At 50.1% G+C, this 57671-nt stretch carries 54 protein-coding genes (2 of these 54 cut by a window edge); 43 read left to right on the top strand and 11 right to left on the bottom strand.

The features are described from left to right. The 20 genes from DWZ76_RS00745 to DWZ76_RS00650 form a co-directional block, all read left to right on the top strand. Positions 1–132, top strand: the end of a protein-coding gene (locus tag DWZ76_RS00745; RefSeq protein WP_118471486.1) for a YoaP domain-containing protein. 615 nt of this gene lie to the left of the window's left edge; only the last 132 of its 747 coding nucleotides appear in the window; its start codon lies beyond the left edge, outside the window; its stop codon occupies positions 130–132. A gap of 220 nt (positions 133–352) precedes the next feature. After that, the gene (locus DWZ76_RS00735; protein ID WP_118471482.1) at positions 353–1537 is read left to right on the top strand and encodes an AI-2E family transporter; all 1185 of its coding nucleotides are present in this window, start codon (positions 353–355) and stop codon (positions 1535–1537) included. A gap of 3 nt (positions 1538–1540) precedes the next feature. Continuing rightward, positions 1541–1813, top strand: coding sequence for a hypothetical protein (locus tag DWZ76_RS15170; RefSeq protein ID WP_242995816.1), 273 nt, complete (start codon positions 1541–1543; stop codon positions 1811–1813). Between the two features lie 312 nt (positions 1814–2125). Further along, entirely contained in the window at positions 2126–2665 is a 540-nt protein-coding gene (locus DWZ76_RS00725; RefSeq protein ID WP_117796838.1) for a histidine phosphatase family protein, read from the top strand. A gap of 109 nt (positions 2666–2774) precedes the next feature. Beyond that, complete coding sequence (locus DWZ76_RS00720) at positions 2775–3557, top strand: IclR family transcriptional regulator (protein WP_118471480.1); 783 nt, start codon at positions 2775–2777, stop codon at positions 3555–3557. Between the two features lie 244 nt (positions 3558–3801). Further along, positions 3802–5490 carry a nitrilase-related carbon-nitrogen hydrolase gene (locus tag DWZ76_RS00715; protein WP_118471478.1) on the top strand — a complete coding sequence of 563 codons (1689 nt, stop codon included), beginning with the start codon at positions 3802–3804 and terminating at the stop codon, positions 5488–5490. A gap of 16 nt (positions 5491–5506) precedes the next feature. Next, on the top strand, positions 5507–6820 hold the full coding sequence (locus tag DWZ76_RS00710) for a cytosine permease (protein ID WP_118471476.1): 1314 nt from the start codon (positions 5507–5509) through the stop codon (positions 6818–6820). Positions 6821–6862: 42 nt separating this feature from the next. After that, positions 6863–7948: a DUF917 family protein gene (locus tag DWZ76_RS00705; protein WP_118471474.1), complete on the top strand. Its 1086-nt coding sequence runs from the start codon at positions 6863–6865 to the stop codon at positions 7946–7948. A gap of 166 nt (positions 7949–8114) precedes the next feature. Then, complete coding sequence (locus tag DWZ76_RS00700; RefSeq protein ID WP_227589689.1) at positions 8115–8792, top strand: AroM family protein; 678 nt, start codon at positions 8115–8117, stop codon at positions 8790–8792. Positions 8793–8808: 16 nt separating this feature from the next. Next, positions 8809–9750: an aminopeptidase gene (locus DWZ76_RS00695; RefSeq protein ID WP_118471472.1), complete on the top strand. Its 942-nt coding sequence runs from the start codon at positions 8809–8811 to the stop codon at positions 9748–9750. A 78-nt stretch (positions 9751–9828) separates the two neighbouring features. After that, the gene (locus tag DWZ76_RS00690) at positions 9829–10497 is read left to right on the top strand and encodes an aspartate/glutamate racemase family protein (protein WP_117796841.1); all 669 of its coding nucleotides are present in this window, start codon (positions 9829–9831) and stop codon (positions 10495–10497) included. Positions 10498–10737: 240 nt separating this feature from the next. Continuing rightward, on the top strand, positions 10738–10875 hold the full coding sequence (locus tag DWZ76_RS14970) for a hypothetical protein (protein WP_182431245.1): 138 nt from the start codon (positions 10738–10740) through the stop codon (positions 10873–10875). A gap of 4 nt (positions 10876–10879) precedes the next feature. Then, the gene (locus DWZ76_RS00685) at positions 10880–12223 is read left to right on the top strand and encodes an MATE family efflux transporter (protein ID WP_118471470.1); all 1344 of its coding nucleotides are present in this window, start codon (positions 10880–10882) and stop codon (positions 12221–12223) included. Between the two features lie 212 nt (positions 12224–12435). Next, positions 12436–12840 (top strand): prepilin-type N-terminal cleavage/methylation domain-containing protein, encoded by a 405-nt coding sequence (locus tag DWZ76_RS00680; RefSeq protein ID WP_118471468.1) that lies wholly within the window; start codon positions 12436–12438, stop codon positions 12838–12840. 231 nt (positions 12841–13071) lie between these two features. Continuing rightward, complete coding sequence (locus DWZ76_RS00675) at positions 13072–13920, top strand: DNA adenine methylase (protein WP_118471466.1); 849 nt, start codon at positions 13072–13074, stop codon at positions 13918–13920. Next, positions 13907–15196 carry a hypothetical protein gene (locus DWZ76_RS00670; RefSeq protein ID WP_118471464.1) on the top strand — a complete coding sequence of 430 codons (1290 nt, stop codon included), beginning with the start codon at positions 13907–13909 and terminating at the stop codon, positions 15194–15196. The genes DWZ76_RS00675 and DWZ76_RS00670 overlap by 14 nt, the downstream gene beginning before the upstream one ends. A 149-nt stretch (positions 15197–15345) precedes the next feature. Then, positions 15346–16698 (top strand): MATE family efflux transporter, encoded by a 1353-nt coding sequence (locus DWZ76_RS00665; protein WP_118471462.1) that lies wholly within the window; start codon positions 15346–15348, stop codon positions 16696–16698. A gap of 23 nt (positions 16699–16721) precedes the next feature. Next, positions 16722–17276: a phosphatase PAP2 family protein gene (locus tag DWZ76_RS00660; RefSeq protein ID WP_182431244.1), complete on the top strand. Its 555-nt coding sequence runs from the start codon at positions 16722–16724 to the stop codon at positions 17274–17276. A 309-nt stretch (positions 17277–17585) separates the two neighbouring features. Further along, a complete protein-coding gene (leuA, locus tag DWZ76_RS00655) occupies positions 17586–19253 on the top strand; it encodes a 2-isopropylmalate synthase (protein ID WP_118471458.1) in 1668 nt (555 codons plus the stop codon). 256 nt (positions 19254–19509) lie between these two features. Beyond that, positions 19510–20709 (top strand): amidohydrolase family protein, encoded by a 1200-nt coding sequence (locus DWZ76_RS00650; protein ID WP_118471456.1) that lies wholly within the window; start codon positions 19510–19512, stop codon positions 20707–20709. Between the two features lie 139 nt (positions 20710–20848). Here DWZ76_RS00650 and DWZ76_RS00645 read toward each other — a convergent pair whose 3' ends face one another. Then, positions 20849–21442, bottom strand: a complete 594-nt coding sequence (locus DWZ76_RS00645; RefSeq protein ID WP_118471454.1) for a cupin domain-containing protein — start codon at positions 21440–21442, stop codon at positions 20849–20851. A 244-nt stretch (positions 21443–21686) separates the two neighbouring features. Here DWZ76_RS00645 and DWZ76_RS00640 point away from each other — a divergent pair, with 244 nt between their 5' ends. The 18 genes from DWZ76_RS00640 (at position 21687) to DWZ76_RS00555 (ending at position 39076) form a co-directional block, all read left to right on the top strand. Next, the gene (locus DWZ76_RS00640) at positions 21687–22493 is read left to right on the top strand and encodes a threonine/serine exporter family protein (protein ID WP_022360037.1); all 807 of its coding nucleotides are present in this window, start codon (positions 21687–21689) and stop codon (positions 22491–22493) included. Then, a complete protein-coding gene (locus tag DWZ76_RS00635; protein WP_243017742.1) occupies positions 22493–22975 on the top strand; it encodes a threonine/serine exporter family protein in 483 nt (160 codons plus the stop codon). The genes DWZ76_RS00640 and DWZ76_RS00635 overlap by 1 nt, the downstream gene beginning before the upstream one ends. Positions 22976–23094: 119 nt before the next feature. Then, positions 23095–23955 (top strand): LicD family protein, encoded by an 861-nt coding sequence (locus DWZ76_RS00630; protein ID WP_243017741.1) that lies wholly within the window; start codon positions 23095–23097, stop codon positions 23953–23955. After that, entirely contained in the window at positions 23955–25238 is a 1284-nt protein-coding gene (locus DWZ76_RS00625) for a lipopolysaccharide biosynthesis protein (protein ID WP_333490965.1), read from the top strand. The genes DWZ76_RS00630 and DWZ76_RS00625 overlap by 1 nt, the downstream gene beginning before the upstream one ends. A gap of 196 nt (positions 25239–25434) precedes the next feature. Continuing rightward, entirely contained in the window at positions 25435–26526 is a 1092-nt protein-coding gene (locus DWZ76_RS00620; RefSeq protein WP_118471450.1) for an aminotransferase class V-fold PLP-dependent enzyme, read from the top strand. Then, positions 26523–27242, top strand: coding sequence for a phosphocholine cytidylyltransferase family protein (locus DWZ76_RS00615; protein WP_118469213.1), 720 nt, complete (start codon positions 26523–26525; stop codon positions 27240–27242). The genes DWZ76_RS00620 and DWZ76_RS00615 overlap by 4 nt, the downstream gene beginning before the upstream one ends. Positions 27243–27370: 128 nt before the next feature. After that, the gene (locus tag DWZ76_RS00610) at positions 27371–29431 is read left to right on the top strand and encodes a DUF2142 domain-containing protein (RefSeq protein WP_118471448.1); all 2061 of its coding nucleotides are present in this window, start codon (positions 27371–27373) and stop codon (positions 29429–29431) included. 54 nt (positions 29432–29485) lie between these two features. After that, positions 29486–30304 carry a glycosyltransferase family A protein gene (locus DWZ76_RS00605; protein ID WP_118471446.1) on the top strand — a complete coding sequence of 273 codons (819 nt, stop codon included), beginning with the start codon at positions 29486–29488 and terminating at the stop codon, positions 30302–30304. Then, positions 30301–31251 carry a glycosyltransferase gene (locus DWZ76_RS00600; RefSeq protein ID WP_118471444.1) on the top strand — a complete coding sequence of 317 codons (951 nt, stop codon included), beginning with the start codon at positions 30301–30303 and terminating at the stop codon, positions 31249–31251. Before DWZ76_RS00605 ends, DWZ76_RS00600 begins: the two co-directional genes overlap by 4 nt. Further along, positions 31241–31978, top strand: coding sequence for a glycosyltransferase family 2 protein (locus DWZ76_RS00595; protein WP_118471442.1), 738 nt, complete (start codon positions 31241–31243; stop codon positions 31976–31978). Before DWZ76_RS00600 ends, DWZ76_RS00595 begins: the two co-directional genes overlap by 11 nt. Positions 31979–31982: 4 nt before the next feature. Next, positions 31983–32366, top strand: coding sequence for a DUF2304 domain-containing protein (locus DWZ76_RS00590; protein WP_022360047.1), 384 nt, complete (start codon positions 31983–31985; stop codon positions 32364–32366). A 90-nt stretch (positions 32367–32456) separates the two neighbouring features. After that, positions 32457–33011, top strand: a complete 555-nt coding sequence (gene rfbC, locus DWZ76_RS00585) for a dTDP-4-dehydrorhamnose 3,5-epimerase (protein WP_022360048.1) — start codon at positions 32457–32459, stop codon at positions 33009–33011. 18 nt (positions 33012–33029) lie between these two features. Continuing rightward, positions 33030–33845, top strand: coding sequence for an ABC transporter permease (locus tag DWZ76_RS00580; protein ID WP_022360049.1), 816 nt, complete (start codon positions 33030–33032; stop codon positions 33843–33845). 137 nt (positions 33846–33982) lie between these two features. Next, complete coding sequence (locus tag DWZ76_RS00575) at positions 33983–35389, top strand: MBOAT family O-acyltransferase (RefSeq protein WP_118469204.1); 1407 nt, start codon at positions 33983–33985, stop codon at positions 35387–35389. Between the two features lie 116 nt (positions 35390–35505). Continuing rightward, the gene (locus tag DWZ76_RS00570; RefSeq protein WP_181357195.1) at positions 35506–36642 is read left to right on the top strand and encodes a hypothetical protein; all 1137 of its coding nucleotides are present in this window, start codon (positions 35506–35508) and stop codon (positions 36640–36642) included. Positions 36643–37006: 364 nt separating this feature from the next. Continuing rightward, entirely contained in the window at positions 37007–38137 is a 1131-nt protein-coding gene (locus DWZ76_RS00565; RefSeq protein WP_107000706.1) for a type II toxin-antitoxin system HipA family toxin, read from the top strand. Positions 38138–38154: 17 nt separating this feature from the next. Further along, positions 38155–38433 (top strand): helix-turn-helix transcriptional regulator, encoded by a 279-nt coding sequence (locus DWZ76_RS00560; RefSeq protein WP_107000705.1) that lies wholly within the window; start codon positions 38155–38157, stop codon positions 38431–38433. Positions 38434–38869: 436 nt separating this feature from the next. Then, positions 38870–39076, top strand: coding sequence for a hypothetical protein (locus DWZ76_RS00555; protein WP_107000704.1), 207 nt, complete (start codon positions 38870–38872; stop codon positions 39074–39076). A 154-nt stretch (positions 39077–39230) separates the two neighbouring features. On the opposite strand, the gene trpA is transcribed toward DWZ76_RS00555, so the two are convergent. The 9 genes from trpA to DWZ76_RS00505 form a co-directional block, all read right to left on the bottom strand. Then, complete coding sequence (gene trpA, locus DWZ76_RS00550) at positions 39231–40001, bottom strand: tryptophan synthase subunit alpha (RefSeq protein ID WP_182426202.1); 771 nt, start codon at positions 39999–40001, stop codon at positions 39231–39233. Beyond that, positions 39994–41178, bottom strand: coding sequence for a tryptophan synthase subunit beta (gene trpB, locus DWZ76_RS00545; protein WP_118293635.1), 1185 nt, complete (start codon positions 41176–41178; stop codon positions 39994–39996). The genes trpA and trpB overlap by 8 nt, the downstream gene beginning before the upstream one ends. 92 nt (positions 41179–41270) lie before the next feature. Further along, positions 41271–41891, bottom strand: coding sequence for a phosphoribosylanthranilate isomerase (locus DWZ76_RS00540; protein ID WP_118471440.1), 621 nt, complete (start codon positions 41889–41891; stop codon positions 41271–41273). Beyond that, entirely contained in the window at positions 41878–42732 is an 855-nt protein-coding gene (gene trpC / locus DWZ76_RS00535) for an indole-3-glycerol phosphate synthase TrpC (protein ID WP_118471439.1), read from the bottom strand. Before trpC ends, DWZ76_RS00540 begins: the two co-directional genes overlap by 14 nt. Before the next feature lie 11 nt (positions 42733–42743). Continuing rightward, positions 42744–43757, bottom strand: a complete 1014-nt coding sequence (trpD, locus tag DWZ76_RS00530; protein WP_118471437.1) for an anthranilate phosphoribosyltransferase — start codon at positions 43755–43757, stop codon at positions 42744–42746. A gap of 29 nt (positions 43758–43786) precedes the next feature. Continuing rightward, positions 43787–44359, bottom strand: a complete 573-nt coding sequence (locus tag DWZ76_RS00525; protein WP_118471435.1) for an aminodeoxychorismate/anthranilate synthase component II — start codon at positions 44357–44359, stop codon at positions 43787–43789. Beyond that, a complete protein-coding gene (gene trpE / locus DWZ76_RS00520; protein WP_118471433.1) occupies positions 44356–45843 on the bottom strand; it encodes an anthranilate synthase component I in 1488 nt (495 codons plus the stop codon). The genes DWZ76_RS00525 and trpE overlap by 4 nt, the downstream gene beginning before the upstream one ends. A gap of 546 nt (positions 45844–46389) precedes the next feature. Then, positions 46390–47703: an MATE family efflux transporter gene (locus DWZ76_RS00510; RefSeq protein ID WP_118471431.1), complete on the bottom strand. Its 1314-nt coding sequence runs from the start codon at positions 47701–47703 to the stop codon at positions 46390–46392. A gap of 86 nt (positions 47704–47789) precedes the next feature. Further along, positions 47790–48254 carry a methylglyoxal synthase gene (locus DWZ76_RS00505; RefSeq protein ID WP_022360055.1) on the bottom strand — a complete coding sequence of 155 codons (465 nt, stop codon included), beginning with the start codon at positions 48252–48254 and terminating at the stop codon, positions 47790–47792. Positions 48255–48453: 199 nt separating this feature from the next. Here DWZ76_RS00505 and DWZ76_RS00500 point away from each other — a divergent pair, with 199 nt between their 5' ends. Together DWZ76_RS00500 and DWZ76_RS00495 are read left to right on the top strand one after the other, a co-directional pair. Then, positions 48454–50034 (top strand): ABC transporter ATP-binding protein, encoded by a 1581-nt coding sequence (locus DWZ76_RS00500; protein WP_118471429.1) that lies wholly within the window; start codon positions 48454–48456, stop codon positions 50032–50034. 15 nt (positions 50035–50049) lie between these two features. Then, positions 50050–54042, top strand: a complete 3993-nt coding sequence (locus DWZ76_RS00495) for a glycosyltransferase (RefSeq protein WP_118471427.1) — start codon at positions 50050–50052, stop codon at positions 54040–54042. A gap of 170 nt (positions 54043–54212) precedes the next feature. On the opposite strand, the gene DWZ76_RS00490 is transcribed toward DWZ76_RS00495, so the two are convergent. Further along, positions 54213–55556 (bottom strand): MATE family efflux transporter, encoded by a 1344-nt coding sequence (locus DWZ76_RS00490; RefSeq protein ID WP_118471425.1) that lies wholly within the window; start codon positions 55554–55556, stop codon positions 54213–54215. Between the two features lie 327 nt (positions 55557–55883). On the opposite strand from DWZ76_RS00490, the gene DWZ76_RS00485 reads away from it, so the two are divergent. The 3 genes in view from DWZ76_RS00485 to DWZ76_RS00475 are tightly spaced (each overlapping or abutting the next) and all read left to right on the top strand, a layout consistent with a single transcriptional unit that may run on beyond the window. Further along, positions 55884–56591, top strand: coding sequence for a nucleotidyltransferase family protein (locus tag DWZ76_RS00485; RefSeq protein ID WP_107000699.1), 708 nt, complete (start codon positions 55884–55886; stop codon positions 56589–56591). Next, positions 56585–57655, top strand: coding sequence for a GHMP kinase (locus DWZ76_RS00480; RefSeq protein ID WP_118469188.1), 1071 nt, complete (start codon positions 56585–56587; stop codon positions 57653–57655). The genes DWZ76_RS00485 and DWZ76_RS00480 overlap by 7 nt, the downstream gene beginning before the upstream one ends. Then, positions 57648–57671, top strand: the beginning of a protein-coding gene (locus DWZ76_RS00475; protein ID WP_118471424.1) for an HAD family hydrolase. The gene runs 594 nt beyond the window's last position; the window shows 24 of its 618 coding nt (coding positions 1–24); it begins with the start codon at positions 57648–57650; the stop codon falls past the right edge of the window. The genes DWZ76_RS00480 and DWZ76_RS00475 overlap by 8 nt, the downstream gene beginning before the upstream one ends.

Here is a 57671-nt window from a genome sequence, read left to right as displayed (position 1 = left end):
ACTGACAAAGAATCAGCACAGAATGTACCTGCACCGGTCACGACTTATGCACTGTTTCGGGACGGTCAGTTTCTGACACAGAGTATCCAGTCAGATAAAAAATTCCTGGCGCTGGCAGGTTTACAAAATTGATTTTACTCCGCTATTTTTGAGTCGCAACATAATGTTATCAAATGAAATGGAGAAAAAACGAATGAAAAATATATTGATTATTTCAAGCTTGCCAATGTGACGTGTCTTTGACCTGCGCACAATAAAGCTATCGTGCGATTCACAAGGAGTGAGTATAAAGCCCTGAAAAAGTGCTTTCGGATTTAAAAAAGGGATTCCGATACTGACAGAAAGGAAAAACATGGAGAAAAAATTGCAAAATCCAACCTCTAACAAAAATGAAACACCCGCACCGCAGGGAGGCAAATGGCCGGACGAGACGATCATTCGCTATATCATCCGTGCTTTTTTGCTGCTTATTGTATTCGCATGGGCGCTGGTAAACCTTGACGCTGTTTTGTGTTTTCTCGGCAAGGTGCTTGCACTGTTCACTCCGTTTCTGATCGGCGGCGCGATTGCTTTTTTGATCAACGTAGTTCTTCGGCCAATGGAATGCTGCTGGAACAAGGCGTGCCGCAAAGCTCCTGCAAAGCTGACCCGCCCCGTGTGCCTGACAGCAAGCACCGTGCTTATCCTTGGAATTCTATTTGCTGTGGTATTTATGATGCTCCCCAGCTTGCGGGAATCCGGCGATGAGTTTATCCAAAACATTCCGATCTATGTGGAGGAAATCGGGCGGTGGTGGGCTGACGTTGTCCAGTTTGCTGCAAAATATAACATTGTCCTGCCCGAATATGTCATAGACTCTGACCTGTTGATTGAGAAGGTCACCGCCTTGATCAGTGACGAGAAAAGCGGGATTCTCACCGTGACATGGGGCGCGGCAACCTCTGTCCTGTCGGTTTTTGTAGATGTTCTCTTGGGGCTTGTTTTTGCACTTTATTTGCTTGCGAAGAAGGAGGTCGTCGCGGCACATTTGAAAAAACTCATTGAGACAGTCCTTCTGCAAAAGACGGCGCAGCGGCTTCTTAGTATTGCCGCGCTGACCAATCAGACCTTCACAAATTTTGTCAGCGGCCAGCTTACCGAAGCGGTTATCATCGGTGTTCTGTGCTTCTTTGGAATGCTGATTCTTGGGATTCCGTATGCCGGTGCTGTCTCCGCGTTTGTGGCCGTCACTGCGCTGATGCCGATTTTTGGCGCATGGATTGGCGGCGGCTTTGGTGCGTTTTTGATTCTGCTGGCAGAACCTGGCAAGGCTCTGTGGTTCATTCTCTTTCTGGTCGTTTTGCAGCAGGTGGAGGGCAATCTGATTTATCCCAAGGTGGTCGGCAAGTCCGTCGGACTTCCTGGACTGCTTGTGCTGATGGCTGTTACGATTGGCGGCGAAGCATTTGGCATCTTAGGGATGCTGTTCAGCGTTCCCGTCTGCGCCGTGCTGTTCAGCCTTTATCTGGAGTTCATGAAGAAAGCAAGCACCCTTTAAGTTGTGGTCTATTCAACAAAGACCACGGCAATTATCGAGCATATTATTTACGATGAGATGGATGACCATTACGGCGCAGAGCTGGAATATCCCTGGAATGACTGGAAAGCTGTGCTGAGGCGCAACGACAATAATAAATGGTATGGTGTGGTTCTGAAAGTATCTGCTGATAAGTTGGGGGCGTCGGAAGCAGCCGGCATTGATCTAGGGCTGCCGTTCGAGGAAAAACGAAGGGTTTTCGAGGGAGGCAAGTCAAATGGAAGACGATCGACTTGAATTATTCATTAGTTCTTGATAAGTAACCATTCGGTAATCATAGCGTAGTTATCGAATGGTTACTTTAATGAAGAAAATAATTATGGCAGAAGGTACAAAGAAACGGATTTTGAGAACAGCACTGGAACTGTTTGCGCATACGTGCCCAGTAAAGGATAGAGTTGTATCTTAACCTGAGTATAGTTATAATACAATTATGACAGCTGCTTTCCCAGGATTATCAATGACGGAAATGATGTATGACGATGATAGGCAGCAGGGAATTTCCTGGGTATAAAAAAGCTTGCGAAGCTAATGAGAAGGGATGACATCATGGGACATTTTTATTTTGTGAGACATGGACAGACTGTGTGGAATGTGGAAAATAAGATTTGCGGAGCAACAGACAGTCCGTTGACGGAGCATGGACGGCAGCAGGCGGCTGAAACCGGGAAAAATATTGTAGAAAGCGGAATCAAGGCAGATGAGATTCTCTATTCACCCCTTAGCCGTGCGGCAGATACAGCAAAAATTATTTCTGAAATGAGCGGGATTCCCTGCAGGGAAGAACCAAGACTCATAGAGCAGAATTTTGGAAAATGGGAGTCTACGCCGAGAGACGGGAAAGAGTTTAAGAAGGCGAAAGAGTCATTTGCCTGCCGATATGAAGGGGGAGAATCCATGCTGCAGCTTGCGCAGCGTATCTATAATCTGCTGGATGAGATAAAACAGGAGTCTGACCATAAGACATACATTCTGGTGGCACACAATGGAATTTCAAGGATGATTCAGTCGTATTTTACGGATATGACCAATGAAGAATTTGCATCCTTTGGCGTAAAAAACTGCCAGGTGGTGCGGTATGACTTCTAATCTGGAGCGAGGGGGGCAGTAAAGCTTACCGGGAAGCAACGGGAGAGTAAAAATCACGTAACTGTGAAGGTACTGAACGGTTACAAAATTACAAACGCAAGGAGGAGAGATGAATCCAAATAAAAAGGAGGATGCGAGCTACCTGCAGACGGTTGGCCGTGCCCTAACTATTTTAGAAATGTTCAGACAGCAGAATACACTGTCTCTGCCGTCGATTGCCAGGGAGCTGGGGGTGGGAAAAACCATCGCCTATCGATTGGTACATACTTTGACCGAAGAGGGATTCTTAATACAGGATCCTTTTACGAAACAGTACTCTTTGGGAGAGCAGGTGCTGATATTGGGATTTTGTGCGGTGCATAGGCTGGATGTTAAACGAATTGCTCACGATTTTCTTTGGAATTTCCATGAGCGCACCAAGATCAGCACTTATCTTACTATTCCGTGTGGGAATCAGAGTTTGTGTGTGGATCGTGTGGTTTCAGATAATACTGGGCGTTTGAGTTCAGTGTTTGTGGGGGGAGTATACCCGTTGTTTCGTGGGGCAAGCAATCGAGTATTACTGGCATTTGCTTCGCCTCAATTTCAAAGCAACTATCTCAATAGCTTAGAGTTGGCAGAAGAGGAGAAGACTCAGCTGAAGGAGGATTTGAAAGCTGCTCGAGCTCGTGGATATGATATTACTCATAACAGGCTGACAGAGGGACTGTTTGCCGTCGGATTTCCTATCTATAACTCAGCTAACCAGCTAGTGGCTGGTCTGAGTGTAGGGGGAGTATATGATTTGGAACGACCAGACGCTGTGGAGAAATATATTCAGCAGGGGCGTCAACTGGCTGTTGAGATCAATAATCAAATGGGCTCAAACTATTACAGTAGAATATCTGATTGATTTGTTGAGATGCAAAGAAGAATGATAATATGAGAAATTCGGACAGAAGAAATACTCTTTTGTCTGGGTTTCTTTTTTTTGTTGCTAAAAATATTGACATAAAATTAATCTGTTAGAAAATGATGTAATATATTGACAAGACTCTGACAAGATGCTAATATAAAAACATAATTCCTATCTAAGTAATGCTGTTCCTATAATAGGAACATCGAACAAATGAACGATAGAAAGGAGCGTGAGAATCATGAAATACAAAGGTGCTGCAATCCAATATGACTGCCATTTTATGGATAAAGAGAAAAACTTGGCTGCTCTGACGAACTTGGTGCGTCAGGCAGCAGCTCAAGGGGCGAAGCTCATTGTCCTGCCAGAAATGTGTGCGACTGGATACTATTTTGATAGCATGGAACAGGCGGCCGAGATGGCAGAGCCCATAGCAAATGGGCAAACGGTACGATTATTGGAGAATTTAGCAAAGGAGTTAGATTGCTATTTGGTTGCAGGACTTCCTGAGTCGGATGGAGAGAGGTTGTACAATTCAGCGGTTCTTATAGGACCGGAGGGGCTGATTGGCCGACATCGGAAAATGCACCATTATGTTCCTGATAGTACATGGGCTAAAACGGGAGATGAACCGGTAAAGGTGTTTAATACTCCTATTGGAAATATAGGCATACAGATTTGTATGGATCTAAGTTATCCGGAAGGACCTAGGTTAAGCAGGCTTATGGGAGCACAGGTTTTGTGTTCGCCTATGAACTGGAACGAGCCATCTATCCCTTCATCTATCTGGCTGACACGTGCTAAGGAAAACGGTATGTATGTGATTGCTTCTAATCGACACGGAAATGAAAAAGGATTCGATTTCTGCGGCGGAAGCGGGATTATTGATCCAGAGGGCAGAGTAGTGGCGTGTCATCCTTATGGAGATGGAATTGCTATGGCTGAGATTGATTTAGAGATGAAGCCGGATCGAAGCGAGATTCCTTTACGCCGCCCGAAGCTCTACCGTGAACTTCAGTTACAGCGTTATCCATGGTATCAGAGTCAGTATTACCAAGCATATGCTACGGAGCCATTGCTTGAGGGAAAGCAATTTTCTACGGCGGTATGCAGCATAAAGCCAGAGAATCGGGAAGAAGGGTTTATGGCTGTAAAGCAGGCTATCAGTCAAGCTGGGAAGCAAGGAGAGCGCTTGCTGGTTCTGCCTGAACTGGTGCTTGGAGGTGTGCCTGATGACTTGCAGCAAGCACAGTGCATGGCCATTCGAGAGGATGATCCTGTGTGGAAAGAGCTATCTTCTCTAGTCATGGAGAATCATGTGGATGTGATTCTGGGCTTTGTATTAGAAGAAAACGGGAAGCTATGGAATGCAGCAGCATGCTTGTGCGAAGATGGTTCTCGACATTACTATCGGAAGAGTCATCTGACTGAGAGGGAAGCACAGTGGGCGGAAGCAGGAGACCGTGCCGGACTGGTCCTTGATCGCCCTTATGGCAGAATCGGTGTACTGTTAGGCAACGAAATTTTTATTACGGAAGTGCCTCGATTGCTGGCCAATGGCGGATGCGATATTTTAGCTGTTCCAGCGGTGGAAAATCCGTCGTGCCCTCCTGGTATTCCAGAGGTTCAACAGGAGGTGGAACATTATCATCTTGCTAGGGTAAGGGCTAATGAAAATAGTACATACGCAGCCTTTGCGGCTCAAAAAGGAGTGAGCGGCATATTTGGTCCAGATATGTTCCTAGTACCGCGGAATGAGGTGGTGCTCAACGAGAGCGGATTTGCAGATATGACAATGGATACTCGATTTATATTCTCAGATGAAAGTGGATGTCCAGTGATAAACCTGGTTCGAGAAAAGCCAATGCTTGGGACCAGACATACTACATGGTATGACAAGTTGATAGAAGAAACGGATTGTGTGCTTTAAAAGAAGGGAGAGCCATATGAGTGATAAAAAACAAGATGTGAATGCTGTGACAACTGAGTCTAACGTGGAAGATCAGGATTATATTTATACTCCGGTTCCTCAGAATAAGCGGTACGGATGGATTAAGATGTTTTTCGTCTGGTTATGTTGGAATGTAGTAGTAGGAGACTTGGCTACAGGTACGGCGTTGGGATCCAGCATGAAGTTTCGGGATGCTCTCATTGCCCTGTCAATCGGTGATATTATATTAGTGGTGGTCATGATTATGACTGTGTATATCGGTTCAAAAACCGGATTGGCAGCAATGTCATTGATTCGGTTTACCGTAGGTCGGGTAGGAACTTATATTTTCTCGGCGATTATCTGTGTGACCTCCGTGGGTTGGTTTGCCACCCAGTTGGGCTTCTTTGGGCAGATTTGGTCTCAGTATCTTCCGATAAGTGTACCGATTCTGGCAGTGCTGGGCGGAATTATGATGGCGTCTACAGCAATTAAGGGATTTAAGGGAATGGAGAAGTTAAGCACATTTGCAGCGATTCCGTTGCTTCTGTTTATTGTTTTGGCACTGGTTAACTGTGTAAGATTGATTGGCGTAGATTCTTTGTTCTCTTATAGCCCTACGGGAAGTCAGATTGGCACCATGGCTACTGGCGTTACCACAGTTATTGGCAGCTGGGCAGCCGGAATGGCTACTGTTCCCGACTGCGGCCGATTTGCAAAGACGGATATCATAAAGATCTCTATCGTTTGGATCGCTGGTCTTTTCTTTGGTCATTTTCTGCTTCCAATTGCTGGTATTGCAGCTGCTCTGCATCTGGAAACATGGGATTTCGGAGTAGTATCTGATTACATCGGCGTATTGGCCACTGGTTCAGGAATCATTGGTGCTGTGCTTATTACTTTAGCTGCATGGACAACTAACCAGCAGAACCTGTACTCCGCATCCAATGCGACATGCAACATTATCGAAGTGAAGAAAAAGAGCACTGTTACCATTGTTCTGGGCGCTATCGGAATTGCTTTAGGTTTCTGTGGTGTGGTGGACTACTTTGTGCCGTATATGACATGGCTTGGTATTGTAATCCCGCCAATGGCTGCAGTTATGGTGGCTGATTATTTGGTACTGCCTTTGTTTGGAATAAAACATAATTATAATTATAATGACATTTCTTACGAAAACCTTCCACTTATCAAGTGGCCTTCCGTTCTGGCTTGGGGATGTGGTGTAGCAGTTGCTATTTTCTCTCCGGGCATTCAGGCTATTAATGGTATGGTAGCTACGGTTGTGCTGCATGTGGTATTTAATCTGATGGCAAATAAGAAGAATTAAGGTGGAAGCATTTTGATGTAGAATATAGAAAGGAAGAAAGTTATGGAACATATTAGAATGAAATTGACAGAAGAACATGTCCGTTGGGCGGCTCTTGGTGGCTCCATTCTTGGCGGCGGTGGAGGCGGTTCGGCAAAGACCGGAGCTGAGTTCGGAGATCTGGCTGTGCGGTTCAGCCAGCTGGAATTAACCCCGTTGGATCAGATTGATCCGGAAACCGTGGTTGTCACAGCTTCTATGGTAGGGGCTCCTGCCGCACAGGAGAAGTTTGTCTCCCCGGCAGATATGATGCGCTGCGTGGAGCTCTTTACTCAAAGCACGGGTATTCGTCCAGGAGGTATCGTTACTAATGAGAATGGAGGCGGTTCTACGTTCAATGGATGGCTAGAGGCATCCATGCTGGGAATCCCTCTGATAGACGCTCCCTGCAACGGCCGTGCTCATCCTACGGGAGTGATGGGAAGCCTGAATCTTCATCGTGATCCCAATTATATTACTACCATGACCTGTGTGGGCGGACGAAAGGAATTGGGTCGACACGTGGAATGTACAGTTACAGGTTCTATTGATCATTGTTCTAAACTGGTGCGGGCGGCTGCTGTGGAGGCTGGAGGCCTTGTGGCTGTAATCCGGAACCCGGTGAAGGCTTCGTTCCTGCAAAAAAACAGCGCTGTGGGGGGCTTGTCACTGGCTATTGAGACGGGACGCCGTTATTCACAGGGATTAGAAAAGTCGGTAGAAAATGGTGTGCAGGAGGTTTGTGAATTTTTAGGCGGTGAGATATTGGCTCACGGTCCGGTAGAGGAGTATCAGCTGCGCAGTGAAGGCGGCTTTGATGTAGGTATCGTTAAGATTGGTGGATATGAGATGTCTTTCTGGAATGAGTACATGACGGTGGATGGACCAGATGGACAGCGCAAAGGCACATTCCCTGATCTGATTATGACATTTGACAGCCAGACTGGACGGCCAACGCCTACATCTGACTTGAAACAGGGCCAAGAAGTTTATCTCATTCATGTGGGTTATCAGCATCTGAAGTTGGCGGCTCCCATGTTTGACAAGGACTTATTGGCGGGCGTAGAGAAGATCATCAACCGTCCTATTGTGGATTGTGTGTCATTCTGATAAGGAGATAAGGAAATCTATGCGAAAGACCCCGCCGCCAAAATACTGGCAGCGGGGCCTTTGTAGATAGGACGTAACGGTTCAGTAGGTCTGTGCATTTATTGCGCGTGACTGTGAAAGTACTGAACAGTTACGATAGGGCAAGTATAAGATGGAGGAAATTAAGATGGTGAAGATGAAAGTTGGAGCAATAACCATTGGGCAGTCACCCAGGACGGATGTGGTACAAGAACTGTTTCCGCTGATGGGTGAGCAGGTGGAACTAATTCAGGCAGGTGCATTAGATGGGCTCACTCGGGAGGATATCCAGGCATTTGCACCAGGACCAGAGGATTATACTTTAATCTCACGACTTCGAGACGGAAGTTCGGTTATGATTGCCGAACGACATATTCTGCCCCAGCTGCAGCAGTGTATCGAACGGTTGGAAGAGCAGGGCGTAAATTTGATTCTGTTTTTGTGCACGGGGGATTTTCCGGCTGTGTTTCATTCTAAAGTGCCATTGATTTTTCCGTGCAAGGTGCTTAATGGGCTTGTGCCAGCCTTGTCTAATCGAGGAAAGATCGCTGTAGTGGTTCCAACACCGCAGCACGTGGATCAGACAGAGAAAAAGTGGAATCAGTATGTAAAGGAGAGTATTATTATTCCGGCTTCTCCCTACGGTAGCCAGGATGATTTGGATGCGGCGGCTAGAGCTGCAGCGAAAATGGATGTGGATCTGGTGGTAATGGACTGCATTGGCTATAATATCGGAATGAAAGAACAATTTCAAAAATTATCTGGAAAACGGGTGATTTTGTCCCGGACACTTGCAGTCCGGGTTATGATGGAACTGCTGTCATAAGAGGGGGGGAAATGCGATGGAACTGGCGGAAATTGGAAAAAATATTTTAACAAACTGCATGAATGTCAAACCAGGGGAGAATGTACTGATAGTGACCGATGATGAGAAGTATGCCATTGGTCAGGCCTTGTATCAGGCGGCTAAACTTTTGAAAGCAGAAGCTATGTTAATGACTATGACTGCTAGAGAGGTGTCTGGTCAGGAACCACCCGCTGTAGTGGCAGCTGCCATGAAAGCGGCGGATGTGGTAATTTGCCCCATGAAAACATCTATTACGCATACACGAGCCAAAATTGAGGCAGCGGAAGCTGGAGCAAGGATTGCTACAATGCCGGGAATCACGGAGGAAATGTTTGCCATGGGTGCTATGACTGCAGATTACAGTCGTGTTATGGCACTTACAGAGCAGGTGACTGATTTATTGACGAATGCCAATACAGCCCGCATAGAGAAAGATGGACATGTTTTAACGCTGGATCTTCGGGGACGGCGTGGAGTATCTAGCCCTGGTGTCTATCGGGAAAAGGGGCAGGCGGGAAATCTTCCTTCCGGAGAGTCATACATAGCTCCGATAGAGACAGGAGCAAATGGTACGATGGTAATTGATGGATCTATGGTTGGAATCGGTTTATTAGAACAGCCTTTGGAAGTGAAAGTGAAGGACGGGGTTCTTCAAAGCATCCAAGGAAAAGAAGCAGAGAAACTGGAGATTCTCTTGAGAAATAGGAACAATGCCACTCTGTGTGAACTGGGCATTGGAACCAACTATGCGGCCAGACTGATCGGCGTTATTCTGGAGGATGAGAAAGCTTATCAAACGGTTCATATTGCCTTTGGTACTAACGTAGGATTTGGAGGAAATAATCAGGCAGACTGCCATATGGACGGAATTATTAAGAATCCCACATTGTATTTGGATGACAAGCTAGTTATGTTAGATGGAGTTTTCCAGATTTAAGGAGATATTTCAATTGCTGCCTGAGTATTTTGCTCATGAAATTATTTTTAGGGAACCAAGAGAGAAGGAACGTATAATATGAAAACTTATAAAGTTGGTCTGATTCGGGTGCTGACCACAGAGGACGAGGAATTGCTGCAGCTGCATGGAAAGCTGATAGAATCGTATTTCCCTATGTTCCAGGTAGTGTCACGATGTATTCCGGATCAACCGGAGGGAATTCATGACGATGAAACATTCGCTGTAGGTGTACCTAAGGTGGTGAATCTTGCAGTGGAACTGTGGAAGGAAGGCTGTCAGGCTATTATTATCAGCTGTGCCGGTGACCCGGGAGTTCCGGAGGCAAGACAGGCTGTACCGATTCCGGTTATAGGAGCGGGATCCAGTACTGCAGCGTTGAGTCTGTTTTTTGGCAGTCATCCGGCTGTGTTGGGGATTACCGAAGATGTACCGTCAGGATATCAGCGGATATTCGGTGATCGGATTGTAGACAATGCAAAGGGAGATGGGGTAGAAAATGTCCTGGATTTGATGACAGACAGAGGATATGAAGCCACCATGAAAGCAGCGGCTGCGCAGAAAGAGATGGGGGCCGATGTGATTGCCCTTAGCTGTACAGGAATGTCCAGTATCCGTATTGCTCCCTCCATCGAAAAGACAGTAGGAATTCCGGTTCTGGATCCTGTTTTGTGTGAGGGACTGCTGACATTGTTTGAGCTATTGAGAAGAGAAAATATGGAGGATTAGGAGTTAGAATTAGGAAGCTTCGTCTATACTAAAATATAGGCGGAGCTTTTTTGTGTATAATGATTGTATCTTAAATGGAAGATCGATTATAATATAAATAGACAGAAAAACTGGCGGTTTATATAAATATTATGCTGGGTACACATACATTCCCAGCAGCTGCTGAACACAGTAAAAGGCAATGGAGGCATCGGATAACCATAGCTGCAACTGTGGCGCAGAAAGTGAATGAGTGAAATTATGAAACGAATTAACAATGTTATGCCAATTATTTCTGGATCCTGTTTTGGTTTTGCCGGAATTTTTGTGCACGAATTACGGATCGTACTTGCTAAGCTTGTGCTTTCGGGTAAAAAGCAGGAAGTTGTGGAGGAATAGGATCATGTCAAAAGATGAGTATTTGATTACCGATGCGCCGCTGAAAGCGTTGACGGTTTTTGCAATGCCGATGATTCTCGGCAGTTTTTTTCAGCAGGTATACAATATGGCGGACTCCATTATCGTCGGCCAGTTTGTGGGTTCCTCCGCACTGGCGGCGGTTGGCGCCTGTGCAGCGCTGACGAATGTTTTCATTTGTGTGGCACTGGGGGCCGGTGCTGGTGCAGGTGTGCTTGTGAGCCGCTATTTCGGTGCCAAAGAGTATGGAAAAATGAAAACGATTGTGTCTACATCACTGATCAGCTTTTTGCTGCTGAGCATCATCCTTGGTGTCTTTGGCTTTTGTTTTTCCCATGCGATGATGAGCGGATTACAGACTCCTGCCGATATTCTGGAGGAAGCAGTGCTGTACCTGCGGGTCTATTTTGTGGGCTTTCCGTTTTTGTTCATGTACAATATTCTCTCTACCATGTTCACTTCCATCGGTGAATCAAAAATTCCGTTGGGACTGCTGATCTTTTCATCAATCCTGAATATTGTAATGGATCTTTGGATGGTAGCCGGTCTGGGACTTGGCGTGTTCGGTGCGGCGCTTGCAACTTTGATCGCACAGGGCATTTCGGCTGTGTTTTCACTTTTGATTTTCTTTTACCGGATGCGGCGGTATAAGAGTATCTTTGCCTGGTTTGAGGGACAGGAGCTGCGCTCGATGCTTCGGATTGCTGTTCCGTCGGTTCTTCAGCAGTCTACCGTATCCATCGGTATGATGATCGTACAGGCGGTGGTAAATCCTTTTGGCACACAGGCACTCGCCGGATACGCGGCAACGATGCGTGTAGAGAATGTTTTTTCCCTGATTTTTGTGTCCATCGGCAATGCGGTTTCCCCATTTGTTTCCCAGAATCTTGGCGCAAACAAAACCCAGCGCATCAAAAAAGGCTACCACGCAGCATTGGTGCTGGATGTGTGTTTTGCGGCGCTTGCTTTCCTTGTCATTGAAACGCTGCACACGCAGATTTCATCACTGTTCCTTGGAAAAGACGGAACCGCCCTGGCTTATCAGGTGTCGGGGGATTATATGAGATGGCTTGGTTACTTCTTTATTTTCATGGGAATTAAAATGGCGACCGATGGAGTCCTTCGCGGACTCGGAATCATGCGGCCATTCCTCGTTGCCAACATGGTAAATCTTGCGATCCGCCTGTCCGTGGCGTTGATCGGTGCACCGCGTTTTGGTATTAATTTTGTTTGGCTTGCCGTGCCGGCAGGATGGCTTGCCAACTTTCTGGTTTCCTATGCGGCACTGAGAAAATCCTGGCCGGCTGAGAAAGTGGAGCCGTCTCGATAAATTTGGATGTACTGAAATGAAATACATACGTTTGTCTTGTTTGATTTATGAATATCGATTTTGTTAAAAATATGTTATGATACCAGGGTCAAAAGGTCAGAAGTCCGACGCAAGCTTGCTTGCGGGAGAATTTTTGACCCCAACATCATGTAATTGCTTTAGGAGGAAAAAACGAATATAATAACATAAACTGACAGAAGGAGAAATTTGTGATGAAGAGACAGAAAGGTTTTACACTGGTTGAACTCTTGATAGTGGTTGTTATTATTGGAATACTGGTATCAATTTCAATCCCGATTTTTACGGCACAGATGCACAAGGCGAAGGTGGCGGCAGACTGGGCGAATCTCAGGGCATATTATGCGGAAATACAGGCAGATTATATGTCTACCCAGCAGAGAAATCCGAAGGTTAAACTTTATTGGGAGACAGATAACGCTGATGACTGGCACTCGGTGACTTTTTTAGATGGACATAAGGCTGAGATGAAGGCTGGAACCTGTCTAGTTAATTTTGAGGATACTGAGGATCATAAAGGATATTCAATTGTATATGAGTGTAATAAAGATCATGCAAAATGTTACTTAGGCTTAGGAGCGGAGCATACGAAACCGTAACAATGATATAGCTTGAGAATACATAAGGAATTTCCGGTTCTAATGCTGGACATCCACCCCAAAGTCAAGTATAATAAACTAGAACAGTTGTACGATTATAATAAACGGGTAATCAGAGCACAAGCGGACATCTGATTTCCCGTTTTTGTGTTGCAATGTATCCGGAAGAAGCTGCCGGCGGCAGGTTCTGTAGGTGAATAGAAAGACAAACAGAAGGAGGTACCCTATCCGATGTCAAGAAAAAATCCGTTCGTCATGCCCATCCTCAAATGGGTAGGCGGCAAACGGCAGCTGCTGGACAGCATCAATCCGCTGATCCCGGAATGTTCGACCTATTATGAGCCGTTTATCGGGGGCGGTGCGGTGCTCTTTGGGAGACAGCCGAACAAGGCGGTGATCAATGACTCCAACGAAGAGCTGATCAATGTATACCGTACGATCAAGGAAGATCCGGAAGAGCTGATTGCGGCGCTGAGCGCCCATAAGGAACAGAACTGCGAGGAGTATTATTATACGGTGAGGGCGTGGGATCGCGACAAGGAGACGTATCAGACGCGGACCAACGTCGAACGGGCAGCGCGGATCATTTACCTGAACAAGACCTGCTACAACGGCCTGTTCCGCGTCAACAGCTCCGGCGAGTTCAATTCTCCGTGGGGCAGATATAAGAACCCGAATATCACGAACGAGGCGACTATCCATGCGCTGAATACGTATTTAAATAAAGCAAACATCACGATCAAATGCGGCGATTACCGCGAGGCGTTAAAGGGCATCCGGAAGGGCGCGTTCGTCTATTTTGACCCGCCTTATATGCCGATCAGCTCGTCGGCGTCGTTCACGGGCTACACTGCGGGCGGCTTCGGGGAGGAAGAGCAGATCGCATTAAAAGAGCAGTGTGACATGTTGAATGCAAAGGGCATCAAGTTCCTGCTTTCCAATTCGTCCTGCGAATTTATCGAGGATTTATATAAAGATTACATCATCGACCACGTGGATGCCAAGCGCGCGATCAACGTGAAACCGGAGAAGCGCGGGGAGATTCAGGAAGTTCTGGTACACAATTATGAGCTTGATTGATGATAAATGGCGAATTTTATTTGATAAATACCGGATTGAGCGGGAAATTGAGAAACATGGGCGGTTTTACATCACCGCCGACCAGATCCGTGAAGTCAAGGAACCGCGTCTGATGACGAAATTTGATACGCGGGAATCCCTGCCGCGGGTGTTTGGAAAGAAGATTTCGATTCTTCCGGTGTCGCGCGGCGGCTATGTGCTGGGGGAGTTTGACTTATATCAGGATTTTCCGGAGATTCCGTCCGGTATCAAGCGGGTGACGAGCGCGAAGATACCCGATTACTTTGAGTCGATCGACCTTCATGACATCCGTTCGGAAGCTAGCGCGATCAACGTTATGAGCATCACGGGGATTCTGGATGATTTTCTGGGCGAAGATCGCATGGTGCAGACGGTTTCGGGGCGGATGGGGTCTGGAAATTTTGAGTTTTATGTCAGCGACTATCAAAAATCAGAGCTGATTGAGAAAAAGCCGCTTATCCAGGTACAGAATTCGCAGGTCGAGATCGACGGCGGATTTGAAAATGAGAATGTATTTACGCTGCTCGAGGGAAAAAACGTCGTCCACAGCAATTTTCTGATCCGGCAGCTCTATTATCCGATAAGACTCTGGGCGGGGAAGATACACAAGCCGATCCGTCCGGTGTTTATGGTGTATTCGAATAATATTTTCCGTCTGCTGGAATATGAATTTACGGATCTGCGCTATTACAATTCGCTGCGGCTGGTACAGGAGCGAAATTACAGCTTAGAGGAAATTGAGATCACGCTGGATGATTTATACGATGTCTGGGCACGGACAAAGGTCAAACCGGAACCGCCGGTTACCTTTATCCAGGCGGACAGTTTTTACAAGGTTATTTCACTGGTGGAACGGCTGAACGAGAATCCAATGACGAGTGGGGAGATCGCGCAGCTTTTTGGATTTAAGGAGCGACAGTCGGACTATTATTTCAACGCGTGCCGCTATCTGGGGCTGGCGGAGAAGCAGACGGATGAGGACGGCGTGAAAGTGCATATCACGGCGAGCGGAAGACGGCTTTTGAAACTGCCGTATAGGGCGCGCCAGCTCGAATACGTCCGCCTGATTCTGGAACACCCGATTTTCCACGATTTATTTGAAGCTGCCCTTCAGATCGGAGATGTTCCGGACAAGGAGTATGTCGCAAAGAAAATGCGGGAATACCAGGTCTGCGGGGAGAATCTGATCGTGCGAAGGTCAAGTTCAGTGCGAGCATGGCTGTACTGGATTCTGACGCTGGTGAACGAAGGATAGGGAAATGGGAATTATTATATTTATCCGTTATCATGCTAAGGGGGTAATTTCGTCTCAGATGCGGCGGCGTCCGTGCATGTGATGCCTGACCGTTAGAAAAACAGACCATTTGGACAGAGAATAAAATATAGAAAGTTACAGGACAGCATATGGGCAGACAAGAGCAGACAAATCATCTTTTCAGCAACCGCGATCTGCGGATTCTTCTGGTTCCGCTGATCGTAGAGCAGATTTTAAACTCCCTGATGGGTACAGCGGACAGCATTATGGTCAGCAACGTGGGAGCGGCGGCGATCTCGGCGGTTTCGTTGGTTGACTCCATCAATATTTTAGTGATACAGGCATTCTATGCGCTGGCAGCAGGCGGCACGATCGTCTGCTCCCAGTACATCGGACAGAAAGATAAGAAAAATGCGGAGGAATCCGCGAGACAGTTATCTTTTGTGGTGGCGTGCATCTCGTCGGCGGTCATGGCAGTCTGCCTTCTGACACGCGGACCGCTGCTGCGGCTGATTTTCGGCAGCGTCGAGGCGGATGTCATGGAGGCAGCGCAGATCTATTTTTTCTACACGGCGCTTTCGTTCCCATTTATCGCCCTCTATGATGCCGGTTCCTCGATCTACCGGGCGCAGGGAAATACAAGGCTTCCGATGACGATCGCGGTCGTCTCTAACGGGTTAAATATCGCCGGAAATGCGGTGCTTATCTGGGGCTTCCATCTTGGAGTTGCCGGTGCGGCGATTGCCACGCTCGGTTCCCGCGTTATCTCGGCAGTGGTGGTGTTTGCCTTTTTGCACAATCCCAGCCAGGAAATTGCGGTGCGTGACTATCTGCATATCCGTCCGGACGGACGCCGGATTATGCGGATTCTCTCATTGGGAATCCCAAACGGTATCGAAAATGCGATGTTCCAGTTTGGAAAGCTTGCGATTCAGTCAACCGTCTCGACCCTCGGGACGATCGCGATCGCAGCCCAGGCGATGACGAATATTCTGGAAAACTTAAACGGCATCGCGGCGATCGGTATCGGAATCGGCATGATGACGGTGGTCGGACAGTGTCTCGGCGCGGGGCGCAAGGATGAGGCGATCTATTATATCAAAAAATTGACGGCAGTGGCGGAGATCGTCATCATCGCAAGCTGTGCGCTCGTATTTCTGGCGACGAAACCGGTCACGATTCTGGGCGGCATGGAGCCGGAGAGTGCGAAGATGTGTCTCTACATGGTCGGATGGATCACGGTGGTAAAGCCGATCGTCTGGACGCTCGCATTTATTCCGGCATATGGAATGCGGGCTGCCGGGGATGTGAAGTTTTCGATGATTCTCTCCTGCATCAGTATGTGGGCGTTCCGGGTGACGCTGTGCATTTATCTCTGCCGCGTCCATGGCTTCGGACCGATCGCGGTGTGGATCGGCATGTTTACAGACTGGACGATCCGGGGCATCGTATTCACATTCCGCTTTATGGGCCGGAGATGGCTCGCACATAAAGTTGTGTAAAAAACAGAGGGAGCAAAATAAAAATGGAGTTACAAATACTGGATTGGATTCAGCAGATGCGGACGCCGGTGGGCGATGTCTGGATGGTGTTTATTTCGCGGCTTGGAAATGCAGGAATGATTTGGATTCTGTTTACATGCCTGCTGCTTATGATTCCGCGGACGAGAAGATGGGGAGCTGCGCTGGCGGCAGCGCTCTGTCTGGATGCGATCATCTGTAATATCTTACTAAAGCCTATGGTTTGCCGGATCCGTCCGTGCGATGTGAATCAGACAATTCAGCTGCTCATTGCCCGCCCGGCGGACTATTCCTTCCCGTCGGGACATACGGCGGCTTCGTTTGCTGCGGTCGCGGCTCTGTACTTTGCCGGGGCGAAAAAATGGTGGAAAATCACGCTGCCTCTGGCGATCCTGATGGCGTTTTCAAGAATGTATTTATATGTGCATTACCCGACCGATGTTTTGGGCGGCATGATTGTGGGATGCGCGGCTGGGTATTTTGGAAACCGGCTGGCAGCGCATCTGATACGGTCCTGGAGACAGAAGATGAAAAAACCAGAGGACAGAAAAAATAGATAATTTTATGTAAGAGATGCCAGAAGTTACTGGGCACGTATGCGTGTACAGTAATGCCAGAACACCTGTAATTGTCCCGTTTTTCTCTTGATATCCTTTATTTCCGATGGTATAATCTATAATCGAAATAATTTCTTTTATGATAGAAAAGGGATGATTATGATGGGGTTAGACCAGAATCAGTAATTTTATTCATTGTTAAAAGGTACGGCGTGATCTATCGACTCCAAAGCTTAGGATGATAGGAAATGCGTTTTTTGATGATGAGGTACTTGGAACGAGACCAGGGATAGAGTGATGGAGGAGAAAGACATGTTAAATTACAAGAAATATAAGAGAGTTCCGGTGGTAGATTACCCGGAGCGTGAGTGGCCGAATAAAGAGATTGAGAAAGCGCCGATCTGGTGCAGCGTTGACCTGCGCGACGGCAACCAGGCACTGGTTGAGCCGATGGTCGTAGAGGAGAAGATTGAGATGTTCAATCTCCTGGTAAAACTTGGATTTAAAGAGATCGAGATTGGCTTCCCGGCAGCTTCCCAGATCGAGTACGATTTCCTGCGCCAGTTAGTAGAACGCAAGCTTATCCCGGACGACGTAGTTGTACAGGTTCTGACCCAGTGCCGCGAGCACCTGATCAAGAGAACCTTTGATGCCATCCAGGGTATTCCGAAGGCGATCGTACATATTTACAATTCAACTTCTACCTTACAGCGTGAGGTTGTATTCCATGCAGACCGCGAGGAAGTAAAGCAGATCGCGATCGATGGTACCCGCATGGTAAAGAAATATATGAAAGATTACGACGGAAAAGTAATCCTTGAGTACTCTCCGGAGAGCTTTACCGGAACCGAGCTTGATTTCGCATTGGATATCTGCACCGCTGTACAGGAAGAGTGGGGCGCAACCCCGGACAATAAGATCATCATCAACCTTCCGGCAACGGTTGAGATGACGACTCCGAACGTATATGCAGACCAGATCGAGTGGATGAACAGGCATTTTAAGAACCGTGACAGCATTATTTTAAGTATCCATCCGCACAATGACCGTGGTACCGGCATTGCAGCGACCGAACTGGCGCTCTTAGCAGGTGCAGACCGTGTCGAGGGTACACTGCTTGGAAACGGCGAGCGTACTGGTAATATTGACATATTAAATATCGCTTACAATATGTTCTCCCAGGGTATCAACCCGGAGTTAAATCTGGAAAATGTAAAGGAGATCACCGAGGTTTGTGAGCGCTGCACAAAGATGACCGTTGACCCGAGACATCCGTATGCAGGCAAGCTGGTATTTACCGCATTTTCCGGTTCCCATCAGGATGCAATCAGCAAGGGTATGCAGGCGCTGCAGAAGAGAACCGACGGCATCTGGGAGGTTCCGTACCTGCCGATCGATCCGAGTGATATCGGACGCGAGTACGAGCCGGTTGTCCGCATCAACAGCCAGTCCGGCAAGGGCGGCGTAGCCTTCGTCATGGATTCCTTCTACGGATTCCGTCTTCCGAAGGGAATGCACAAAGAGTTTGCTGACATTATCCAGAAGATTGCAGAGAAGCAGGGCGAGGTAGCTCCGGAGCAGATCATGGACGAGTTCCGTGCAAACTACCTGGACAGAAAAGAGCCGATGCACTTCAAAAAATGCCAGATCACAGACAAGGAGTACGAGGGCGGCGCATTCGCAACCGTTGCAACTCTTACCTTTACCGCTCATGACACCGAGCGCACCGTTGAGGGCGTAGGTAACGGACCGATCGATGCGGTACAGAGAGCGATCGAGGAGGCACTTGGCATCGAGATCCGTGTTCTGGACTACAACGAGCATGCACTTCGTTCCGGTTCCGGCGCACAGGCAGCGTCCTACATCCATCTGATGGATGTAAAGAGCGGCCGGGCAACCTACGGTGTCGGCATCAGCTCTAACATTACGAGAGCATCTATCCGCGGTATCTTCAGTGCGGTAAACAGATTGTTCTACTAAAAAATAAAATGAATCAATTCAGAGTGACTGCTTGTGTGTGGACAGTCGCTGGTTTGGGCGGTATGCAGAAATGTGTGCCGCTCTTTTTCTGCCTGCCCATCTTTTTTAAAACAGGTTTCACCGGATACTCCGCATTCCAATATTGACAAGAACAAAATCCCGGTGTTACGATATAGAAAACTGAAAAACTGCGTGAAATGACGATATTCGACTGAAAATTTCATGCTTATGAAAAAGAGAAAGGAAGTCCGTGAAAATGATTCTAAGGGCGAAGTATTTAATTACCGGAGATGGCAGAACCTGTTTGCAGGATCAGGCGGTGTATCTGGATAAAGAGGAAAAAATCGGCTGGATAGGAGACGCTGCGGAAGCGGCGGGGCGCTACCCGGAAGAGATGGTAAAGGATTACGGCGAGGCGACGATCCTGCCGGGACTGTTTGATATGCATGTGCATTTCGGCTACTACTACAGCCAGCCGGATCTGGATAATTATGACGATTATATGGTGGCATACTATGCGCTGGAGCAGGCGAAACAGTCGCTGCGGCTCGGTATCACGACGGTGCGCGATCTGTCCTGCCCGCCCAATCTGATGAAGCAGCTGCGTCTGGCAGGGCAGAAAGGGTATGTGGCGGTTCCGCGGATCATCCATGCGGACGCAGGTATCTGCATGACCGGAGGACACGGACATCAGGATGGGGTCGAGGAGGCGGACAGCCCGTGGGGCGTGCGCGCCGCTATCCGAAGACAGCTGCGTGCGGGAGCTGACTGGGTCAAGATCCTGACGAGCAACCGCGGCGATATTCCGGAATTTACGCAGGAAGAGCTGGATGCAGCGGTGGATGAGGCGCACCGCCAGGGGGTGAAGATCGCGGTTCATTCGGGTACGCAGCCGTCGATTCAGATGTGTATTGACGCGGGATTTGACACGATCGAGCACGGAACCTTTTTAACAGAGGCGCAGGCGCGCCAGATGGCGGAAAAGGGAATCGCCTGGACGCCGACGATCACGGCGTACACGTATTTGTATGAGCAGACGAAGCAGATGATCGAGGCGGGTGTGGACATGGACAACCCGATCGCCGCCAGAGCCGTTCACGATCAGGCATTTTTCCAACCGGCGTTTGAGGCGTACCGGGACAATTTCAAAAAGCTCTATGACACGGGAGTTACGGTGCTGGCAGGCAGCGACATGGTACTCTACAAAGCACCGCCGCTTCCGATTCATCAGGAACTCGGCTATATGGTAGACTATGGAATCACGCCGGTGGAGGCAGTGAGAACCGCAACCTACAATGCGGCGAGCGTGCTTGGAATCGAGAAGGAGACGGGTAGCCTGAAAGAGGGCCTGGCGGGGGATCTGCTGGTTGTAAAGGGAGATGTCTCAAAGAATATTCGTGCGCTGGATGATGTGCTGGAAGTGTATCTGGCAGGAAAAACGGTGTATACGGTGTAAAAGATATGAAAAAGCTGTCTTTTTCAGAAGTGCAGGAGTTTTTGTTTCCTGAGATGGGAAAACCAAAAAGAAAATAAAAACATCTTGAAATTCTAAAAGAGACAGCTTTTATTATGTTTCTATACCGCGCAGACTGTAATTAAAATACGACTTCATTCCCATGAACAAACGGATTCGGCGTGTGTACGGTCAGAATCTTAACGACACGGTTTGTGTTGTTGACCCAGTCATGCGGGGTCTGGGAGTGGATCTGGATACTGTCGCCCGGATTCAGGCAGTATTCGTTGCCGTCCAGATATACGGTCAGGATACCCTCCAGAACGTAGATAAATTCTTCACCGTCGTGCTGATTCATCTCAAGCTGGTTTTCAGAGCTTGTGGTGGCAGACGGCATCAGGTGGAAGATACGCGGAAGACAGGCGAATCCCTGTGCATTTCCATTGACCAGGTACTGTACGATCTGGGGGTTGATCTGGGAACAGTGCATGGCAAAACTCCGGCTGACCGGGGATTTCTCCTGATCGGCGGAGGAGTCAAAGAACGAAGACAGACTGACTCCGAGAATCGTGGCAAGTTTTGCCAGAGAGTCGATTGCGATCGAAGAGAGACCGCGCTCCAACTGGGAAAGAAAGCCGATGGACAGACCGGACTCTTCGCTGAGCTGTTTCAGTGTGTATTTTTTTGCGGTACGGAAGGCTTTCACCTTGGCACCGATGGTAACATTATGATCCATAGATATATCCCCCTTGCGGCATCATTCTTTAATATAACATATCCACTATACAGGATTTTTGTTGGAACGTCAACTAAAGGGGTAGTTTTGACGGGTAAATTTAATTCGAAATGGAACGATTTTTTGGGAAAAGACCAAAATGGGCGGCGGATTTGGAGAAGTGAACCAGTGAGCGGATAGAAGGGGGAGAAAATGGGATAGAGAAAACAGGTGGACAGAAAATAAAAACAGGGGGAGAAACAGAATGAAGGAAATAGTACGTGCTTCGATCGAGGATTGTTCCCAGATCGAGCGCTTCCGTTTGGTGACTCGTCTGGGGAATGCGATTCTTTCCAATGGCGGGGAGGTATTCCGGGCGGAGCAGGCGATGGAGTATGCGGCGCGGGCGCTGCGTCTTGAAGCATTTAATGCGTATGTGATTGCGAATGGGATTTTTTCAAATGTGGTGATTGACGGGCGGTTTTATTCCAGCCGTATCTGTTATGTGCCGCTGGCACCTACGATTCTATGCCGGGTGGATGCCTTAAATGATCTGTCGAGAAAGATTGCGGCGGGTAAATGCGGTCCTTATGAGATGCGGATGCGCCTTGAGCAGATTGAACACATGAAAGTGCTCGAAAATCGGGGAAAGGTTCTGGCGGCAGGAATTGGAAGCGCTGGATTTTGTTACCTGTTCCAGGGCAGCCTGCGCGATACGGCGGCGGCATTTGTGGCGGGAGTGCTGCTGTATTTGTTCCTTTTATACGCAGCTCCGCGCTTTTCTTCGTCCCGGATGATGCAGACGATCATGACGAGCAGCGTGCTTGCATTGTGCTGTTGTTTGCTGTGCTGGATCGGGCTGGGAGAAAGCCTGGATCATGTCATGATCGGAGCTGTGTTCACGCTGGCGCCGGGTGTGCCTCTGACCAATTCGATTCGGAATTTTTTGGAAAATGATTATTTATCCGGTCTGATCCGTTTTGTAGACGCCTTTTTGACGGCGGGCTGTATTGCGATCGGAGTTGGTGTGGCACTGCGGTTCTGGATGTTTGCGATGGGAGGTATGCTCTGATGGAAATGGCAGGGGAAATTCTGGGGCAGCTTCTGGCGGCCTGTGTCGGAACTGCCGCCTTTTCGGCACTGTTTGGAGTCCCGAAGAAGTATTGGCTGGACTGTGGTATCTGCGGGGCAGTCGGCTGGGGCGTGTATCTGGCGGTCATGGCAGCTTATCAGACGCCGATCATCGGGACCTTCGCGGCGAGCGCGGTCTTGACGATGCTGTCGCGCTGTCTGGCGATACAGCGGAAAGCGCCGACGATCCTCTTTCTGGTATGCGGCATCTTCCCGCTTGTGCCTGGAGCGGCGATCTACTATACCGCCTACAACTTCTTCATGGGGCAGGAAGCGCTGGCGCTCCAGTATGGCATGGATACAATCAAGATGGCGGTCGCAATCGGGCTGGGGATCGGAGCGGCATATTCGCTTCCGGGACACCTGTTTGGATGGAAGCGGGAGATAGAGGTGTGGGAACCTGAGAAAGAGGGTAAAAAGTAGCCGCGGTTTACTTTTCTTTTAAAATATAGTAGAATACCCTCATACTATTAAGGAAAATATGATCAGCTGCGGCAGGCGTGGGGTGTTCTGCGGGCTTGATGGAGGGGACAGACATCGATATGGACAGTAAATTTTATGAGCCAGAAGTTCTGAAACAGCTGCAGGGAGAGATTCTGTCGATTCTGGATGATTTTATCCGGATCTGTGAAGACTATCATCTGGAATATTTCGGGATAGCCGGAACGGGAATCGGCGCGCTGCGGCACAAGGGATTTATTCCCTGGGACGACGATATCGATATTGCGATGCCGCGGCGGGATTTTGAGCGCCTGCTCCGGATCGTGGAAAAGAAGATGAGCGACCGGTATCTGGTTCTCAATGCAGAGCGATATCCCAATTATCCGCTGATGACAACCCGTCTGGTGAAGAAGGGGACGGTGTTTGTTGAGGAGGTTATGAAGGATGTGGACTGTCCGTTCGGCATCTTTCTGGATCTTTATGTGCTTGACAATGTGGCGGACAACCCGGTTCTATACCAGATTCAGTCGTGGACGGCCTGGTTCTGGAGTAAGCTGATGATTCTGCGGGCGATTCCGCGTCCGACGCTGCAGCAGCGGGGCATCAAGGCGAAGCTTATCTGGGCGGTCTGCGGGATGGTCTACAAGGCGATAAAGCTGCTCCATATCTCGCCTCAGTGGCTGCGGATGCGCTGTGAGCGGGTCTGCCGTAAATACAATAAATACCGGACACGCCGGATGGCATTTCTGCCGGACACAAGCCCATACTGGAATGTCGTGGATCGGGCGCGCTGTTATCCGCTCCGGAAGCTGGAATTTGAGGGCAGACGCATGAATTTCCCAGGAAATATCGAGGAAATGCTGACAAAAATGTATGGCGATTTCATGCAGCTTCCGCCGGTTGAAAAACGCAAAACACACACGCCGAGCCGGCTGGAATTTTCAAAGGAAGAGATACTGTAGTGGTAAAATATTTAGCGAACGCCCTGATCGGTGGAGACGGGCAGATTGAAAAACGAAATATGAGCTGGAATATGATAGGGAGCTTTCTCTATGCACTGGCGTCCATGGTGCTGACGATCGCGGTCATCCAGATTGTCGGCGAGGATGAGGGCGGTATCTTCTCCTTTGCGTATTCTACATTTGGTCAGCATATGTTTATGGTGGCCTATTTTGGCATCCGCCCGTTCCAGATCACGGATACGAGGCGGCGGTTTACGTTTGGCGAATATCTGCGGCTGCGCCTGATGACCTGCGGCGCGGCGCTGGTAGCCGGGCTTTTTTATGTGACGGTGATCAACCGGGACTATGCCTTTGTCAAGGCGGCGACGGTGTTTTTAATGGTCGCGTACAAGGTGATCGACGGTTTCGCGGACGCTTACGAGGCAGAATTTCAGCGTGATGGACGCCTGTATCTGACGGGCAAATCAAACGCATTCAGGACGGTTTTATCGGTCGGTGTCTTTTTAGGCAGTTTGAATGCGACCCACAACCTGGTTGGCTCCTGCCTGGCGGCGGTACTGGCGCAGCTGGCGGGCGTGTGCCTGTTTGATTTTTCGGTAATCGGTCATCTGCCGCAGGTGGACTGGGAGGTCCGCTCCGGGCGTGTCGGGCTGTTGTTTAAAGAAAATGTAGTCCTGTTTTTATCGGTTATTCTGGATTTTTATATTTTTTCTGCCGCGAAATATGCGATCGAGGGCAATATGGCGGACAAGTATCAGGCGGTATTCGGTGCGATCTTTATGCCGACCAGCGTCATCAATCTGGTGGCAGGCTTCGTCATCCGCCCGTATATCACGAAACTCTCGGATCAGTGGGAGCGGAATGCGCTCCCGGAATTTGCCGGGACGGTAGGCCGGCTGGCGGCAATCATCGCGGCGCTTACGGCGCTGGCAGTCGGGGGTGCCTGGATTCTCGGAATCCCGGTTCTCTCAATGTTATATCCGAAGATTGCGTATATGCTGCGGGAATGCCGCCTGGCGCTGGCGTTTATCATTCTGGGCGGCGCGTTCAATGCGTATGTGAATCTGTTTTATTATGCACTCATCATTATGCAGGAGCAGAAACGAATTTTTCTGGGTTATGTCGGTGTGACGGCAGCGGCGCTCCTTATTTCTTCGCCCTGTGTACGGGCGGCGGGACTGCTGGGAGGATCGCTTTCGTATCTGCTTTTGATGGCGGCACTGACTGCCTGCTTTGGACTGACGTCGCTTGTGATGTACCGGAGACGGGTACGCGGGATATAGAACTTGTTTAGAATGTACTCTCGGAGTCTTTCTGCACTTGCTTTTGTGGCTGATTTTCCGCCAGCCGCACCCGACTTTCATCAACGTACGCACCGCGTACGCCTCAGAAATTTGGGCACAACTGACAAAAAATCATCTCACAAAATCGAGCACAGAAAGATTTCGAGAGTACATTAGATAGATTTGGAGGAAATGTATGATTAATTTTGCGGTAGGACCGGTTCAGATGGACGAGGAAATCCGGGCGATCGGGGCGGAAGAAGTACCATATTTCCGCACACCGGAATTTTCTGCAATTATGAAGGAAAATGAGCGCCTGATGAAGCAGTTCACGGGGGCGCCTGAGGATGCGCGGGCGGTTTTCCTGACAGGTTCGGGCACGGCGGCGATGGAAGCGGCAGTCATGAACCTTTTTACAGAGCGCGACCGCGTGCTGGTCGTAAACGGCGGCAGTTTTGGCGCGCGGTTTGCGAAAATTTGTGAGATCCATGAAGTTCCTCATGAGGAGATCCAGCTGGAGAGCGGACGGGCGCTTCGGGCAGAAGACCTGGCACCGTATGAGGGAAAAGGATTTACCGGATTTTTAGTCAATGTCCATGAGACTTCCACGGGCGTTCTCTATGATATGGAGCTGATTTCGGACTTTTGCAGACGAAACCAGCTGATTCTGGCGGTTGACGCGGTCAGCTCGTTTCTTGCCGATCCATTTTGGATGGGAAAATGGGGCGTTGATCTGGTGCTGACCGGTTCTCAGAAAGCGCTGGCACTTCCGCCGGGACTCTCGATTCTGGTGCTGGGGGCGCGTGCGATCGCGAGAGTGCAGGAGACGGCGGTCCGCTCGATGTATTTTGATCTGCGCGACTATCTGAAAAATGGCGAGCGGGGGCAGACACCGTTTACACCAGCGGTAGGAGTGCTTTTACAGCTTCATAAACGGCTGACAATGATCGAGGAAAAAGGGCTTGCGACAGAACAGGCGCGGATCCGCTGTCAAGCGGAAGATTTCCGAAGCAAAATTAAAGATCTGCCGTTTGAGATTGTTTCCAATTCTCTCTCGGCTGCATTGACACCGCTTCACCCGACGGGTGTGGATAAAGATGGAAAACCGGTCTCGGCGCATCGGATTTTTGAGATTTTGAAGGATGAATACGGCATCTGGATCTGCCCGAACGGCGGCGCGCTTGCCGACACGGTGTTCCGCGTCGGTCATATCGGCGCATTGACGTCAGAAGACAATGACAGCCTGATTGCGGCGTGGAAAGATATGCAAAGGAGGGGGCTTCTGTGAAAGTATTGATTCTGGCAGCGGGACGGGGAACCCGGATCTCGCGTTATCTGTCGGGAAAACCAAAATGTACGGTGGATATCGGCGGCGGACAGTGCCTGATCGAGTACACGATCGACCTGCTTCATTCCCGGGGTATCCAGGACATCGGTATCGTGCTGGGCTATGAGGCGCAGGTGATCCGCGAGGTTTTGGCAGATAAGGGAGTATCCTTTTTTTACAACCCGTTTTACGATGTGACAAACAGCATTGCGTCTGCATGGTTTGCGAAGGAGTTCTTGATGGGGGACGATCTGCTGATCATGAACGGTGACGTATACCTGGAGGAAAAATTGCTTGACCGGATCCTCGCGCAGGGCAGGAGCCCGGTGATGTTTGCGGACGAGAGCCGACGGGAGACAGCGGATTATAAGTTCTTCTATGAAGATGGAATTTTGAAAAAATATGGAAAAGAGCTGACCGGGGATGATGTGACGGGCGAGTACATCGGAATCGGACGGTTTTCAGCGGCATTTATGCCGGAATTTATCTGCCGGATGGAGGAGATGATCGACCGCCAGGAGCACGGCGTCTGGTGGGAAAATGTTGTTTACAGCATGACCGGGCAGCAGCCGGTCTATGTCGAGGACGTCAGCGGGCATTTCTGGGCGGAGGTTGATTATATTGAGGATTATGAGCGCATCCTGGAACATAGAGGTGTGGAGAAGATAGTGCGCTAGAGCGCTTGATTTGAAAGACAAAACACGGTTCACGGGTAGGCGCTTTTGGAACCGAAAGTGCCGTAAGAAAACGTGGTGGCAGCAGAAATTTACCGAATTTAAACGGGAAAAATAAGGGAGAAGTACAGATGCAGTTTAACAGGCATTTTATCAATCGAATAGAGAAAAAAGATGTGCTGCGGCTGCTTCTGGCGCTTGTGGCAGTCTTTGTGATCGGTGTTCTGGGCGAGTTTGTCTGCAATTTCCCGGCGCTCCGGGCAAATGGATGGACGCGGCAGGCGACGCGGACGATCGCTCTGGACGAGGTGCAGGTGAGCGGATTTGAGCGGGTAGAGACAGAAAAGAACGGTTTGGGTGAAATCACCGGAGATCCGGGGCAAATCATTGGAGAGAATAGGCGGCAGGTGGAAAATACAGAGGTGCTGCAGCTTTCGGATGCAAGCGGTTATCTTCACATTCCACTGGACGGTAGCTATGTCAGCCAGTTTCTCTACCACTATGATTACGATGGTCTGTTAAATGCCACCGTCCGCCTCGGTTACCGCAACATCTACGGCGAGCAGCGGGAGCACGACGCAAAGATGGTCATGGACCGCAACTGCCGGGTGCTGAAATTTTCTTCGGTTCCGGTGAATGGGAAGCTGGACTACGTGGATCTTCTGATTACGCGGGAGGATCTAGACGAAGAAGGGATTTCCTACATGAATTTTGGCGGGATGCCGCTTGCACTGACCGGGTTTGCGACGGTGGCGCGGGCAGGTATCAACTGGTACCGGCTGGGACTTTTCTGGTGTGCGGCGGCGGTTTTGATCGCACTTCTCTGTTTCCGGGATTTCGTGGCAAAGCGCATCGAGGTTGGATTTCTGCTGATCTCCCTGACGTTTGGAACAATATTTTCACTGTCGCTCCCGGCAAATAAGGTGAGCTGGGATGAGGAAGTGCATTTCGCGCAGGCATTCTGGATGGCAAATTACCGGACGCCGGTGCAGGCGGAACCGGCGCTTTTACAGGAGTTTACGACGGGCGTAGATACCTGGCCGTACAATCAGCCGGAGAGTCGGGACGAGCAGGCGGCGCTCACTTCGTATCTGAATCAGAATGCGGGTTACCGGCACGGTGAACATCTCTGGAGTACGGATCTCAACAAAACGACGATGACCGGATATGTGGGTTCGGCGCTGGCGCTGAAAGCGGGAGGGCTGCTTCATATCCCATTTGGAATCCTGTATAAGCTGGGGAGGCTGGGAAATCTCTATGTCTATGCGGCAGTTTTGTATTTTGCCATCAAAAAGACACCGGTCGGCAAGGCGATCCTGGCATTTCTGGCGCTGATGCCCGAGCCGATGATGCTGGCGGGGGCATATTCCTATGACCCGACCGTCACGGCATTTTTGTGGCTGTCTTTCGCGGGCATTCTGGAAGCGGCGCTTGGCGGGCGGAAAATGGACTGGAAAGCGTATGCGCTTATCGTGCTTACCTTTGTCTGGGGCTGCCGCGTCAAGGCGGTATATGCGCCGCTAATTCTTCTGGGACTGATGATTCCGGCAGAAAAGTTCCGTTCTAAACGGGAAATGTACCTGATGAAGGGTGGATTTATCGTGATCTGCGGTCTGATGATGTTATCCTTCATCCTGCCGGTTCTGATCGCGCCGCGCGATATCGGGGATACGAGAGGTGACAGCACCAGCGAGAAAGGGCAGATGGCGTACATTCTGGGACAGCCGCTTGCCTACGCGTGGGTGCTGATCTGCAACCTGTTCCGGACGCTTCCGTCCTATGTGCTGGGCGAAAATTCCCTGGGACTTCTGGGACACACGGGAACGATGTCATTTCCGTGGGCGCTGTACGCCGGTTCGGCGGCCGTTATCCTCACAGCCGGGCAGCCATCTTGTGGAAAACGTCTGTCAAAAAAACAGAAGCTGTGGATATTTATACTCTGCGCGGGAACGGCAGTGCTGGTCTGGACTTCGATGTACATTGCATTCACCAGACCGGGTAATACCTATATCGACGGCGTACAGGGGCGCTATTACCTGCCATTTCTGCCGCTTGTCTGGCTGGTTTTAAACCCGGATCGGGTAATGGTGCGGATAGAGAATAAAAATTATCATGCGCTGGTGTTGGGAGCGGCGGCGCTGATTCTGGCGGCGACGGTTTATCTGGATATCTGGATGAGGTTCTGTCAGTAAGAGCGATATAAGCCGGAACCACGGCATGAAAAACGGGAGAGAAAGGGAAACGAGATGCAGCAGGAAATCATTCATACATTTGCGGTCTGTGCATACAAGGATTCGCCGTATCTGGAAGAATGTCTGCGTTCGGTGACGAGCCAGACGGTCAAATCGGAGGTGATCTGCTGTACCTCGACGCCGAGCAGCTATATCCGGGAGCTGACAGCGCGGTATCAGGTGCCGCTCTATGTGCGGGACGGGGCGAGCAATATCCGTGAGGACTGGATGTTTGCCTATGGAAAAGCGCAGGGGCGTTTTGTCACGATCGCGCATCAGGACGACCGATACCGCAGCGATTATGCCGAAAAGCTTTTAAAAGCATGGAAGAAATATCCGGATCTGCTGCTGTTTGCGAGCGATTATCTCACGATCCGCATGACGGAGAAAGAGGGGGAAATGAAAGCCATTCCGGAGCCATTTAACATGGTCTGGCTGGTAAAAAAGATACTGCGCCTGCCGCTGCGTTTCCATTTTCTGGCGGACCGCACCTGGATCAAGCGGAGCAGTGTCTGGTTTGGCAATTCGATCTGCTGTCCGTCCTGCACGTACAATAAAGAACAGATTGGGGACGATATGTTCCATTCGGAGTATGATTTTGCGCTGGACTGGGACAACCTTTACGAGCTGGCGGGCAAAAAAGGGCGTTTTATCTGTTCAGAAAAACCGCTGATTGCCTACCGCGTCCATGCGGCGGCGACGACGAAAGCCTGCATTGAGGACAACCGGCGCCCGGCGGATGAGATGGCGATGTTCCGGAAAATGTGGCCAGACTGGATGGTAAAGATTCTGATGCATTTTTACAGAAAAGCCTATAAGGAGTACGAAAAATGAGAAAAGCCGATGTGATTATACCTACGTTCAAACCGGGGGATAAGCTGGAAAAACTTCTGTGGCGGCTGTTGGAACAGAGTGTGCCGGTGGGCCGTGTGATCATCATGAATACGGAAGAAAAGTACTGGGATGCTGAGCGGTTTGAGTCCTTATTTGAGGGGGGAGATACGAAGCTGACCGTGTGCCATATCCGCCAGTCGGAATTTGACCATGGAAGGACGCGCCATGAGGGAATTTTGAAATCAGATGCGGATGTCTGCATCTGCATGACGCACGACTGCGTGCCGTATGACCGGAATCTGGTGAAAGAGCTTCTGGAGGCGCTGGATGCTTCGGAACGTGTGGCGGCAGCATATGCGAGACAGCTTCCGGCGGCGGACTGCGGTGTGATTGAACGGTATACGAGGGACTTTAATTATCCGGCGGTGAGCCGTCTGAAAGGCAAAGAGGACGAGGACGAGCTGGGAATCAAGACGTATTTCTGTTCCAATGTCTGCGCGGCATACCGGCGGGATATTTACCTGAAGCTTGGCGGATTTACGAAGAAAACCATTTTCAACGAGGATATGATTTTTGCCGGACACGCGGTGGAAGCCGGGTATCAGATTGCCTACGCGGCGGACGCGCAGGTCATCCATTCCCACAATTATACGGCGATGCAGCAGCTGCACCGGAATTTCGACCTCGGCGTATCGCAGGCGGATCACCCCGAGGTGTTTGGGCGCCTTCATTCGGAGGGCGAGGGAATCCGTCTGGTGAAGAAAACAGCGAAATGGCTGGTGGAAAATGGCCATGTGCTTCTTCTGCCGCAGCTTGTGATGGCGAGCGGAAGCAAATATGCCGGGTACTGGCTGGGAAAGCATTATAAAAAGCTGCCGGAGGGGCTGATTCGAAGCCTGACGATGAATCCGGCATACTGGGAAGGAGAAGCGGGCGATGGAAGATAAGGCGTTATTGTCCACAGAAGAAGCTTCTGGGGCGGAAAAAGCCGAACTTTTAATAGTCATACCGGCGTACAACGAAGCCGAAAATATAGAGCGGGTTGTGAACCATCTGACTGCCAATTTTCCGCAGTATGATTATGTGGTCGTCAATGACGGATCGCGCGATGAGACGGCGGCGATCTGCCAGAGAAATGGATATAATCTGTTGAATCTTCCGGTCAATCTGGGACTGGCGGGGGCATTTCAGGCGGGACTTAAATATGCCGACAAGTACGGATATCAATATGCAGTCCAGCTCGATGGAGACGGACAGCACCGTCCGGAGTATCTGGAATCCATGATCAAGAAAATGGAAGAAGGTTACGATATCGTCATCGGTTCCCGATTTGTCGGGGAGAAAAAGCCATTTACGATGCGGATGCTTGGAAGTAATCTGATCGAGATGGCGATCCGCTTCACAACTGGTGTCAATATCAAGGATCCGACCTCGGGAATGCGGATGTTCAGCAAGCGCATGATCCACGAATTTGCATCGGGGCTTAACTACGGTCCGGAGCCGGACACCGTTTCCTACCTGATCCGCCAGGGCGCGCGGGTGGCGGAGGTGCCGGTCATCATGGATGAACGGATTCTGGGAGTCAGTTACCTGACACCGGTCAATGCGATGCGGTATATGCTTAAAATGCTGATTTCGATTCTGTTAATCCAGAATTTCAGAAAGAGGAGGTAGCGCCATGACGCCAACACTCAGAGTTGTCCTGATCGTCGTGTCGATCCTGACAACCTTTATGATTATGCGGAAGATCCGGCAGTCAAAACTCCAGATCGAGGATTCGATTTTCTGGCTGGGATTCTCGTCCATTCTCATTGTGTTCAGTATCTTTCCGGGGCTGCCGGATCTTTTGGCGGAGCTGGCGGGAACGTACACGACTGCCAATTTTATCTATCTGGCGGTTATTTTCCTCCTGATTGTGAAAATGTTCCATATGTCGATCAAACAGTCGCAGCTGGAGACGAAGATCAAGGATCTGGCGCAGAAGATTGCGCTGGATGAAAATGAGCGGGGGAAAGAGGCACAAACATCTGTAAAAAAGGTTGTCAGCCAGAAAAACGAATGATATAGTTAAAGATGGCACAGTCGAAAAGGGTGATGCCAGTTACGTATTGAAAAATGAATTGAAATACCTGCATAAGAAGGAGATAGAAAAATGGGAAAGATTAAAGTAACACCATGTGACATCAAGGGACTTTATGTAATTGAACCGACTGTTTTCAAGGACGAGCGCGGTTATTTTATGGAGACATACAATCAGAACGATTTCCATGAGGCGGGACTCGACATGGTATTTGTACAGGACAACCAGTCCATGTCTGTCAAGGGCGTTCTGCGCGGACTTCATTACCAGAAACAGTATCCGCAGGGCAAGCTGGTGCGTGCAGTGCGCGGTACCGTATTTGATGTGGCGGTAGACCTTCGTACTGGTTCTGAGACCTACGGAAAATGGTTTGGCGTGGTTCTTTCCGCGGAGAACAAGAAGCAGTTCTACATTCCGGAAGGATTTGCACACGGCTTCTTGGTACTGTCCGATGAGGCAGAATTTGCATACAAATGTACCGATTTTTATCATCCTGGCGATGAGGGCGGTATGGCATGGAACGATCCGGAGATTGGCGTTGAGTGGCCGATCGAGGAAGGCATGGAGTTGATTATTTCGGAGAAAGACCAGAAATGGGGCGGCTTCCGGGATGCATTCAAATTTTAAGAATGGAGTTAGGATAGAATGCGGGAACTGATTTCCCTGTTTCGGGAACTGATAGGAAAAAGAAAATTGGTCACCGAGCTTGCCAAGGCGGATTTCCGCAAGCGCTTTGTCGGCTCATACTTTGGAATTGTCTGGATGTTTATCCAGCCGATGGTTACGATCGCGATCTATGCGTTCATCTTCGGTGAACATGGCATGAAAAATGCGCCGCCGGTTCCGGGGGCGACCTATGTCATCTGGCTGACGCCGGGTATCATCCCGTGGTTTTATTTCAGCGAGATTTTAAATACGGGTACAAACTGCCTGCAGGAGTACCATTATCTGGTTAAAAAGGTAGTATTCCAGGTGGAGATGCTTCCGGTTATCAAGCTTATCTCCTGTTTCCTGGTACATGCCTGCTTCCTGATCATTATGGCGGGGCTGTACCTGATTGACGGGCGTATGCCGTCTGCAACTTGGATTCAGGTGTTATACTATTCCTTTGCGGCGTCGATGCTTGGACTGGCGCTTACCTATTTTACCAGCGCCGTGCAGGTATTCTTTAAAGATATGGCGCAGATCGTCGGCATCTGCCTCCAGTTCGGCATGTGGCTGACCCCGATCATGTACGACGAGGCAATCTTCACCAGCCGCGCATCCTGGCTGGAGTGGGTATTCAAGCTTAACCCATTCTACTACATCGCCGCAGGCTACCGCGACAGCATGCTTACGGGAAGCTGGTTCTTCGAGCGGCCGACGATGACGATTTATTTCTGGGTGGTAACATTTATTTTGATGATAATAGGACTGAAGGTGTTCAAAAAACTTCGTCCCCATTTCTCAGACGTACTGTAGATGGGAAGGGAGCTGCTGTAGATGGTGTTGACGGCTTTTGGATTATCGAGATGCGAACAACGATAATCTGAGAAGCTGCCAGTGCCGCCTCCGGCAGCTCCCTTCTGCGACAACTTATTAATAGGAGTTTACATAAAATGGTTTTCAGCTCAATCATCTTCCTATGGGTTCTTCTCCCCTGCATCCTGCTCCTCTACTACGTGAGCCCCAAACCGTTCAAAAACGGCATCCTGACCGTATTCAGCCTCTTTTTCTATGCCTGGGGCGAACCGCGGTATGTGGTGCTCATGATTTTTTCGGTTCTGCTCAACTACGGTTTCGGGCGTCTGGTGGAGAAATTCGGGAAAAAGAGATGGCTTTTGGCGCTCTGCGTGACGCTCAATCTTCTGATCCTCGGCTATTTTAAATATTACAATTTCCTCGCCGAGGTGCTGAATCCGCTGCTTCGCGGGTTTGATATAGCGCTTCCGGCGATTCAGGTGACGCTGCCGATCGGAATTTCCTTCTATACTTTCCAGGCGCTTTCCTACGTGGTGGATGTGTACCGGGGCGAAAATCAGGCGCAGAAAAATCCGCTCAATATGATGCTTTATATTTCCTTCTTCCCGCAGCTCATAGCGGGACCGATCGTGAAATACCATGACATCGAGGAGCAGATCGAAAACCGGACCGTCACGCTGGAGGGCTTTTCTTACGGCGTGAAACGCTTTATTTTTGGTCTGGGAAAGAAGGTCATCTTGGCAAATACCTTTGCCGAGGTGGTGGACGCAGTCTACGCGTATCAGGCGGCGGATGTGAGCCAGGCGATGCTCTGGCTGACGGCGCTTCTCTATATGCTGCAGATTTATTTCGATTTTTCTGGCTATTCGGACATGGCGATTGGGCTTGGAAAAATGTTTGGTTTTACATTTATTGAAAACTTCCGGCTGCCGTACACAGCGACTTCGATCCAGGATTTCTGGCGGAAATGGCATATTTCCCTCTCCAGCTGGTTTAAAGAGTACGTGTACATTCCGCTCGGCGGAAACAGGAGGGGCACGGCGCGGACGTATGTCAACCTTTGGACGGTCTTTCTGCTGACCGGCATCTGGCACGGAGCGGGCTGGACGTTCATTTTCTGGGGCATTTACCATGGCTTTTTCAACGTGCTGGAGCGCTGTTTTCTGGGAAAATGGCTGAAGCAGGAGAAATTCCGGCCATTGGCGCATATCTATGCGGTGTTTGTCGTGCTGATCGGCTGGATTTTCTTCCGCGCGGACACGATCGGGCAGGCATTTTCCTTTATCCGGTATATGTTTGTGCCGCACAGCGCAGTCGTTTTGATGGAACGCTACATGAACCGGAAACTCTGGATGTTTCTGGCGGCGGCGCTGCTGGCATGCGGTCCGGTGCAGTGGTTCTGGATGAAATGGAAAGGGCGCGTGCTGGCGCAGGATGGATCGGTGACGGTCACAAGCTGGATCGGCTACATGGCGATCCTGTGGTTTTCCATTTTGCTGCTCGTCAACAATACATACAATCCATTTATTTATTTCCGTTTTTAAAAGCGGTGTAGAAAGCATGCTTGCCTGTGCAATGAGAACATAAAAATGAAAGCATGGGCGTCAGGGCGTGAAAGTACAGAAAGATGGATTCATGCAGGGAGAAGAAAACGAGAGATATGAATCGAGAGACAGGGACAAAAATACTTCTGATTGGTTCCTTTGCGGCGAGCCTGGTGCTGCCGACGCTTGTCTATCCGGCGGTCAGGAGCCATCTGGACCAGCAGAATTATGAAAACAGGGAATTGGCATCCTTTCCGGAACTGTCGGCTGCCAATTTTGACAATATTCCAACGGAATTTGAAGCGTATTACAACGACCATGTTCCGTTTAAAAATCTGTTTGTCAAGGCGAAGACAAAGCTGGATCTGGAGCTTTTAAATGAAAGCTCGATTTCGGATGTGACGGTCGGAAAAGAAAACTGGCTGTTTTACACCGTTTCGGAGGACGGTGAGGATGCGCTGGCGGATTATCAGCGGACAAATCTCTATACGGCGGATGAGAAAACAGCGCTGGCGGACGCGATTACCTCGGTAAACGAGAAAATGAAAGAGCGCGGCATCCGGTTTGTGATGTTTGAGGCACCCAACAAGGAAAGTGTCTATGCGGAATATATGCCGGATTCGGTCCGGGTATACGGAAGTGAGTCGCGTCTGGATGCAGCGCTCCCGGAGCTTGCAGCGCAGGGACTTCCGGTATATGACATGAAGCCGGAGCTTCTGAAAGAGGCGGACACGTATCAGCTTTATTACAAATATGATACGCATTGGAACCAGATCGGCTCTTTTATCGGAAGCCAGCAGATTGCACAGACTTTGCTTGGAACCTCGACACCGCTCAGTGCAGTCTCGATTGAGGCGGCAGGACCGGCGTCCGGAGACCTGGCGCGGATGCTTAACATGGCAGCAGAGTACAGCGACGATACCGAATATGTGATTCAGAATTATCTGCCGGAGGTTACGGCTACGACGGTGGATATGAACGAGGACAATAGCTTTGCAGTGTTTGAGTCGGATTCGCCGAATGATAAAACACTTCTGGTGGTAGGCGATTCCTTTAGCCAGAACCTTAAATATTTTATGCCGAAGCTGTACCGGAAAACGGTGTTTGCGACCTTTGACACGTACACGGAGGCGCTTCTGGATGAATACCAGCCGGATGATTTTGTCTATCTGACGGTCGAGCGCAACCAGGAGCTGTTTGAGGATGTGGAGACGGTTGTCTGGCGGGATGAGGTGCCGGAGAAGGACGGGTAATGTGCCGGATGTCCGGGCAGAATGGGGATGCAAAGTTTTTTTAAAACTAAATAAAAAGAATCACTCGTAAAGTGCTAGTTCGGGTGATTCTTTTTTTATGCCTCTTGATTCCATATTTTGTTGCGCGAGGGTTATTATAAAAAAATGGAAGAGGATATAAAGAGGGAAATTTTGAAAAGCGAAGGTAGAAGGCTTGAAAATCAGGGGTGGATAGATTAAAATAAATGGATAATATATTATACAAAACAAATAAAATATAGCATTAATAGATAATATATTATCCGTGATTTAAATGGAAAAAATTAAAATAGAATTTCCCCAAAGTTTGTGTTTATGGGATAATAAAGGAGAAAGGATAGGGCGGATGGAGACAGGAAAGAAACTTCAGGTTATGTATGAAGACAGACTGGTAGGAACTCTTGCATTAACAGCGAATCACAAGGTGGCATTTGAGTATGATGATGCATGGCTGGAAGAGGGATTTTCGATCAGTCCGTTTTCACTGCCTTTGAAAAAGCAGGTGTTTATTCCAAATAAGGATTATTTTGAAGGTTTGTTTGGGGTGTTTGCGGATAGCCTGCCAGATGCGTGGGGGCGCCTGCTTTTGCGGCGTCTTTTGCTGGCGCATAAGCAGCAGCCAGACGATTGGACAGTGTTAGACCGGCTGGCGGTTGTGGGAAGATCTGGGATGGGGGCGTTGACCTATCGTCCGCAGCGGGAACTTTCGGTTGAGGAGAAAAATGATAATCTGGACGAACTTGCGGAGGCCTGCCAGAAAATATTAAATACCGAATACTCGGACAAACTGGATGAACTGTACCGGCTGGGCGGTACAAGCGGAGGTGCGCGCCCGAAAATCATGACGCAGATTCAGGGAGAGGACTGGCTGATTAAATTTCCGGCACATATAGATGGAAAAGATGCAGGGAAGATGGAGTATGACTATGCGTGCTGTGCAAAACAGTGCGGAATTGTCATGAGTGAATCGAGATTGTTTCCCTCAAGGCGATGCAAAGGATATTTTGGAACCAGACGATTTGATCGGGAAATAGAAAATGGGATGGTAAAGCGGGTTCATATGCTGACGGCAGCGGCGTTATTAGAACTGGATTTTGAACAGCCAAGTCTGGATTACCATCAATTGATGAAATTAACGAAAATATTGACGAACGGGAAGGCAGAAGATATAGAAAACATGTTCCGCCGTATGTGTTTTAATGTGTTTGCCCACAACCGGGATGATCATTCAAAGAATTTTACTTATATATATCGGGAGGAGGAAGAGCAATGGCGCCTGGGACCAGCGTATGATCTGACGTACAGCAACACATATTATGGGGAACATACGACCAGCGTAGATGGCAATGGACGAAATCCGGGTGAGAAGGAGCTGCTTGCAGTTGGGCTTGCAGCCGGAATGAAAAAAACGAGATGCATGGAAATGATAAAACAGATTCGTACATGTGTGCAGGACATGTTAGGTCATTATCTTTAGAGAGGCAGGAGAGCAATATGGAAGCACTTATCTGGGAAACTGCAGATGAACTGGATCAGAAACTGGCATCACGGCTGCGTAACATCCGGAAACGCCGCGCTATTTCACAGCAGAGACTGGCGGACATGAGTGGGGTGAGTTATGGCTCAATTAAGCGATTTGAGGCGACGGGGCAGATTTCCCTTTTGTCACTCACAAAAATCGCGATGGCACTGGATTTGGCGGAAGAGCTGCGGGGGCTTTTTACGCGGGTTCCGTACAAAAATATTGAGGAGGTAATCCGCGAATCCCGTTAAGCCACCGTTCACGCATTGTGTAGGCAGCACCCATCCGCGTAGCCCTGCCAGAACCGTTCGCAGGCGACCGCGCGAGACGCCTGAATGAGCCAAGGTACATTCTTTTTTAGGCGGGATGCACAAATCCGCAAATCGCCGCCGGACGTTTTTGTTTATATTTCAAGTATGGCTGTTTTTGTAACTTTTGTACATAGTCAGGGCGTCAAAATTGGTACTTATTACATATATTAACTTATGTTTATATAATTGCAAATGACTTATAAGTTTATACCACTTCCGGGGATGGTACTTTTTGTTTGACAGTGTTATATTATTGCCATCGAAAGAAACAAGAGATTTTCACAGACGGATATCGTAATAGTATCATAAGAATATTGCAATGGATTTCCGCCTATCATATGAAAAAATATAATTTTATTTGATGGAGGTAATTATCATGATGAAAGCAACAAGAACATTCAATAACGGTTTATATCAGGAGAATTTATATCAGGCATATTACAACACACCAGCAGAAAAGCATGTAGTTTCCGAGTCCTTAGAGCAGGAAGCAATGCCGGTACTGGTACATCGTTTAGCTGCGCAGTTAGGTTATACCGAGTCTGAGGCAGAAGTAGAAAAAGAGTTTCTGTGCGAAATGTAATGGATAATCTGCTCGCAAGCTTATAACCATCCGGCAGAACTGGATGAGTTACCACCAACCTAAAGCATTTACGACAGAACAAGGCTTCTGAAGCCAGAAAAAGAAAACCGTCTGAGAAAGAATGAAAGATTCTTTTACAGACGGTTTTCTTTTTTTACCGAATCGCGTCTTTCATGGATTTCACGTATTCTGCCACATACGGCACACAGTCTTTTCCATACTGCCCACAGAGCTTCACAATCGCGCTTCCAACGATGACACCGTCGCATTTTTCTGCCATTCTGGCAGCCTGCTCAGGGGTGGAGATGCCAAAGCCGACGGCACACGGGATATCGCTTTCTTCTTTTACCAGATTTACCATCGCGCCGATATCGGTCGTGATCTCACTCCGGACGCCGGTGACACCGAGGGAGGAGACGCAGTAGACGAAGCCGTTTGCCTCCTTTGCAATCATGCGGATGCGGTCATGGGAGGTCGGGGCGATGAGGGAGACGAGATCCAGCCCGTACTTCTGGCATACGGTGTCAAATTCCTCTTTTTCCTCAAATGGAACATCCGGGAGAATGAGCCCGTCCATGCCGAGGTCGGCAGCGCGTTTGATGAAGCGCTCGGTGCCGTAGGAAAATACGACGTTGGCGTAGGTCATGAACACCATTGGAATCTGTGTTTTCTGGCGCAGTCTGGCGACCATATCGAAAATTTTGTCGGTGGTCACGCCGCCGGAAAGGGCGCGCAAGTTTGCACCCTGGATGACCGGTCCCTCGGCGGTCGGGTCGGAAAACGGGATTCCCAGCTCAATCAGATCGGCGCCTGCATGTTCCATGGCAAGAACCAGTTCTTCCGTCGTCTCAAGCGACGGATCGCCGCAGGTTACAAAGGCGATAAATGCCTTTCCGTGTTCAAATGCTTTTTTTATATTACTCATGAAGATCCTCCCCTCTGTAACGCGCGATGGCAGCGCAGTCCTTGTCGCCCCGCCCAGACAGGGTGATCACGATAATCTGGTCTTTTCGCATGGCGGGTGCCAGCTTTCTTGCGTAGGCAACCGCATGGGCACTCTCGATCGCCGGAATAATACCTTCTGTGCGCGACAGGTATTCGAACGCATCGACCGCCTCGTCATCGGTGATTGCGACGTACTGTGCGCGCCCGGTGTCGTAGAGGTGCGCGTGCTCCGGTCCGACGCCCGGATAGTCCAGACCGGCGGAGATGGAGTAAACCGGGGCGATCTGTCCGTACTCATCCTGGCAGAAATACGATTTCATGCCATGGAAAATTCCGAGACGCCCGGTGGCGATGGTTGCTGCCGTTTCAGCGGTATCAATGCCGCGTCCAGCTGCCTCGCAGCCGATCAGTTTGACATCCGGATCGCTGATAAAATTGTAAAAGGTGCCGATCGCGTTGGAACCGCCGCCGACACAGGCAAGAACGGCATCCGGGAGCCGTCCCTCTTTTTCGAGGATCTGCTCCTTGATTTCCTTGGAAATGACTGCCTGGAAATCGCGGACGATCGTCGGGAATGGGTGCGGTCCCATGCAGGAACCGAGGACATAGTGCGTATCATCGATGCGGTTGGTCCATTCGCGCATGGTTTCTGAAACGGCATCCTTTAAGGTGGCGGTTCCAGAAGTAACGGCATGGACTTTCGCGCCAAGAAGCCGCATCCGGTATACATTGAGCGCCTGGCGCTCGGTATCTTCTTTTCCCATGAAAATTTCGCATTCCATCCCCATCAGGGCGGCAGCGGTAGCGGTTGCGACGCCGTGCTGACCGGCTCCGGTCTCGGCGATGACACGTGTTTTTCCCATCCGTTTCGCGAGAAGAACCTGTCCGAGCACGTTGTTGATTTTGTGCGCGCCGGTGTGGTTTAAATCTTCCCGTTTTAGATAAATCTTGGCGCCGCCCAGATCCTCGGTCATGCGCTTCGCAAAATAGAGGCGGGACGGGCGTCCGGCATATTCATTTAAAAGTTCCTGCAATTCCCGGTTAAATTCAGGGTCATTCTTGTAGAGGTTGTAAGCTTCTTCTAATTCGATGACTGCGTTCATCAGGGTTTCCGGTATATACTGACCGCCGTGAACGCCAAATCTTCCTTTTGACATAGATTTTCTCCTTATTTATAAAGTGTTTATTTTATTTAAGACAATTTCATTAAGACAATTTCAGGTTGCAGATATAGGCTCAGATGTATTTGCTAGTCATGAATGGCAGCATATTTGTGGGCGATCTGAACCGCTTTCCAGATTTTTTCCCGATCCTTGACCCCGTCCGTCTCCACTCCGCTGCTCATATCGACACCCCACGGATGCAGCGTGGAAATGGCGGATTCCAGATTGTCCGGTCCCAATCCTCCGGCGAGGATGTAGGGGCGGGTAATGCCTTCTAAGACAGACCAGTCAAAGGTTTTGCCCGTTCCTCCAGCCCCATGATCCAGTAAAATGAGATCGGCAGGACTTTGAAGTGCCGGAAGCAGGCTTTTGCGGTCAGTTACGCGGAATGCCTGAAAAATGGGAACAGAAGTCCCTTCCTTTAACTGCCGGACATACTCCTCCGTTTCATGCCCGTGAAGCTGGATGGCTGCAAGCGTTCCGTCCGCCGCGAGCGGAAGAATCATCTCCATCGGGGCATCGACGAACACACCGACGGGTTTTACCGATGCATCCAGCCGTTCCCGCAGGGTATAGAGTGTGGAAATGGAGATGCAGCGGCGGCTTTTGGGAAAACCCAGGATAAAGCCGCAGAAATCCGGTTTTGCCTCATTGACAAAATCAATGTCGCAGGGGCGCGTCAGGCCGCAGATTTTAATCTTGCTCATGATTCTTTTCCTCAAGTGGTTCTTTTGGCAGCAGGTGTGTCAATTCATTTAATATGGCGCGCTTATCGTTCGCCCGCATCAGGGTTTCACCGATGAGAACGGCGTCAGTGCCATTTTCATACAGCGCCCGGATGTCTTCGGCGGTGCGGATGCCGCTTTCTGATACAAAAAGCGCATCGCGCGGCGCCAGTTCGCGCAGGCGCCGGCTGTTTTCCACATCCACCTCGAAGGTTTTTAAATTCCGGTTGTTGACGCCGATGATCCGCGCCCCAGCATTGACGGCACGCTCGATCTCCCCGGCGGAGTGTGTTTCCGTCAGCACGTCCAGATGTAGTTCATCTGCAAGCTGCATATAATCGTGAAGCTCGGCATCATCCAGAATGGAGCAGATGAGAAGGATCGCTGACGCGCCGTAAGCCTTTGCCTGATATATCATATAAGGACTAATGGTGAAGTCCTTCCGCAGAACCGGAATCGATACCTGTGAGGCAATTTCCTTCAGATATTGATCTGAACCCAGGAACCAGTGCGGCTCCGTCAGGCAGGAGATTGCCGCCGCGCCTGCCGCCTCGTATTCTCTGGCGATATCCAAATACGGGAAATGTTCGGCAATCACGCCCTTGGAAGGCGAAGCTTTCTTGACCTCGCAGATGAAAGAAATACCCGGTCTGGCGAGGGCGCGGCGGAAGGAACCGCCATGGCTGCTAAAATCGCGGGAATCCTGCAAAACTCGTTCCGCCTGCCTGCGGATTTCGGAAAGCGGAACCTGCCGCATTTCCACGGAGATCCGTTCCCTCGTTTTAGCGGAGATCCGATCCAGAATGTTGTTGCTTGCGTTCATGTGTAAAACTCCTATTCTCGTGTGCTCTCTGTGATAAACTGCTGCAGCTTTTTCGCCGCCTCCCCGCTGTCGAGCAGCTTCTCTGCCATCCGCACACCATCCTCGATGGTTTCGGCTTTTCCGACGATGTACAACGCAGCCCCCGCATTCAGGCACACCGCCTGGCGCTTGGCGCCGCGCTCGCGTCCTTCTACGATGGCGCGGGTGATTTCGGCATTTTCTTCCGGGGTACCGCCGACGAGTTCTTCTTTGCTGCAGCGTTCATAGCCGAACTGCTCTGGCGTTAGCGTGTAGGACTGGAACCAGCCGTCGCGGATTTCACAGACGGAGGTCGGGGCGCTCATGGAAATCTCATCGAGCTTATCCTGTCCGTATACAACCATGCCGCGTTTGACGCCTAAGTTTGCCATAACCTGTGCGAGTGGTTCGACAAGGGAATCGTCAAAGACGCCCATCAGTTCCATGTTGGCACCCGCCGGGTTGGAGAGCGGACCTAAGATATTGAATACGGTGCGGATGCCGAGCTCTTTCCGGATCGGCGCGACGTATTTCATGGCAATGTGGTAATTCTGCGCGAACAGGAAACAGATGTTGATCGTTTTAAGCAGTTTGGCGCTCCGCTCCGGCGGCAGGTCAATCTTGACGCCCAGCGCCTCTAAAACATCGGCGGCGCCGGATTTGGAGGAAGCGGCGCGGTTTCCGTGTTTTGCGACCGGGACACCGGCTGCGGCAATCACAAGGGAGGAAGTGGTGGAGATATTAAAGGAATTAGCCCCGTCACCGCCGGTTCCGACGATCTCCAGCACATCCATATCGTGCAGCAGTTTAATGCAGTGTGCCCGCATGCCTGCCGCGGAAGCGGTGATCTCGCTGATCGTCTCGCCTTTTAGGGAGAGTGCGGTTAAGTAAGAGGAAATCTGAATCGGGCTTGCTTTTCCTTCCATAATTTCATTCATGACTTCCTCGGCTTCGGTGTAGGATAAGTCCTCTTTTTTTGAGAGACGGATAATGGCTTCTTTTATCATGGTGAAGACTCCTTTCTGAGGTGTGTAATTTATTGGATGGATGCCAAAAAGTTTTCCAGAATCTTCCGTCCATCCGGCGTTAAAATGGATTCCGGGTGAAACTGCACTCCGTAAACCGGCATCGTCGTATGTTCGAGTGCCATGATTTCCCCATCATCGGAGATGGCAGTCACGCGAAGCTCTGGCGGCAGGTCCTTACGGGAGGCGGACAGGGAGTGGTATCTGGCTGCCGGAAATGGATTCGGCATACCCTGAAAGAGGCGGCTGCCCGCTTCATAGGTGACCGGGGAGGTTTTTCCGTGCATCAGCCGGGAGGCATAAGTAACGACTCCGCCGAATGCGGTACAGATGGACTGCAATCCGATGCAGACGCCGAATATAGGGATTTTTCCGGCAAAATGGCGGATGGCTTCCAGGCAGATACCGGTGTCCTCCGGTTTTCCGGGACCCGGGGAAATGATGATAGCATCCGGCGCCATTTTTTCAATATCCGCAATTGTCAGCTGGTCGTTTCGGATGACAACCGTGTCCGGGCGAATCGTTCCGACAAGCTGGTAGAGGTTGTAGACAAAGCTGTCGTAATTATCAATCAGTAAAATCATAAGAGACCTCCTTCTGCTGTCTGGATGGCGTTTACCACGGCTTTGGCCTTATTGCAGCATTCTATAAATTCTTTTTCCTGGACACTGTCCGCGACGATTCCGGCGCCGGACTGGACGCAGATGCGGCCGTGTTTCTTGTAAGCCAGCCGGATGGCGATGCAGGTGTCCATATTTCCGGTGAAATCCAGATAACCGATGGCGCCTCCGTAGATACCGCGTTTTCTTCCCTCCAGCTCTGCGATGATCTCGCACGCCCGCACCTTCGGCGCACCGGAGAGTGTTCCGGCTGGGAGAATGGAGTCGATGGCATCGACCGCATCGCGATCCGGGTGGATTTCGCCGCGTACTGTGGAACCGATGTGCATGACATGGGAGAATCGCACGACAGAAGCGTAGGTTTCTACCTGGACGGAACCGAGGCGGCTGACGCGTCCTAAGTCATTTCGACCGAGGTCAACCAGCATGTTGTGCTCGGACAGCTCCTTTTCATCGGCGAGAAGCTCCCGTTCCAGCGCCTCGTCCTCTTCTTTATCTTTCCCGCGCGGTCTGGTTCCGGCGAGCGGGAAGGTGTAGAGAGTGCCGTCGGTTAAGCGTGTCAGTGTCTCTGGCGATGCACCGGCGATTTCCACATCATCGCTGGTAAAATAGAACATATACGGGGATGGATTGAGTGTCCGCAGAACCCGGTATGTGTCGAAGAGACTGCCCTCTGCGGCGGCGGTCATCGGATTGGAGAGAACCACCTGGAAAATATCGCCCTCATGGATGTAATGTCTGGCTTTCTCAACCATTGCCCCGTATTCCTCTTTCGAAAAAGCAGGAGCCAGCTCTTCTTTGAGCTTTAATGGCCGGAAAACCGCTTTGGCGCCGCTTTGCAGCAAGGAGACAATCTCGTTTAAGCTCTCTTCTGCCTGCCGATACGATTTTTCTAAGGAATCCGTCCGGACACCGGCGATGAGAATCAATTTCTGTCGGTAATGGTCAAATACGATAACGCGGTCAAACAGCATCAGGTCAACATCGCAGAAATCATCGTTTTTCAGTTTGGAAAAGTCGAGTGTCGGCTCAGCGTAATGGATGTAGTCGTAAGAGAAATAGCCGACCAGACCGCCGGTAAAAGGCGGCATATCCGGCAGCTTCGGGCTTTTGTAGGCAGCCAGGATCTCACGGATAGTCTCGCCCGGATGGGAGACGGCGCGGTTTTCTTCGGCTGCCAGCTCGTCCTCCTCGCCGGTGCGGATTTTTAAGACGCCGTTTTGGCAGGTCAGCTCCATCGCCGGGGAGTAGCCTAAAAAGGAGTAGCGTCCCCATTTCTGGTTTTCCTCGGCGCTTTCAAGCAGATAGCAGTGATGGCTGGCAGCGCGCAGCGTCCGCAGCACCTCCACCGGGGTAAAAGCGTCTGCGTAGAGTTCACGGGAAACAGGGATGCGCCGGTAATCGCCGGATGCAGCGATTTTCCGGACTTCGTCAAGTGTTGGATACATAGCAAATCCTCCTGTTGTTGAAATGTGGGGCTGTTTTCCAGTGATAAATTTCTGAATGTGGAAATTCTGGATAGGACAGCAACCCTGTTTTCTGTCCGGGCGGGAGGTGCAGGGAAATTTGTTTGAATGAAAGATGGATTTCAGAACAACAAAAAACCCGCCCATGACAGATCTTTTAAGAATCTGTCAAGGACGGGTAACTATCAAAAGAATCTGGATCCCCTTCGGATCCATCGTTCGCTTTTAAGCCCGCGGTGCCACCTTGATTCATGGAGTGATTCCATGCGCTTTGCGAGATACCTGCATATCTCCGGCAACTAACGTATGCCCTACGTCGCAGAGTACTAGGCTGAAAATATATCCGGCTTTTGGCTGCGCCCTCAGCGGTCCATTTGGCAACCTGCATCTCGACCCGGTTCTCAGCCTCCCGGACTCTCTGTGCGCGCATATGCTGCTTTGATCTCCGCTTCAACGGTTTTGGTGTGTTCGATTTTTCATCAATATACTACGAATGATATAAAATGTCAAATATTTTTTGGGGCAAAATCAAATTATTTTAAAATTATGTAATTCTTTGGAAGAATGTCCCAGCTTTGCCAGCAGCAAAATAGCGAAGAAAGTGATCATTTCCGATGCCAGGAAAGACAGCCAGACGCCGTTCAGCCCAAACAGGCGCGCCAGTGTGACAGCGCAGGGGATGATAGCGACGGCCCCGCGCAGCAGAGAACCGGCGATGGCTGGTTTTGGCTGCGCGACGGCGGAAAAATAGGCAACCAGCAGGATGTTGATGCCAGCAAAGAGAAAGCCCAGGAAATACAGCCGGAGCCCGCTGTGGGCGTAATGCAGAAGTTCGGCGTTCTGCTCCTGGTTGAAGATCTGGATCAGTGGATCGGTCATGCTCCAGGTCAGCACCAGAATGATCGCTTCCACGATCAGGCAGGCGATGACGCCCCAGGTCAGGAACTGGCGGCTCTGCGTGTGATCGCCTTTTCCGTAGCTTTCGCTGATGAGCGGCTGCGTGCCCTGCGCGAGTCCGTTGAACAGGCACATGGCAACGACGGAGAGATTGGCAGTGACGCCGTAAGCGGCGACACCGACATTTCCGGCGAGTCCCAGAAGCAGGAAATTAAAGACGATCGCGATCACGGCGGAGGATATTTCGCCGACAAAGGCGGATACGCCGAGCTGGCAGCAGGCGATCAGGTGGCGCAGGGATGGAGCGCGAAAACGGAATCCGACCTGATTGTGTTTTCCCAGGTAGTGCGTGCCGCAGATGCTCATCGTCACAAGCGGGCAGAATGCCGTCGCTAACGCCGCGCCGGTCAGTCCCAGACCTGCCGGAAACATGAAGATGTAGTCAAACACGATGTTGAACATACTTCCGGCGATGGAGCCGAGCATCGCGATCGCCGGAGCGCTGTCATTGCGCGCAAACGCCGTGAATGCGTAGTTGGACATAAAAAACGGCGAGGCAGCCAGAATAATGCGGAGATACTGCTTTCCGAGCGCGGTCAGCCCCGCGTCTGCGCCGAGAAGCTGCAAGATTTTATCCGGGATGAAAATGCCTGCCAGCACCAGCGGAATGCTGATGAGAATATCCCAGGTTACGGCGGAGAGAAAATAGAAGCTGGCGCTTTTGCCCTGCGCACGGTCGATGGCATAACGGGTCGCCGATCCGATCCCGATCATTGCTCCAATCGCATAGATCAGTCCGTAAACCGGTAAAATCAGATTTAAGACCGCCAGACCATCTGCACCGGAGTAGACCGAGATAAAATAGGTGTCTGCGAGGATGTAGACGGAAATTCCCAGCATGCCCGCCATGCTTTGGAAAATGTATTTAAAAAATTTCTGCAACATAAAAAATCTCCCTTGTATCTGTTCTCATAAACGGTAACGACCATTGTACCGAAGAATGAGAATAAATACAAGGGAGAATGTGTTTTTTACAGCGTCTTGGCCCGCTCTTTAATATTCTGGTGGAAGTTGATGATGTCATGCTCATACTCCTCATCCATCAGCGGCGAGGTAATCATAAAATCGGCAGTCGCTTTATTGTTGGCGATCGGGATATCGTAAACCTGGGCGATTCGAAGAAGCGCCTTGACATCCGGATCGTGCGGCTGGGCGGTCAGGGGATCAGAGAAGAAGATGATAAAATCAACCTGTCCCTCGACGACTTTTGCACCGATCTGCTGGTCGCCGCCCAGAGGACCGCTGTTATAGCCCTTGACCGGAAGCCCGGTATATTCCGTAATCATGCGGGCGGTTGTGCCGGTTCCGCATAAGAAATGTTTTTTGAGGATCTCTTTGTTCGCCTCACACCAGTCGATGAGTTCACGTTTTTTATTGTCGTGTGCGATGAGTGCAATATTTTTTTGTTTTCGAATTGTCATTGTTAAAAAATCCATAGAATCATCCTCCTTTGCCATGATTTTTGCATAGCATCTGGATATTGTCAAGAAAATACAAAACATTTCACAAAAAAATACGAATGTTTTTCGTGAGTACATAGAAAGAGGTGTGTTTTTCTGCGTACAGGAATTGCAAGAAACATAGAAAACATGCTATACTACGAGAATAGTGGAACAGGAGGAACGAAAAAGATATATGTCTGCTGAAAATACAACAAACACAGGGGCACAAGAGGCGGAGAACGCAGAGAAGTACGCGGTCGAAGTGAAAAATGTGACCAAGATATACAGGCTGTATGATAAACCGATCGATCGGCTGAAAGAATCTCTGAGCGTCAGCCATAAAGAATACCACAAGGATTTCTACGCGTTGAGCGATCTTTCCTTTACGGTTGAAAAAGGTCAGACGGTCGGCATCATCGGTACGAATGGTTCGGGTAAATCGACGATCCTTAAGATCATTACCGGCGTTCTCACGCCGACGACCGGCGAGGTGACGGTGCGCGGCAAAATTTCGGCGCTGCTGGAGCTGGGAGCCGGATTTAACCAGGACTACACCGGTATCGAAAATATCTATATGAACGGTACGATGATGGGATATACCAAAAAAGAGATGGATGCAAAGCTGCCGGAGATTCTCGATTTTGCCGAGATTGGCGATTTCGTCTATCAGCCGGTCAAGACGTACTCGAGCGGTATGTTCGTGCGTCTGGCATTTGCGCTTGCGATCAACGTCGAGCCGGAGATCCTGATCGTTGATGAGGCGCTCTCGGTCGGGGACGTCTTTTTCCAGTCCAAGTGCTACCGCCGCATGGAGGAGATCCGCAAAAACGGCACGACTATCATCATGGTAACCCACGATATGGGAAGTATCATCAAATACTGCGATAAGGTAGTGCTGCTCAATAAGGGCGAATTTATCGCACAGGGTTCGGCGGGCAAGATGGTCGATCTCTACAAAAAGATTCTGGCAGGACAGATGGACGCGCTGCGCGCCGAGCTGGAGGTAATGAACGATTTTTCCGGGGACAAGGTAATAAAAGCGGAGAAATCAGGAGCCGGAAGTGCGGAGAACGGTGCATCTGAAAATGAGGTTGGAAATAACGATGCCGGAAATGTAAACGGCTCCGAGGCAGTGGATGGCACCGCAGAAAATGGAGTTGGTTCAGCATCGGACGGCACCGGAAATCCGACTGCTTTGAACGGAGAAACGGCGAAAAAGCCGGGCTTAATGCGCGACAAGCTGACGATCAACGCAAACCGCGAGGAGTACGGCGACGGCAGGGCGCAGATCTTCGATCTGGGACTGGTGGACGCGCGCGGCAATATCACTAACCTGCTCTTAAAAGGCGAAGAGTTTACCATCCGCGAGCGCATCCGTTTCAATGCACCGATTCAGGCACCGATCTTTACTTATACGATCAAGGATAAGAAAGGAACCGACCTGACCGGCACGAACACCCTGTTTGAGGGAACGGATGTCCATCCGGTCAAGGAGGGCGATATTTACGATGTCGCGTTTACGCAGAAGATGACCCTGCAGGGCGGCGAATACCTGCTGTCCATGAGCTGTACCGGATTTGAGGGCGGCGAGCACGTGGTGTACCACCGTCTCTATGATGTGGCCAATATTACCGTTATTTCCAATAAAAATACGGTCGGTGTCTACGACATGGAGCCGGATGTAGCAGTCAGGTTATCGCCAGCCGGGGAGGCGGCAAAGCAGGCGGAGTCGCTCAGCGCGGATGAGGCGGCACAGGAAGATCTGCAGGCATGATAAAAGGAGATTAAGATGAAAAAAATCAATCAGGAGTTGATTGCTCTGTTTGATAAATACGGCAGTGACCGGCGCCGGGCGCTGCGGGAAAATAAGAAGCTTTCCTATCTGTACGCACTGGCAGATCTGCGGGAAAACCTGTTGGACTGGTGTCAATTTGACCCGGAACAGCAGGCGCTGCAGATCGGGGCGGACGCGGGCGCGCTGACAGGGTTGCTTGCCAGACGTTTATCATCGGTAACGGTGCTGGATGTTTCCGAAGAAAATCTGGAGGTAGTACGCCGTCGTTTCAAGACAGAGCCGGAGCTGGCGGCGAAGATCCGCTATGTCTGTGCGGATGTGGAGACGTATGCGAGGGAAGCGGAAAAGTGCGGCGGGACATATGGATATGTAGTGCTGATCGGGGATTTGACGGCGGCAGATAGGGCTGGACGCGCGGCGCAGATGACAGCCGCAAAACAGCTTCTTTCTGCTCATGGAACCTTGATTGCGGCGGCTTCCAACTGGTTTGGCGTGAAATACATGGCAGGCGCAGAGCGGGAGACGGGCGCACTTTCCTGGAACGAAATGAAGCAGCTGCTTCCGGGCGGGGAATTTTACTATCCGATGCCGGATTACCGGACGGCGGGAGAGATTTTTTCAGATGCCTATCTGCCGAAAAAAGGCGATCTGACCGGTGTGTTACCGGTCTATGACTGTCCGCAGTATATGCTGATGGATATGGGGGCGGCGCTCGATGCAGCCTGCGAGGACGGACGGTTCCCGGAATTTGCGAATGCATTTCTGGTTTTTTGGCAGAGACAGGCTGCGCCGGAAGCTGAGAATGCTTCACAGGACGTTATCTATGTGAAATACAACCGCACCCGCGAAGACTGCTTCCAGATCCGGACAGAGATCCGTGAAAAGAATGGAATCCGCGAGGTCTGGAAGACGGCGCTCTATCCGGAGGGAAAGGCGCACATCCAGTCCTTCGAAGAAAAATATCAGGTGCTTGACCGTCAGAATCCGTCCCTGAAACTGGTAAAACCGGAGCTTCAGGACGAGGGAATGACAGCGGTCTTTCCGTATTTAGAGGGAAAAACGCGGGCGGAACTTTTGGGAGAAATTCTGACTGCCCAGGGCGTGGATGCGGAGGTTTCCGCGATCCGGGCTGCGATGGATGAGATCTACAGCATCCGCCCGGAGGAACGCAAACCATTTGCGGTGACACCGGAATTTATCAAGGTATTTAATGCGCTGGGCGAGCTGGATTCCTATCGGGATAAAGAGACAGAAAATGGCGGCGGATGGGCTTCTTTAGGGGCAGTTCTTGCGGACGAGAGCTACAGCGCCTCCAACATTGACGCCCTTTTTGAAAATATGCTGGTGACGGCGGACGGAACCTATGCGATCGACTATGAGTGGGTCTTCTTATTCCCGGTTCCGGCTGGCTTTGTGAAATACAGGACACTGGTTTATTTCTACCGCCGTTATAAGAGTCTGTTGGGCGGTCAGACCGAGCGGGAATTTATCGGACAGTTCCCGGAGTATGTGAAGGCGGATGAGAAGCTGCTTTCGCTTTACGAGGCGATGGAACGTGGCTTCCAGGAGTACGTGCACGGGGAAAACCAGCGCACCTACCAGGAAGATTACATGGTAAAGACGAAGACATTAGCCGATCTTTCCCATGTGGACGGAGAACTTGCAAGGGCAAACGAACGTCTGGATGCGCTCCGGGCAGAAAATTCGGAAAAAGATACGGCACTCCGCAAAGTGCAGGAGGTACAGCGCCTGACGAATAACCACGTGGCGAATCTGGACGTTATCATTTCTGATCTGCGCCATGAAAATGCAGAGCTTGGCAAGACGCTGACCTACTTAAATGGTCATGAGGCGGTCATTTTCAAGGTGCGCCGCAAGCTCGGACAGGCATTTAACCGGTGCTATCCAAAGGGCACGGTACGCCGCAAGAAGCTCGGCTACTGGAAACGGACGATTCTTCATCCGGGTAAAATGATGAAGATGTACACCACCGAGGAAGGAAAGAACCTTATCAAAGGTGATTTTGAGATCGGTGAGGAGTATCTGACCTACGGAAAAATCCACCTTCCGAAGGAAGAAAATCCGACGGTTTCCATCGTAATTCCGGTATACAACCAGATTCACTATACCTATCTGTGCCTGCAGTCGATTCTGGAGCATACGAAGGATGTGAGCTATGAGGTTATCATCGCAGATGACGTTTCAACCGATGCCACCGAGCATCTGACGGAGTTTGCCGATAACCTGGTGATCTGCCGCAATCAGACCAATCAGGGATTCTTGCGCAACTGCAACCAGGCGGCGAAGGCGGCGCGCGGCAAATATGTGATGTTTTTAAACAACGATACCCAGGTAACAGAAGGCTGGCTCAGCTCCCTGGTAAATCTCATTGAATCTGACTCCACCATCGGTATGGTAGGATCTAAGCTGGTATATCCGGATGGACGTTTACAGGAGGCAGGCGGCATCATCTGGAGCGATGGTTCCGGCTGGAATTACGGCCGCCTCGACGATCCGGACAAGGCAGAATATAACTACGTCAAGGATGTAGACTATATTTCCGGCGCAGCGATCCTTTTATCCACCGCACTCTGGAAGCAGATCGGCGGTTTCGACGAGCGGTTTGCCCCGGCGTACTGCGAAGATTCGGATCTGGCATTTGAGGTGCGGAAAGCGGGCTACCGCGTCGTTTACCAGCCAAAATCCAAGGTCATCCATTTCGAAGGCATTTCCAACGGAACGGATGTCAACGGAACCGGTCTGAAACGGTATCAGGTGGAAAACAGCGAGAAACTCAAAGAAAAATGGAAAGAAGAGTTCAAGAATCAGTGCGTCAACAACGGCAATCCGAATCCATTCCGCGCACGCGAGCGCAGCATGGGCAAAAAGATCATTGTCGTGATCGATCACTATGTGCCGACCTTTGACAAAGACGCCGGTTCCAAGACAACGTTCCAGTACCTGAAAATGTTCCTGAAAAAGGGGTATGTTGTTAAATTTATCGGAGATAATTACCTCCATGAGGAACCGTATACGTCTACGCTGCAGCAGATGGGAATCGAGGTCCTCTACGGACAGGAATACCTGACCGGTATCTGGGACTGGCTGGTGAAAAATGGAAAAGATATCCACGTGGCATATCTGAACCGTCCGCATATCGCGACAAAATATGTGGATTTTATCAAAGAACACACGGATATCAAGATGATTTATTACGGTCACGACCTTCATTTTATGCGTGAGTTCCGCGAGTATGAGCTGACCGGCGATGTGAAGAAGCGTCAGGAATCCGAATATTGGAAATCGATCGAGTTTTCACTCTTCCACAAAGTGGCGGTGTCCTACTATCCGTCCTACGTTGAGGAAGAGGCGATCCACGCCGTTGATGAGACGATTCCGGTCAAGGCGATCACGGCATATGTCTATGAGGAGTTTTTACAGAATCTGAACAAAGACTTCGCCAAACGGGAAGGACTTCTGTTTGTCGGCGGCTTTGCGCATCCGCCGAACGCAGACGCGGTGCTCTGGTTCGCGAAAGAAGTATTCCCGAAGATCCGGGAACAGATCAAGGTCAACTTCTACATCGTCGGTTCCAAAGTGACCGACGAGATCAAAGCGCTGGAACAGCCTGGAAATGGCATCATCGTCAAAGGCTTTGTAAGTGAAGAAGAACTGGCAGACCTGTACCGGAACTGCCGGATTGTAGTGGTACCGCTCCGCTACGGCGCAGGGGTTAAGGGCAAGGTGGTAGAAGCTATCTATAACGGTGCCCCCATCGTCACCACCTCCGTCGGCAGCGAGGGAATCCCGGATGTAGAAAAAGTTCTCCTCGTCAAGGATCAGCCGGACGAATTTGCCGAGACAGTCGTAGAACTCTACAAAGACGAAAAACGCCTGGAAGACCTGGCAGAGAAAACGCAGGTTTATATCCGCGAGCATTTCAGTATTGATGCGGCTTGGGATGTGATTAAGGAAGATTTTGAATAAAAAATAGTAAAAGATAGAAAATTATATATAATAAAGAAAACGATCAGGGGAATGTGCTTCTGATCGTTTTCTTGCGTAAGGGTAATTTAAAGTTATCCAAGGAAGGAAAGAGCCAGCTACGCCGGTATGCTGCAGGCTCTTTCCTGTACTACCGGGTAGAGCACTCTATATTACCGATCGTTCTTCCGCAGCGCCTCTACCCGTCCATATCTCCGATACATTAAAAGCTCAAATATTACCATACAAGCCCATCCAATCGTCGTACCAATCGCCACAGCCTGAATTCCCAGCCGTCCAAACAGCGCATAACTGATCACAACGCGGATTGGAATCTGCACCAGAGTCGCGAACAGGGTGATCATCAGGTGCCCGATTCCACGGTAATATCCCTGAAAAGTATTGGTGATACCACTGATGAAGTAAAAACCAGCCATCGGCACCAGATAGGACATGCCTTGACGCAGCGCCTCCGTTTCATTCGGCTTCAAGAAAATGCCGAGCAGCGGGTGACGGCAGAACAGCACGACCACCGCTGTCAAAATAATATAAATTTCTGCAATCACCAGCATTTTCCGAAGCCCTTTCGGAATCCGGTCATACTCTTTCGCGCCGAGGTTCTGTGCGGAGAACGTCGTGATAGATGCCGCGAGGCTGTCGCCCGGGGCGAGCACGTAGCTGTCGATGATGGAGACGGCATTAAAAGCGGCAACAGCATCGACACCGAGCGCATTGACGCCGGACTGGACGAGCAGGCGGCCGACGTAGAGAATCGTCTGCTGGACGGCGGAAATGGAGCTGAAATCGATCGTTTTTTTGAGCATCGAGGTTTTCAGTTTCAGATCCCGGATGCCGAGCCGTAAGAGTGGCACTTTCGACCAGATATAGACAAAGAGGGCGAGCGCAGAGACTGCCTGCGAGATGATTGTAGCGATTGCCGCACCGGGAACACCAAGGCGGCAGATGCCAACCAGGAATACATCCAGAAATACATTGACAATGGTCGTCAGGATCAGGACATAGAGCGGCGCTCTGGAATCTCCGATCGCGCGCAGGGCGGCGGAGAAAATATTGTAAAAAAAGGTAAAAATAAGACCCAGCGAGATAATCTGCAAATACAAGGACGCCTGTGCTGAGATTTCTTCCGGCGTCTGCGTCAGGCGGATAAACAGGCGGCTTCCCGCCAGTGAGATTCCGGAGAGTACGATGGTTAAAAGCAGTCCGGAGAGTACAGAGGTCGCAAATTCATCCTTCAAATCCTGGTAATCTTTTGCACCAAAGTAGCTTGCCATTAAAATCGATGCGCCGAGTGACAGTCCCACAATCAGAAAAGTCAGGATATTCATGATCGGACCTGCCGCACCGACTGCCGCCAATGCTTCTTTTCCGTAAAATTGTCCGACAACCACCGAATCGACCGTGTGGTAGAGCTGTTGAAATAAATTTCCAAAAACAAGCGGAACCGCGTAGGCAATCAGGTGTCCGGTTATATTTCCTTTTGTCATATCACGTGCCATAAGCATTTCCTCCAAATCCCAATTTATAACCAAGATTGTAGCACGGAACAGAGTGTCTGCCAAATAAAAAAATCTGTCGAATCATGCAAAAAAATCAACAAATTGTTGCAATTTCCGCAAGGAAGCGCTGCGAATCCGATGGGAAAGTGGTAACAGCATAAAACCGCCCTATCTAGTGGAAATCACTAAGGAAATGTGGTAAGATATATAAGTTAAACTGGACTTAATAGCGGTTGACAGATTGACAAAAGTAAAAATTGTATCTTTCAGTATAAAAACAGTAAAAATTGAGTTGGAAACAACAGACAGACAGAAAGGAAGTACAGTATGCAGGCAATCATTCTGGCTGGCGGACTGGGGACGCGGCTTCGCAGTGTGGTAAGCGATCGTCCGAAACCGATGGCGCTGGTTGAAGGTAAGCCGTTTCTGGAGTATGTGCTTCAGGGGCTGAAAAAAAGCGGAATTGATGATATTATTTTTGCCGTCGGTTATAAGGGCGGCATGGTGGAAGAATATTTTGGAGACGGATCGCGGTTTGGCATCCGGGCGCGGTATGCGTATGAGGAAGAGCTGCTCGGCACGGCGGGCGCGATCAAGAATGCCGGGAAATATGTGACGGACGAGCAGTTTTTTGTCCTGAATGGCGATACATTTTATCAGATGGATTTCGGTGATTTGAGCCGGATCCAGCAGGAAAAAAATCTGGAGATGGCGCTGGTTCTGCGCGGTGTGCCGGATATTTCCCGTTATGGGGCGGCGCGCCTGACCGACGGGCTGCTGACCGCTTTTAATGAGAAAAACGGCAATACTGGGGCGGGCACGATCAACGGCGGTGTGTACCTGATGAAGCGGGCGCTGCTGGATGAGATTCCGGAGGGAAAAGTTTCGCTGGAAAATGAGTGCATCCCCAGGTGGATGCAGGAGGGAAGACGTCTCGGCGGCATCGTAAATGATGGCTATTTTATTGATATCGGTGTGCCGGAGGATTATTTCCGGTTTCAGGAGGACGTAAGAAAAGGAGACATTACATGGTAATCAGAGGAAGAGCGCCGCTGCGCGTGAGCTTTGGCGGCGGCGGTACGGATGTAGAACCATTCTGTGTAGAACAGGGCGGTGCCATTATCGGAAGTACTATCAATAAATATGCATATTGTTCGATCATTCCGAGGGATGATGACCAGATCACGGTTCATTCCCTGGATTTTGATATGACAGTCAAGTACAATGCGAAGGAAAATTACGTCTGCGATGGACGGCTGGATCTTGTCACGGCAGCGCTGCGGGCGATGGATATCAAGCAGGGATGCGAGGTTTATTTACAGTGTGATGCTCCGGCTGGTTCGGGACTTGGAACCTCCTCGACCGTCATGGTAAGTCTTCTGACCGCGATGGCGCGCTGGAAAGGAATTACGCTGGATAATTATGCGATGGCGGATCTGGCTTACGGCGTGGAGCGGATCGATCTGGGGATTTCCGGCGGTTATCAGGATCAGTATGCGGCGACCTTCGGCGGCTTTAACTTTATCGAATTTCACGGACGCAACAACGTCGTGGTAAACCCGCTCCGCATCCGCCGCGATATTATCAATGAGCTGCAGTATAACCTGTTGTTATGCTACACGGGCAATATCCATGTATCCGCGAATATTATCAAGGATCAGGTAAGCAACTATAAGAAACCGGATGCATTTCAGGCGATGTGCGAGGTAAAGGCGCTTTCTTATGCGATGAAGGACGAGCTTTTAAAGGGAAATCTCCACAATTTCGGCCGCCTCCTGGATTACGGCTGGGAGAGCAAGAAGCGGATGAGCAGCAAGATCACAAATCCGCAGATTGATATGCTCTATGACGAGGCGAAAAAAGCGGGCGCCCTCGGCGGAAAGCTTTTAGGTGCTGGCGGCGGCGGCTTCCTTCTTGTGTACTGCCCATACAACGTCAAACATCAGGTGGCGCGCCGTCTGGAAGCGGCAGGCGGACAGCTGATGGATTGGAATTTCGAACTGCGCGGCGCTCAGAGCTGGATCTGCGATGAGGACCGCTGGGACTACCGCGATATTCAGGTGCAGATGCCGGATAAGGAGTATACATTCCATGTGTAAAAATAGCTGTAAAGTA

It is taken from the genome of Clostridium sp. AF35-15, from assembly GCF_003477745.1.
GTDB lineage: Bacteria > Bacillota > Clostridia > Lachnospirales > Lachnospiraceae > Otoolea > Otoolea fessa.
The sequence above is the reverse complement of the archived record's forward strand: the minus strand, read 5'-3'. Positions and strand labels throughout refer to the sequence as shown.

What these genes read in the sequence shown, in the direction of transcription:
- DWZ76_RS00735 (WP_118471482.1), top strand. Translation starts at nt 353, where the DNA reads ATGGAGAAAAAATTGCAAAATCCAACCTCTAACAAAAATGAAACACCC.
- DWZ76_RS00725 (WP_117796838.1), top strand. Translation starts at nt 2,126, where the DNA reads ATGGGACATTTTTATTTTGTGAGACATGGACAGACTGTGTGGAATGTG.
- DWZ76_RS00720 (WP_118471480.1), top strand. Translation starts at nt 2,775, where the DNA reads ATGAATCCAAATAAAAAGGAGGATGCGAGCTACCTGCAGACGGTTGGC.
- DWZ76_RS00715 (WP_118471478.1), top strand. Translation starts at nt 3,802, where the DNA reads ATGAAATACAAAGGTGCTGCAATCCAATATGACTGCCATTTTATGGAT.
- DWZ76_RS00710 (WP_118471476.1), top strand. Translation starts at nt 5,507, where the DNA reads ATGAGTGATAAAAAACAAGATGTGAATGCTGTGACAACTGAGTCTAAC.
- DWZ76_RS00705 (WP_118471474.1), top strand. Translation starts at nt 6,863, where the DNA reads ATGGAACATATTAGAATGAAATTGACAGAAGAACATGTCCGTTGGGCG.
- DWZ76_RS00700 (WP_227589689.1), top strand. Translation starts at nt 8,115, where the DNA reads ATGGTGAAGATGAAAGTTGGAGCAATAACCATTGGGCAGTCACCCAGG.
- DWZ76_RS00695 (WP_118471472.1), top strand. Translation starts at nt 8,809, where the DNA reads ATGGAACTGGCGGAAATTGGAAAAAATATTTTAACAAACTGCATGAAT.
- DWZ76_RS00690 (WP_117796841.1), top strand. Translation starts at nt 9,829, where the DNA reads ATGAAAACTTATAAAGTTGGTCTGATTCGGGTGCTGACCACAGAGGAC.
- DWZ76_RS14970 (WP_182431245.1), top strand. Translation starts at nt 10,738, where the DNA reads ATGAAACGAATTAACAATGTTATGCCAATTATTTCTGGATCCTGTTTT.
- DWZ76_RS00685 (WP_118471470.1), top strand. Translation starts at nt 10,880, where the DNA reads ATGTCAAAAGATGAGTATTTGATTACCGATGCGCCGCTGAAAGCGTTG.
- DWZ76_RS00680 (WP_118471468.1), top strand. Translation starts at nt 12,436, where the DNA reads ATGAAGAGACAGAAAGGTTTTACACTGGTTGAACTCTTGATAGTGGTT.
- DWZ76_RS00675 (WP_118471466.1), top strand. Translation starts at nt 13,072, where the DNA reads ATGTCAAGAAAAAATCCGTTCGTCATGCCCATCCTCAAATGGGTAGGC.
- DWZ76_RS00670 (WP_118471464.1), top strand. Translation starts at nt 13,907, where the DNA reads ATGAGCTTGATTGATGATAAATGGCGAATTTTATTTGATAAATACCGG.
- DWZ76_RS00665 (WP_118471462.1), top strand. Translation starts at nt 15,346, where the DNA reads ATGGGCAGACAAGAGCAGACAAATCATCTTTTCAGCAACCGCGATCTG.
- DWZ76_RS00660 (WP_182431244.1), top strand. Translation starts at nt 16,722, where the DNA reads ATGGAGTTACAAATACTGGATTGGATTCAGCAGATGCGGACGCCGGTG.
- leuA (WP_118471458.1), top strand. Translation starts at nt 17,586, where the DNA reads ATGTTAAATTACAAGAAATATAAGAGAGTTCCGGTGGTAGATTACCCG.
- DWZ76_RS00650 (WP_118471456.1), top strand. Translation starts at nt 19,510, where the DNA reads ATGATTCTAAGGGCGAAGTATTTAATTACCGGAGATGGCAGAACCTGT.
- DWZ76_RS00645 (WP_118471454.1), bottom strand. Translation starts at nt 21,442, where the DNA reads ATGGATCATAATGTTACCATCGGTGCCAAGGTGAAAGCCTTCCGTACC.
- DWZ76_RS00640 (WP_022360037.1), top strand. Translation starts at nt 21,687, where the DNA reads ATGAAGGAAATAGTACGTGCTTCGATCGAGGATTGTTCCCAGATCGAG.
- DWZ76_RS00635 (WP_243017742.1), top strand. Translation starts at nt 22,493, where the DNA reads ATGGAAATGGCAGGGGAAATTCTGGGGCAGCTTCTGGCGGCCTGTGTC.
- DWZ76_RS00630 (WP_243017741.1), top strand. Translation starts at nt 23,095, where the DNA reads ATGGACAGTAAATTTTATGAGCCAGAAGTTCTGAAACAGCTGCAGGGA.
- DWZ76_RS00620 (WP_118471450.1), top strand. Translation starts at nt 25,435, where the DNA reads ATGATTAATTTTGCGGTAGGACCGGTTCAGATGGACGAGGAAATCCGG.
- DWZ76_RS00610 (WP_118471448.1), top strand. Translation starts at nt 27,371, where the DNA reads ATGCAGTTTAACAGGCATTTTATCAATCGAATAGAGAAAAAAGATGTG.
- DWZ76_RS00605 (WP_118471446.1), top strand. Translation starts at nt 29,486, where the DNA reads ATGCAGCAGGAAATCATTCATACATTTGCGGTCTGTGCATACAAGGAT.
- DWZ76_RS00600 (WP_118471444.1), top strand. Translation starts at nt 30,301, where the DNA reads ATGAGAAAAGCCGATGTGATTATACCTACGTTCAAACCGGGGGATAAG.
- DWZ76_RS00595 (WP_118471442.1), top strand. Translation starts at nt 31,241, where the DNA reads ATGGAAGATAAGGCGTTATTGTCCACAGAAGAAGCTTCTGGGGCGGAA.
- DWZ76_RS00590 (WP_022360047.1), top strand. Translation starts at nt 31,983, where the DNA reads ATGACGCCAACACTCAGAGTTGTCCTGATCGTCGTGTCGATCCTGACA.
- rfbC (WP_022360048.1), top strand. Translation starts at nt 32,457, where the DNA reads ATGGGAAAGATTAAAGTAACACCATGTGACATCAAGGGACTTTATGTA.
- DWZ76_RS00580 (WP_022360049.1), top strand. Translation starts at nt 33,030, where the DNA reads ATGCGGGAACTGATTTCCCTGTTTCGGGAACTGATAGGAAAAAGAAAA.
- DWZ76_RS00575 (WP_118469204.1), top strand. Translation starts at nt 33,983, where the DNA reads ATGGTTTTCAGCTCAATCATCTTCCTATGGGTTCTTCTCCCCTGCATC.
- DWZ76_RS00570 (WP_181357195.1), top strand. Translation starts at nt 35,506, where the DNA reads ATGAATCGAGAGACAGGGACAAAAATACTTCTGATTGGTTCCTTTGCG.
- DWZ76_RS00565 (WP_107000706.1), top strand. Translation starts at nt 37,007, where the DNA reads ATGGAGACAGGAAAGAAACTTCAGGTTATGTATGAAGACAGACTGGTA.
- DWZ76_RS00560 (WP_107000705.1), top strand. Translation starts at nt 38,155, where the DNA reads ATGGAAGCACTTATCTGGGAAACTGCAGATGAACTGGATCAGAAACTG.
- DWZ76_RS00555 (WP_107000704.1), top strand. Translation starts at nt 38,870, where the DNA reads ATGATGAAAGCAACAAGAACATTCAATAACGGTTTATATCAGGAGAAT.
- trpA (WP_182426202.1), bottom strand. Translation starts at nt 40,001, where the DNA reads ATGAGTAATATAAAAAAAGCATTTGAACACGGAAAGGCATTTATCGCC.
- trpB (WP_118293635.1), bottom strand. Translation starts at nt 41,178, where the DNA reads ATGTCAAAAGGAAGATTTGGCGTTCACGGCGGTCAGTATATACCGGAA.
- DWZ76_RS00540 (WP_118471440.1), bottom strand. Translation starts at nt 41,891, where the DNA reads ATGAGCAAGATTAAAATCTGCGGCCTGACGCGCCCCTGCGACATTGAT.
- trpC (WP_118471439.1), bottom strand. Translation starts at nt 42,732, where the DNA reads ATGAACGCAAGCAACAACATTCTGGATCGGATCTCCGCTAAAACGAGG.
- trpD (WP_118471437.1), bottom strand. Translation starts at nt 43,757, where the DNA reads ATGATAAAAGAAGCCATTATCCGTCTCTCAAAAAAAGAGGACTTATCC.
- DWZ76_RS00525 (WP_118471435.1), bottom strand. Translation starts at nt 44,359, where the DNA reads ATGATTTTACTGATTGATAATTACGACAGCTTTGTCTACAACCTCTAC.
- trpE (WP_118471433.1), bottom strand. Translation starts at nt 45,843, where the DNA reads ATGTATCCAACACTTGACGAAGTCCGGAAAATCGCTGCATCCGGCGAT.
- DWZ76_RS00510 (WP_118471431.1), bottom strand. Translation starts at nt 47,703, where the DNA reads ATGTTGCAGAAATTTTTTAAATACATTTTCCAAAGCATGGCGGGCATG.
- DWZ76_RS00505 (WP_022360055.1), bottom strand. Translation starts at nt 48,254, where the DNA reads ATGGATTTTTTAACAATGACAATTCGAAAACAAAAAAATATTGCACTC.
- DWZ76_RS00500 (WP_118471429.1), top strand. Translation starts at nt 48,454, where the DNA reads ATGTCTGCTGAAAATACAACAAACACAGGGGCACAAGAGGCGGAGAAC.
- DWZ76_RS00495 (WP_118471427.1), top strand. Translation starts at nt 50,050, where the DNA reads ATGAAAAAAATCAATCAGGAGTTGATTGCTCTGTTTGATAAATACGGC.
- DWZ76_RS00490 (WP_118471425.1), bottom strand. Translation starts at nt 55,556, where the DNA reads ATGGCACGTGATATGACAAAAGGAAATATAACCGGACACCTGATTGCC.
- DWZ76_RS00485 (WP_107000699.1), top strand. Translation starts at nt 55,884, where the DNA reads ATGCAGGCAATCATTCTGGCTGGCGGACTGGGGACGCGGCTTCGCAGT.
- DWZ76_RS00480 (WP_118469188.1), top strand. Translation starts at nt 56,585, where the DNA reads ATGGTAATCAGAGGAAGAGCGCCGCTGCGCGTGAGCTTTGGCGGCGGC.